The sequence below is a fragment of the Stutzerimonas kirkiae genome, assembly GCF_004327335.1.
GTDB classification, from domain to species: domain Bacteria; phylum Pseudomonadota; class Gammaproteobacteria; order Pseudomonadales; family Pseudomonadaceae; genus Stutzerimonas; species Stutzerimonas kirkiae.
Genome location: NZ_QJUO01000002.1, coordinates 57,084 through 114,754 on the forward strand (window position 1 = coordinate 57,084; position 57,671 = coordinate 114,754).

Below are 57,671 nucleotides of genomic sequence, written 5' to 3' on the forward strand. Positions count from 1 at the left end.
GTATCGTCGCTATGCTCCTCGACCCATCCTACGGGTTCGACGCCTGAAGCCTCGTAGCCCCGGATCGGCATTGGCCCGCGCATTGGCGGTGAAATCGACAAAGCGCGGAAGCGCCACGACCGCCAATATGCCAAGGAGCACGATCACCGTGATCGTTCGACCAGGGTGAAGCGTGTCGCCGGGTCATATTCGAGCCTGCTTGTATTGATATAAGCAAAGTAGGATGGGTCGAGCGTAGCGATACCCATCGTCGTTTGCCGCCAATGATGGGTATCGTCGCTATGCCGCTCAACACATCCTATGCGCTAGAAGTTGTCAGCAGCCATTAGTATTAATCGCATAAGTTGGTGCAGGATAACTAGTAACTCCATCCTCAACTACTGCTGCCGGAACGGTATAGGTAAATGAGCAAGTTGCCGGAGTGGCAGACTTAACCAGTTGTATCGTAAGAGTTGAAGCTTCAACAGCCCCCCCGCCAGTGGTTGAATAATCAGCAACGTCCAACTGAGCAGCAATAATAATCCCGTTCGCATCTGCTGTAGGATAACCGTTCACCATAGTAACCGCGCCACCTTCTAGTTGAACATTGGTTCCTACGGCCGCACTAGACACAAGTTGTTGGGCATGGGCAATTGCGGCAGCAGACTTAACTGCCCCCAACGCGCCATTAAGTGAGGCTATACGGGCATCCCGGCCAAAATCCGCAAACCGCGGCAACGCCACCGCCGCCAGAATCCCCAGAATCACGATCACCATAATCAACTCGATCATGGTAAAGCCGCTTTGTTGTCTTCTCATCGTATAACTCCTTAGCAAGGTTCAGTTGAATGTGACGAATACTTCGCCGGTATTGGCGTTGTACTCGATGGCGTCGTCACCGCCATCGAGGTTGTAGGTGTAGATACAGCGCACGCCGTTGGCGCTGGCGGTAAAGGCCGGGCTGGTACCGGTGATGCTCGGGGCCGAGGCCTGCATCAGGTTGGCCCAGAGGTTGCGGCATTCGTCGGCGCTCATGGCGGCGGTGGCGGCGGGTGTGCCGCTGCGCTCGGTGCCGACCGGCCAACCGTTGGCATTGACGTCGATGCTGCCATTGCCATAGCCGATGACGTTTATCTGGCAGTTGTCGGCGGTGCAGCCGTTGTGGCCGCCGCTGCGATTCAGTTCGTACTGGCCGCGTACCAGCGACACCGCCGAGGTCAGGGCACCACCGACACTGCGCACGGTGGAGCGATGGGCGTCCTTGGCCGAGTCGATGAAGTGCGGCAGGGCAATGGCGGCGAGGATGCCGAGGATGGCGATCACCACCACCAGCTCGATCATGGTGAAGCCGGTTTCCCGACGCGGAACCGCTGTCTGTGTCATTTTTCCACCTATTGCGCCTTGCTACGGTGAGTTTTGCAAAATTCGTGCTCGATTATCTTGCCCTGCATCAACCTCGACCCTGCGCCGCCGCGCCCAGTTCCCACATCGGCAGGAACACGCCCAGGGCCAGTACCAGCACCATGATGCCCATGGCCACGATAAGGATGGGCTCGATGGCATCGGCCAGTTGCTTGAGGTCGTAGTCGACTTCCTGTTCGTAGAAGTCGGCCACCTCGACGAACAGGTCGTCCAGCGCGCCGGTTTCCTCGCCGACCGCCATCATCTGCAGTACCAGCGGGGTGAACAGGCCACTGTTGGAGGCCGAGCGGGTCAGCGACTCGCCGCGCTCGACGCTTTCGCGCATGCCCAGCACGGCTTCGCCGATATGCCGGTTGCCGACGCTGGCGCTGTTGATCGACAGGGTTTGCAGCAGCGGCACGCCGGCACGGTACATCATGGCGAAGGTACGGGTGAAGCGCGCCAGAGCGATCCGCTCGAAGATGCCGCCGACGATGGGCAGGCGCAGTTTCAGGCGGTCCCACTTGAGTGAGCCGGCATCGGTCGCCGTCCACTTGAAGAAGGCATGGATGCCGCCGGCGATGCCCAGTAACAGCAGCCACCACCACTCGCGCATGAAGCTGGAGGTACCGATCAGGATGCGGGTGGGCAATGGCAGTTGCGCATGGAAGGACGCGAAGACCTGGGCGAACGCCGGTATCACCAGGATATTGATGACGCCCAGCGCCACGCCCATGGCCACCAGCACGAAGATCGGGTAGCGGGTGGCCTGCTTGATGCGCTTGCGGGTCTCGCGCTCCAGTTCCAGGTAGGTGGAAAGCTGGCGGAAGGCCTGGTCGAGCTGGCCGGTGTTCTCGCCGACGCTGATCATGCTGACGAACAGGCTGTTGAAGACCTTCGGGTGCTGGTTGAGGGTGACGGCCATGGACTGGCCGCTTTCCAGCCCGCCACGGACCTCCTGCAGCACTTCGCGGAAGTACAGGTTGCGGTTGGATTCGCCGAGGCCGCCGATGGCGCGGATGATCGGCACGCCGGCCTTGGTCAGGCTGTACATCTGCCGGGTGAAGATGATCAGTTCGTCCAGGTCGACCTTTTTCCGCCGCAGGCGCTGTCGCAAGGCGGCCAGGATGTCCTCGCCACCTTCGGCCCTGGCCGCTTCGATGGTCAGGGGCGTGATGCGCCGGGACAGCAGTTCGCTGGCCGCGACATCGGCGTTGGCGGCGTCGAGCGAGCCTTCGATCTTGCTGCCGTGGGCGTCGCGGCCAGTGTAGCGAAAGGCTGGCATCAGGGGTGTGCCTCGCGGTGTCGGGCCTCATACCTGCAGTGCCAGCCTGGCAAGCCATTCGCGGGCAAGGCCACGTCTACGGGCGAAACATGGACCACATATGGCGCCCCGGGAAGCGGTCCTGGCCGCGAAGCTTGCCAGGCACGGACGAATGCGCTCATTGCAGCATGTCCTCGTCGCTCAACGTCGCGCAGACTTTCAATACTTCATCGACACTGGTGATGCCGGCCATGGCGTAGTCCAGGGCGCAGGCGGCCAGCGGGCGATAGTGCGGCTGCTGGCGGGCGGCCTCGGCAAAGCTCTGTGGGTCGCCGCGACGTAGCGAGGCGACCATCGCTTCGTTCATCTCCAGCAGCTCGAAGACCCCGATACGCCCGCTGTAGCCCGAGTTATGGCAATGGTGGCAACCGCTGCCCCGTTTGAAAACGGCGTTCCCCAGCGACCCACCGTTGAGGGCCTCCAGCCATAGCCGCTGCTGCGGCGTCGGCTCATGGTCTTCCATGCAGTTTTCGCAGACACGGCGGATCAGCCGCTGCGCCAGCACGGCGTTCAGGGCGGTGGCGACCAGGAACGGCTCGACGCCCATGTCGATCAGGCGCATGGCCGAGGTCAGGGCGTCATTGGTGTGCAGGGTGGACAGCACCAGGTGGCCGGTCATCGCCGCACGCAGGGCGATCTCGGCGGTTTCCTGGTCGCGGATCTCCCCCACCAGCACCACGTCCGGGTCCTGGCGCAGAGCGGCGCGCAGCACGCGGGCGAAGGTCAGGTCGATCCTGGCGTTGACCTGCACCTGGTTGATGCGCTGCATGCGGTATTCGACCGGGTCCTCGACGGTGATGATCTTCAGTTCCGGGCTGTTCAGTTCGGCCAGCCCGGCATACAACGTGGTGGTCTTGCCCGAACCGGTCGGCCCGGTCACCAGCACCATGCCATGGGGCCGTTGCAGCAGGCGGCGGAAACGCTCGAGAATGCCCGGCGGCATACCGCTGCCTTCCAGGGTGGACATGCTGCCGCTCTGGTCGAGCAGGCGCATCACCACCGACTCGCCGAACTGCACCGGCATGGTCGAGAGACGCACATCGAAGTTATGGTTGCGCACGCGGATATTGAAGCGGCCATCCTGGGGCAGGCGCTTTTCCGAGATATCCAGGCCGGACATGATCTTCAGGCGCATGACCAGCGCCGAGGCGATGCGCTGCTCCTTCATCACCTGCTCGTTGAGCACGCCGTCGATACGCTGGCGGATACGCACTACGCCATCGTCCGGCTCGATATGGATGTCCGAGGCCTTCATCTGCACCGCGTCCTCGAACAGTGTCTGCAACAGCCGCACCACCGGCGCGTCGCTGTTGCTGTCGGAGCCAAGGCGCGAGAGGTCGAACTCGCTCTCCTGCAGCTCGCCCTCCAGTTCGCCGGCCAGCGAGGCGATCTGGCTGGTGCGCCGGTAGACGCGGTCGAGGGTGTCGAGCAGTTCGCTCTCGCGCACCACCGCCGGATAGACGCGCTTGCCCAGCAGCCGCTCCATCTCGTCCTGGGCGAACAGGTCGAGGGGGTCGCTCATGCCCACCAGCAGGCCATCGCCCTGGCGCGACAGGACAATAACGCGGAAACGCCGCGCTACCGCTTCGGGCAGGCTCTGGGTGAGGTCGCTGTCGAACTTGTAGTGCTTGAGCTCCACGAAAGGAATCTGCAACTGCTCGGACAACGTCGACAGAAGCCGCTTTTCGTCGATGAAACCGAGGTCGACGACGGTGCGCCCGAGCTTCGAGCCGGTACGTTTCTGTTCCTGCAGGGCCTGTTGCAACTGGCCATCGTTGATCAGCCCGGCCTGTATCAACAGGTCACCGATCCTGACCTTGCGCTGACGGATGTCCTGCTGGTTCATGGCCTGCCTCCCAGGGCGCCGGCGCGTTCATTGGCGAAACGCCGCGAGTCTTCATCCAACCCCTGGCCCAGCAGGGCCAGGCGGTAATGGCGGCCGGCCTCGGCGGGCCGCTCCAGTTGTTCGAGGGCGATGGCCAGGCCCAGTTGCCAGGTGGCCTGCCCCGGGCGCAGGGCAACCAGCGCCTGGTAGGTCGCGGCGCTGCCCTGCCAGTCCTCGACCTGCTGGTAGAGCGCGGCCAGCAGGGCATGGTAGGACGGCTCGCGAGCGAGTTCGGGCGGGTTCTGTTTCAGGCTGGCCAGGGCGGCGTTGCTGTCTCCGACCAGTAGCTGGCCGCGCGCCAGCGACAGGCGCAACTCGGCATCCTGCGGGTGCTGGTGCAATTGTGCCGGCAACCACTCCAGCAAGCGGGCATGCTCCCCTGCCGCCAGGTAGGCGCGCGCCAGCCAGCGTACGACTTGTACATTGCCCGGCTGCTTTTCGTGCAGCGCCTGCAGAGCGGCGATGGCCCGCCCGTACTCGCCATCGGCCAGCCATTGACGCGCCTGGGACAAGGGCTCTGGAGTATGACTGGTGATACTGACGGAGGTCGGCCCACGCACCGCCGGCGCCAGTTGAACGCTCGGTTGAGCGGCGGCGACAGGCTCGCCGCCGGCCTGGCGCGAGGTTACATCGACCGCCGGCGCCGTGCGTGTCACCCAGTCCGGCCATTGCGCATCGACCAGGGTGGCCGGCTCGGCCTCGGGCAGTTCGATCCCGGCCACTTCGGGCAGGCCTTCCCGTTGCAGCTCCAGCGGTACTTCCAGCCAGAGCTGCCAGCGATCCGCGCTGGCCTCCAGGCGATCATGCAGTTGCAGGCGCTCGCCCAGGCCGGCGAACTGCACCCGCACCTGCCCGCCCTGCTGCTCGACCCGCCAGGCCAGGCTCTGGCCGTCCTTCTCGATACGGCCACTGCGCATCTCGCCACGCAGTTGCACCCCTTCCAGCAGCAGGTCGACCAGCCCCTGCTGGTCGGTACGGCGATAGCTGGGCGAACCATCCAGCAACAGTTGCAGCACGAAGCGCCGGCCATCGTTCTGTGGCAGCACTTCGACCAGGGCCAGCAGCGCCGGCTCACTGGCGACAGCGGGCACTTCGGCCAGTGGCGCTTCGACGTCCGGCACGGCAGGCGCGCCCGACTGGCGCCAGTAGAGCAACGCCAGCAGCAGCGCGACCACCACCAGCAGCGCGCCGACCAACGCGCCGCGCTGCCAGCGCATGCGTCGGGCGAGCCGGCGCTCGTCCACCGCCTGCATGTCCAGCAGTCGCTCGCGTTCGGAGGGCGCCGCGCGGCGCGCCTCGAGATCACGCAACATATCGTTGACCAGGCTCATGGCAACACCTCGCGCACTTGCGACAGCCAGGGCCAGACGGCCAACAGCAGGCAGACGGAAACACCGCCGGCCAGCAGCCACCATGACAGGCGCGAAGATGACCGCCGCGCCCCCTCGGTATCTTCCAGGGCCCGTCGCACATGGCGCGGCGCGACCTGCCGCGCACCTTCCCCATAGGCCGCCATCAGGCACTTGTTGGCGAGGATATTGAGCAGCCGCGGAATACCGCCGCTGCCTCGCACCAGCAGGCGCACCGACGCGCCGCTGAACAGTGGCTCGCCGCGATAGCCCGCCACCGCCAGGCGTTCCTGCAGGTAGCGGCTGGCATCACGCACATCCAGCGGCCGCAGGCGGTAGGAGAAGGTGATGCGCTGGCGCAGTTGGCGGAAATCCTCGCGGGCCAGGGTCGCATCCAGCTCGGGCTGGCCGAACAGCACCACCTGCAACAGCTTGCGCTGTTCGGTCTCCAGGTTGGTCAGCAGGCGCAGGCCCTCCAGCGTCGCGCTCGGCAACGCCTGCGCCTCGTCGATCAGCACCACGGTGCTCTTGCCGGCGGCGGCCAGCTCGATCAGGCGCTGGTGCAGGGCGCTCAACAACCCGTGGTTATCCAGTTCCTCGACATCGGCGATATGCAGTTCATGGGCCAGGGCCTGGCGCAGCCCCATCGGGTTGAGCGCCGGGTTGGGTAGCCAGGCGACCTGGTAGCGCTCGCTATCGAGCTCATTGAGCAGGGCGCGGCACAACAGGGTCTTGCCGGTGCCCACTTCGCCGGTGACCTTGATAAAGCCTTCACCCTCGCCCAGGGCCACGCGCAGCAGGTTGAGGCAGGCCTGGTAGGGCGCGAGTTGCACCAGGAAGTCGGTGTTCGGCGTCAGCGCGAAGGGCTTCTCGCGCAGGCCGAAGAATGCCTCGTACATAGATGACCTATCTCACCTGCCGAAAGGACTCGGCGCTCTTGCGCAACTCGTCCAGCCAGATCTGATCGGTGACCACCTGCGGGCGCATGAGGATGACCAGTTCGGTCTGTTGCAGCTCCCTGCGCCGCTGCTGGAACAGCACACCCAGCAGGGGCAGCCTGGATGCCCAGGGCACATTGGCGTCCTCATTGGTATTGCGGTTCTCCAGCAGGCCGCCGATCACCACCACCTGGCCACTGCGGGCACGCACGATGGAATCGGACTGGCGTGTAGTGGACAGTGCCAGCGGCAGGTTGAAGACGTTGTCCGCGCCGCCGAGCTGGATGCTCTTCTGCTGGTCCTCTACCCGGCTCACGGTGGGACGCACATGCAGCGTGACCTGTTCGTTCTCGTCGATCTGCGGGGTGACATCCAGGGAAATCCCGGAGAAGAACGGCGTCAGGGTGATATCCAGGTCCGGCGCGGTGGTACCGCCGGACAGCGAGGTGGTGGTGGTCGACACATCGGTGACGAAGAATTCGTCGGTGCCGACCTTGATCACCGCCTTCTGGTTGTTCAGCGTGGAAATGCGCGGGCTGGACAGCACCCGCACCTGGCCCTGGGTTTCCAGCAGTTGCAGCACCCCGCTGAAATCGCCGGTGGAAACGCTGGCGCTGAACACGCCGCCGAGCCCCTCCGGGCCGGTCAGGGTATCGCCGCCAATCCCCAGGGAAAAGTCCGCGCCACCGAGCCCCCGCCCGAGTTGCGACCAGTTGATGCCCGACTGGAAACCATCCGACAGGCTCACTTCGAGAATCTTGGTCTCCAGGATCACCTGCCGTTGCAGGTTGCGCTGCGCCTGCTGCAGGAAGTGCTCGACGTTCTGCTGGATCACACTGGGCGCGCGCACCACCAGCAGGCCGGCCTGCGGGTTGACCACCACATTGTTGCCTTCGTCGGCGCCGATCATCATGCCGATGACCTCGCGCAGTTCGCTCCAGAAATCCACCGTGCTGCTGGTCAGCAACTGGCTGGCACTGACCGTGGCGGAACTGGTGCCGGTGGTGGTGCCCGCCGCTCCGGAACTGGTGCTGTCGCTGGTGACCACCTGCCCCGAACTGACGCGCGTATCGGTGCTGCCCTGGCGCTGGACGTTCAGGTAGTTCAGGTCATAGGTCCGGGTGATACGCTCGTTCGGCAGTATCTGGTAGCCATAGCTGGTACGACGGTAGTCGTAGCCATAACTGTCACGCACCGCCGACAGCACCTCGTCGAGGGTGACATTGCGCAGGCTGAAGGTGATCTCGCCACTGACCTGCGGGTGCACCAGCAGATTCTGCCCGGCGCTTTCGGCCAGGCTCAGGAAGAACTCCGGGGCGGGCATGCCATTGACCGCCACATCGAAACGCGGCCCCCTGGCCACGGCGGGCACGCCGATATCCAGTTGCGGTATCAATGCCGCCTGTACCGAAAGCGGCGGCACGACTTTCTGCTGGCTCTGCGCCAGGCTTTCCTCGAACAGACGGTCACTCTGCTCGTACAGGCGCTGGTCCCCGTCCGGGAATGTCTGGCAGGCAGTCAGTAGACCGATCATGCCCAGCAGACCGAAGTGCGGGAAGTATTTCAGCATCATGGCTTTGCTCGACTCGGAGTGATGACCGGTGTGGCCAGGCGCAGCGTTTCACGCTGCCCCTCGCGCTCGATCAGGACGGAGTGTGAATGGATGGCCAGCACGCGGGCATCGCCCAGGCGCTCTCCAACCTTGAGGGGTTGACCATTGATGACGGCGCGCGATACCTGCGGCGAACGCAGGATCGCCTGCAGTTGCAGGCTGGCGGGAGGGGCCTGCGCGCCCTTCGGTGTCAACTCCACGGGCGGTTGGGTCGGGTCGCGCGCCAGCGCGAGCGTGCTCGCCAGTACGGCCAGCAGCAATGGAAAGCGGAACAGCTTCGACAAGTCAGACACCGAGCACCCCCTGGTCACGGCTCAAGGTATGCAGGTCGATGATGATGCGTGCCTTTTCATGGCCCTCCTCGCTCACCCGGTGGTCGAGACTGTCCCAGTGCAGGCGCCAGCCCGATGCCTGTACCGCGCGCAGGTATTCGAGCAGGTCGAAATAACCGCCCTCGAGGGTCAGTTTCAGGCCATGGCGGTAAAGCGCCAAGGGTACCTCCGATGGCGTACTCCCCACTTGCGGCGGCGTATCGCCCGGCAGTTCCAGCGGCGTACTGGAGCTTTCCAGGTTGATCAGCTTGAGCCGCGGCTGATTGCGCAGCAGCTCCTGCAGGACACTCTTCATCTGCGCTGGCGGAATCAGCGAACCGGTTTCCTCATCGATACGCCGCAGGACCTCCTGCCTGACGCCCTCGGCAACCCTCAGGGCATCGCGATAAGGCAGGTTGGGGTCGGCGGCCATCCTGGCTTCCAGGTCGAGCCGGGTCGCCTGCGCTTCCTGCAGCCGCGTCTCGGCGTCCTGACGCTCACGCACGTAGGTCTGCTCGCGTAATGCCAGGGGCTCGGCCAGCAGCAGGTAGTAGAGCATGACCAGCAGCGCCAGGCCGACGGCGTAGCACAACCATTGCTCACGGGGCGCCAGGGCATGCCAGCGCTTCAGCAGGTCATTCATCGCGCCCCTCCCCCGCCTGTCGTGAGGCCAAGCGGAATTCCAGCAGGTCGCGCTGATCGCGCAGAATCTCGAAACGGGCGAACTGGCGCCCCCTGAACACTTCGCTGCGCCCCAGGCTCTCGAGGTACAGCGGGAACAGCTCCTGATTCTGGCTGAGGCCATACAGGGCCAGTTCGCTGCCACCGTCGAGCAGATGGATACGGGTCAGCCACAGGCCACTCGGCGGATGCCGATCGGCCAGCGCCAGGAGGTAGGCGACGAAACCGCCACGGCGCTGCAAGTCCAGGTCACGCAAGTAATCGGCCATACGCTGCAACTGGCGGTTCTCGCTTTCCCGCGCCGTCACCCGGGCCGGCAATGCCGGGTCCAGCACCGGTTCGCGGTAGTTCGCCTTGACCGCGTCGAGCTGCTGCTGGGCTTGCGCGGCCTGTTGCCGGGCCGTTTGCGCGGCTTCTGCGGCCTGATACGAGCGCCACCCCTGCCAGGCGGCATGCAACCCCAGCAGCAGGCTCAGCAGCAGCAGGCCCAGCAGCAGCGATCGCGGCCGTGGGCCGCCTTCGTCGCGCTGTTCATGCTGATAGAGGTTGATGTTCTGCATTCAGTCGATTTCCTGGCGCAAGGCGGCACCCACCGCCCCCATGCAAAACGCCTGCAGTGACTCGTCCAGCTCGGCCTGTGGCTGCCCGGGGAACAGTTCGCGCATATCCAGCCGCTGCAGTTTGACCGCCAGGTCCCGCATCAGTGCTTCACGGGTGCGCTCACCATCCTGCTTCATCGGCAGCAGCAACAGGCGGCTGATATAGCCCTTGCCCAATTGGCTTTCGAAATAGTCCAGGGAGCGCTGGATTTCCAGTGTCATATTGGACAGGTCCTGGTCGGCGCGGGCCAGGCCATTCTCGATATGCCGCGCCATATAGAGGTCGGCGCCATTCTGGATGCAGACCAGCCCTTCGCTGGTGCGCAGGCGCAGTAGCGCCAGGTTGATGCCCTCCGCCCCCACCAGCAGCCCCAGGTTGCGAAAGGCCATCTCGGTAATGTCGATACTCGACAAGCGCAATCCCGCCTGACTCACCAATGCCTCGTATTCGGCAACGCGGGCCTTGCCCAGTACGACGCAGTAAACCATCCGAGTGCGCCCGCGGTAGGCATCCTCGGGCAGGCTGAAGCAGTCGATGACCACCTGTTCGAGGGGCTCGCCGATCATGTCCTTCACTCGCCAGCGCATGGCATCGCGCAGCTCCGCAGGCGGAACGTCGGCCGCCTCCAGCAGGAATATCTGATAAAGCGAAGGGTGCAACAGCAGGTTCACCGGCATGCCCTGCCAGCCGTTATCGCCCACCAGCGCCTTCAATTCTTCGTGCTGCCGGTCACGGGCCGCTTCGCGGTATTCGCAATGCAGCAGGCTGACAGCATCGGGGGTCCTGTGGACATGCGCCACGGCGATACCCTGCAGACTGGTTTCCAAGCCCAGCAGTCCGACGGTTTTTGTCTTCTTCCCCCGGGAAAACAGTCTCACGGCCTCAAATACTCCATTCTCGAAATGTGCCGAATACGGCACCCGGCGACATGATAGTGGGCCACTGCTGGATGACGAAGATGAAAGCAATAAGTATCAATGTGCTATTAGACACTAAAAAACTCGTCAAAACATAAGAATACCGGCATCTCATGATAACCGGTCAAACATAGTCAGATAACAGGCACTGCCCCCGACAAATTGCCGACACCTGTTCCGTCCGCCGCATGCTCACCGAACATGGAGCAAAGCACCAGAGGGCAAAACGTCCCAGCGATGCCCCGGGTCTGCTGACGTTTCGGCGCAAGCCGCGTTGTCGCGACCATGCTAGAACAGTCGCAATTGTTCGAACTCATCCCGCAGGTCGATCAGACGGACCCCCACCCCGATAAGCCTTACCGGACTGCCGCGGCGCGCATAGGCCATCGCCAGCAGATCTCGGTAGTGCTCCAGTTCCAGCCCCACTCCCGCCTGCTCCAGGGTGGTCTGGGTGAAATCATGGAACTTGAGCTTCACGAAGGGCTTTCCCGGCCGGTAACTCTCATCGAGCCGTGCCAGGCGACGCGCCAGCTCCGCCAGCAATTCCGGCAACTGTGCGATACAGGACGGCAGATCCGGCAGGTCCCGATCGAAGGTATTTTCCACGCTCATGGACTGGCGCCGGTGCTCCGCCGTGACCTCTCGCTCGTCGATCCCCCTGGCCAACCCCCACAATCGCTCGCCAAAGGCACCGAACTCACGCACCAGCGCCAACCTGTCCCAGCCACGCAAGTCCTCGCAAGTCGCCACGCCCATCCGCCCGAGGCGCTCCGCCGTGACCTTGCCGACACCATGCAGGCGAGCGACCGGCAGCATTTTCACGAACTCGTCCACCTGCTCCGGGGTTATCACGAACAGGCCATCGGGCTTGCGCCAGTCACTGGCGACCTTGGCCAGGAACTTGTTCGGTGCGACACCCGCCGAAACCGTGATGCGCAGCCGCTGCCAGACGCGCCGCCGGATATCCTCGGCAATGCGCGTGGCGCTGCCGGAGAAATGCGCGGAATGGGTGACATCCAGATAGGCCTCGTCCAGTGAAAGCGGTTCAATCAACTCGGTATAGTCACGAAAGATTCCGTGGATCTCCCGCGAGGCCTCGCGATAGGCCTCGAAACGCGGGCGGATGATCAACAGGTCGGGGCACAGTTTGAGCGCATGCGCCGAGGACATGGCGGAGCGCACGCCATAGGCGCGCGCTTCGTAGTTGCAGGTCGCGATCACCCCACGCCGATCAGCCGCGCCACCCACGGCCAGGGGGCATGTCGCCAGGGAGGGATCGTCGCGCATCTCGATGGCCGCGTAGAAGCAGTCGCAATCCACGTGGACGATTTTTCTCTGATCCATGGCACCATGATACTGGATCGCGGCGGTAGTCCATCGCTCCGCTGACGGGGCGCCTCCACGTCTTCGTCGTGACGTGGCCGCGTAGCGGAGAGGCCCCGTGGGGCGGGGCTCAGTCCCTGGCCTGTGCCGCGGTCAGGTCGATGAGCGTCGCCCAGTTGCTCATCGATATGAAGTGGCAATACACCAGGTGCAACCAGCCACGCTCTCGCCAGTGCAGGAAGGTTTCCTCCGGCAACTGCTGGAAGCGCGCCTCGTCGATGATCTTGAACCCGCCCAGGCTGAGCTTCTCCCCGCTGGCCAGCGATACGTCGGCGCGGTTATCGGTCAGCAGGCCGGCCTGCTGCAGCGCATCCACGAACTGCTCGGTAAACGCATGGTGGCCCTGGTAGTCGCGACAAAAGGCCAGTGCATTCTCCAGCAGCGGCGTCGGCTTGCCGTCCGCGAACAACGGGCGGCCTTCATCGCGGACCACGCCCTCGGCGGCCTCGTCGATGCACAGGGCATATTCCGACTTGTCCGCGTTCTCCATGAAAATGAACGGATAGCGGCGCACATACGCCGGCACATAGCTGGAGCGCCATGCGCCATCTTCCGCGACGAACAGGTTTTCCCCGCCACGCAGGCCGAGCAGGGCCACCGGCTGCGGCTTCGCGCCATCGGCGAAGAGGATGGGATAGTGCTTGCAGGCCTGGGTGAACTCCGCAGCCGCCAGCGGCACCGAGTTGCTGATGCCGGCGAAGCTGTAGTCGACACCTTCGAGCAGGCCCAGCGTGGCGTCCTGTTCGGCGCGCAAAGGGCGTGGCTGCTTGTAGAAAACGGGTTGTGCCTGGGTCATGTCGTTACTCGTCATCTCGTTAATTGGGTCAGTTTCCGTCACGCCGCCCATTACAGGCGGCAAGTGGCACCATCGTCTACACAGCCGATCTCCGGGTAGCCCTCGCTGGACAGCACCTCGGGCGCCCGATACGCCCCCAGCGCTTCCCGGGCCAGCCCTTCCGGTTCGACTTTACGATCGAACAGCGAGCCGGCCCGCGGCGTCGTGGATACCACGCTACCGGGCACGGTCGAAGCCACCACTTGGGGAATATAGTCATCACCGCCCCAAGGCGCTTCATTGATGAAGTAAGGCGCACGCTTGAGCGCCGAATCTATGTTGCGCGCCACCCTGCGGCCAGTCTCGCCACCGATGCTGCCGAACAGCCTGGCCGAGCCTGCGCTTGGCACGGTCAGCCGGGCGACCTGCAGCAGTTCACGATTGCCCGTGTTGCCCCAGGTCGTACCGATGTTCAATGCGCCGGTCCCGGAGGCCAGGGTCAACCAGGTGTCCGGAGCGTACAGGCCCGGCATGACGATATCGCCAGTCGTCGTGAACACGGCCTGCGCCGAGAGGATATCCGCCACGATCGCCAACTCGATACCGCCGTCGAGGATGGTGATGCTCTCCGGCAGGTAGATATGCGCACCGCCAGTCTGGGTGAAGTCGTCCTTGGCCAGGATGGCGCCGTTGAAGGTGATCGCCCCCTCGTCGTCGCTATTGTGCAAGGTCAGCGCACCGTTCTCGGCCGTGACCGGACCTTCGAAGAGGAATCCGTCACCGCTCAAGACGATACCGTCTGCGCCATCGGCCAGCAGCGCGCCGCCAAAGCGGGTCAGGCCACCTGCCGCCGCCTGCTGCACGGTCGATACATGGACATTGCCGGCGAAGTCGATGCTGTCGCCTGCCGAGAGCAGCAGGTCGCCCAGCGGCGAGGTGCCGCCGACGGCGCCCACGACCTCGATACTCGCCCCGGCATTCAGCGCCAGCGAGGAACGATCGGCGCTGTCGATGGACGAGCCGAACAGCAACGAGCCGCCCTCGCTGGTCAGCCCCTGGTCGCCGGAGAGACTCACCGCGCCTTGATACGACTGGTCGCCCGTGGTCACCAGCGAACCGCCGTTGAAGGTGGTATCACCGAGCACCGTCAGGCTGGCCAGCGGCGCGCTATCGCCCTGCTCGCCGCCGATCACCGCGGAGCCCTCGATAAGCAGTGACTGAGCCCCCGCGACCACCCCGCCGACGCCCTGGCTCAGGGTCACGCTACTGGCCTTGAGCACCGTGTCCTGGTCGATCACCAGGGTTTGGCTGTAGTACTGCGCACCGGTGGTGGCAACACCGCCCTTGACATTGCTGCTGCCACTGACGCTCAAGCTCGAGAGCGCGTCATTGGCACCGACCACGCCAAGGCTGGCATCGCCCTCGATGGTCAGCGACTGGCCACCTTCGGTCGTGGCGTCCACACCCGCCAGCAGGATGACCTCGCTGGCCTTGAGTACGGTATCGGTGGACAGGACCAGGTGCTCGCCATAGCGCTGCACCCCCGTGGTGTCGATCGGGCCAGCGGCGATTTCCAGGACGCCTCCTGCATCGGTTTCCAGTGCTGCGGCCTTCAGGCTGGCTCCAAAGTGGCTGGTGCCGGAGCTGTTCACGTTCAGGGCGCCCAGGCGCTCGCTGTCACCGACATTGCCGGAGAAGGTCACATCGCCGGCAGCGCTGTCGATGCGCAGGTCATGGCCGCCATCCAGGGTCGAGTCGAAGCCGACGCTGCCGCCCGTGGTGGTCAGGACGGTATCGCCGGCCAGTGTCACGGCACCCCGATAGGTCTGGTCGCCAGTGGTCGCCAGGGTACCGCCATTGAGCTGCGCACTGCCGCTGACCGTCAGCGAATCCAGCGGCGAGTCCTCGCCAAGCGGGCCGTCCAGCACCAGGTCACCGACGATCGACAGGCCATGCGCACCATCGGCGCCAGCCGCCAGCGTGACCTGGCTGGCGCTGAGCTGCACGTCGCTGCCCAGCGACAGCCGCTCGCCGTAGTACTGGCTGCCCGTGGTATCGATATTGGCCGAAACACTGACGCTGCCCGGATCGTCGGTATATACCGAGGCGGCCCGGACCGTAGCGCCGATATGCGACTCGCCAGCGGTTTCGATACGGATCGCGCCGACCCGTGCCAGGCTGCCGACCTGCCCCAGGAAGCGCACATCGCCGGCATCCTCGCTGACCACCAGCAGGTCGTGGCCGCCATCGACCAGCCCATCGAAGGTCACGCCGCTTTTCCGGCTGGTCAGCGTGCTGTCGCCTTGCAGCGACACGTTGCGATACAACTGCGCACCGATCGTGGTGACGACGCCACCCAGCAGCAGGTTGCCACTGCCGGTGATCGACAGGCTGGCCAGGGCATCGGTGGCCCCCACGTCACCGTTGAAGCTGACGGTACCGTTGCCGTTGGCGATGGTCAGCGCATGGTTGCCGTCCACGGCCTGCAGACTGACATCGCCGCCCGCCGTGCCGATATCCACGTCGCCGAGCAGTTGCGCCGCACCTTGCACGGTCAGGTCGCCGCCCGCGGTCAGGTAGCTGCCGCTCAGTCGGGTGGTGCCGGTGTAGTGCTGCTCGCCTGTGCTGGATGCGCCGACCAGCGTGATGTTTTGCGCCGCGATGGTCAGGCTGGCCAGACCGCTGGCAACCTGCTGCAGAGTGATATCGCCGTTGCCGGCATTCAGTACCACGCTCAGGTCGTTGCCCTGCAGGGCGCCGACGACCGTCAGGTCACCGTCCTCGGCGGTCAGGCGCAGGGTCTTGCCGGTGCCGCTGGTGGCAACGCTGTTGGCAATGAAGCCCTGGTCGTTGCTGAAGTCGATATTACCGGTGCCGCTCACGCTGAGTGCGCTCAGTTCGCCCTGGTTGTCGATCGCCAGGTCGTTGTTCAGGCTGGTCACGCTCAGGCTGCCGGCCTGGCTGTCGAGGGTGGTATCGCCGCCCAGGCTGCCGGTCAGCAGACGCAGGGTGCCGGCACTGGCGAGAAGACGACGCGGCGTCGCGCCATCGCTGAGCACATCGCCCTGGCCTTCCAGGCGCAGGTTGCCGGTGGTCGCCAGCCCGGCCTGCGGCAGGTACAGCGTGGTTCCGGCCAGCAAGGCCAGGTCGCCGCCGGCCGGAGCGAGCAACTGCCGCGCATCCAGGCTGGCGCTGCTGCTCAGGTAGACCTTGCCGGTGGCGGGCACCCGCAGGCTGCCATTGGCGATGCTCAGATCGCCGTTGTTGGCGATCGCCACCTGGCTGCCCTCGCTGCCGGTATCGAGCAGGGACAGCACCGCCACACGGGTACGCAGCGCATCGACGCTGGCGTCATCCAGCACATCGGTGACGCTGCCGATATCGCCATTGGCGCTGATCGACAGACTGTGGGCACGCACGTTGGTCGCATCGGCGGCCAGCCGGCCGACGGCTCCGGCGGACAGCAGAACCACCTGGCCATGCTGGTCGCCGGCACTCAGGCTGCCGAGCAACAGGTCGCCGCTGGCGTTCTGCAGACGGATATCGTTGCCGGCGGCATCGCTGCTGGAAACCACCGAGGCCGCGACGAGCGGTCCGGCCGCGCGGATGTCTATGGCGCCATCCTGGGTGAGGATATCGTTCAGACGCAGGCCAGCCGTGTTGCTGTCGCTCAGGTAGATACCACCCGTCCCGCTCACCTGCGCATCCAGGTAGCCGGTGTGGGTCAGCAGGGCCCGGCTGGCATCGCCGATGCCATGCACCGCGTTCAACGCCACCCGGGAGCCGATGATCAGCGAGGTCTGCCCGTCGTCGGCGCGGAGGGTGTCGCCCGACAGGCTGACGTTGCCGCTGCCCGCATTGATGTTGCCGGCGTAGAGCGCGCCGAGGGCGCTGGCATCGATATCGCCACCGGCGGACAGGATGTTGCCGAGGAACAGGCCGCTGGCCGCCCTGACGACGATATCACCGCCATTCGAGGTCACCACCGCCAGGGTCGAGGCCTCGCTCGGCGACAGGTAGATGTCGCCGCCCGCGCTGCTCACGGTAACGTTCTGGCCGATGGTATTCAGGCCGAGGCTGCTGCTGCCGACGCTATTGGCGCTGGCGATATCGATGGCCTGGCCGCGAATCGCACTGGTGGCGTCCACGGCCAAGATGTTGCTCGCACTCAACGCCACATTGCCGCTGCCGGCGTTCAGTTCATTGGCGTTCAGGATGCCGCTCGAGGACACGCTGATATCGCCGCCATTGCTGATCATGCGGGTCAACAGCAGGCTGCCGCTGGCATCGACGGAAATGTCGCCGCCATTGGTTTGCGCGTCCAGGCCACCGCTCAGGTTGTTGCTGCTCAGGTAGATATCGCCGCTGCTGCCGGTGACCCTGGCCGTCAGCGGATTGCTGCCCGAGGCGATACTGACCGCGGCCCCTCTGGAGCCGATCCCCTCGACCGCCTCCAGGATGATCGCCCCGGCATTGCTGCTGAGGCTGCCGCTGCCGGCCAGGATGCTGCCGGCGGCCTTCAGGCTCAGGGTGCTGTTGGTGCCGTAGGTCAGGCTGCCGAGGGTGATATCGCCAGCATTGCCGGTGACCACGCTCAGGTCGCCGCCGGCGCTCAGGTTGTCCAGCTTCACACTGCCCTGGTTGTACAGGTTGACCAGCCCGGGCGCACTCGCAATGAGGGTGCCGACGGCGGTACGCAAGGCCTGGCTGGAGGTGCCGATGGAGCCGGCGGTGTAGCCGCCGGAATAGTAGCGGCTGGAACGGAGGTTCAGGCTGCCGGCGGTGATCAGGGAAGTGCTGGTGCCGGTGATGCTGCCGTCCTGCTGATAGCCACTGACATTCAGCGTCACCGCGCCGCCTCCGGCATTGAGGGTGCCGATGCTCAGCGCCCGGTTGCCATTGAAGGTGAAGTCCAGGTCCCGACCGCTGTTGGACAGGTTGGTGATCGCCGAATCGGACAGGCTGGCGGTCAGGCCGCTGGCCTGCACGCTGATGACGCCACCAGCGGTATAGCTGCTGGAAGCACGGCTGATGGCCAGGCTGTCCAGGGCCTGGCTGTCGGTGACATAGATATCCTTCGGCGAGGTCAGCACCAGGATCGGCGTGGCCACATTGATACGGGCAGATGAGGTGCCGATGGAATAGGCCGTCGAGCCACTGATGTAGTTGGCCGAGAGGGCGACGCTGCCGCCGCTGACCAGATTGCCGGAGATACCGGTGATATTGCCCAGGCTGGCACTCAGCGACACCCCCGTGGCACCGCCATAGACCGTGCCGACGCTGAGCGCCCGTCCGGCGTTCAGCGTCACGCCACCGGGCGCCCTCACGTCGCTGGCGGTGAGATTGTAGCTTTCGTTCAGGGCGATGCTGCCTGTGGCGCCACGCGCGTTGCTGCGCGCGGTGGCGCTCAGTACGGTGGTACCGGCCCCATAGGCCGTGGTGGTGATGGCGCTGACGTTGCCGATGGAGCCTTCGGCGTCGAGGCTCACCGCCGTGACGTTGCTCAAGTTACCACTGACGATGGAACCACCGCTGTTGGTGACGAAAAGCCTGTTGCCGTTGAGGTTGATCGAGCCCAGGGCGATGTCGCCGACGCTGTTTTCCAGGTAGGTATCGCCGTAGGCCGTGACACCGCCCAGGGCGGCCGGATTGCTCAGGGCCAGGCGTACGCCACCGCCATAGGCGGTGGCCGAGGCGTAGGCGGCGTCGGCGCGCACCGGCTGGCCGGCCGCACCGATCGCCCCTTGTGCGCGCAGGTTCAGGCTGCCCGTGGTAATGCCATTGTTCGCATTGCCGTCACCGACGATATTCGCACCGGCGTTGTTGGTCGTCAGGTTCAGGACGCTGGTCTTGCCCAGGTCGATCTCGCCCAGCACCAGGGAGCGGCCACTGTTATAGGTCAGGCGCAGCCCCTGGTCGTCGCTGATGTTCAGGGTCGTGCCGGTGGTGGCGTCGACGGCGGAATAGGTCAGGCCCGGCGCCGTCAACTGGTAGGTCGATACCCGGTTGGTGGCCTGACGCTGGGTGTTTACCGTCAGTTCGTCGAGGTGTACGTCCGAGGCCAGGTAGTGGTCGCCGGTAACATCCAGGCTCAGGCGCGGCGCGGAGAAGCTCAGGGCGGCACCGCTGGCGCCGATGCTCGCGGCGTTGTAGCTGATGAACGACAGGCTGGCGGCGCTCAGGTGGCTGCTGGCGTCCTTGGCCAGGATATCGCCATTGACGTTGATCAGGATCAGTTGGCCGCCGTTGGCGACACCACTCGGTGAAGTATCGAGGGTGCCGAGCAGCAGGTCGTGCCAATGGCCCTGGCCGGTGAAGTTGATCCCGGTGCTGTCGGTGACGGTATCCAGGTAGGTGTCGCTGCCGTCGTCGCTGGCGACGAAGGTCAGCGTCGCGGTGGACGAACCGAATGCCGCGCCGGAAGTGATCCGGTAGCTGGCGCCCAGGTTGCCGGACTGGCTGTTGGTGAAGCTCAGTGCCGACAGGTCGAGGCTGTTGTCGACGTAGATGTCGGTGCCGGCGCTGACCCGCAGGTCCAGGGCATGGGTAGTGAAGGCGGCCTGGTCGCTGCCGATCGCCGAGGTCGCGCTGAGGCTGACCATGTCGGCATTGAGCTGCGCACCGTTGCTGGTCAGGCTGCCGCTGGCGCTCAGCCAGATATTGCGACCACGCTGGGCGTCGACCCTGGCCACGTCGATGCTGCTATCGGCGCTGAAGCTGAAGTCCAGGCCACTGGCGTCGCTGACCTCGGTCAACACGAAGCGATTGTTGGCGCTGTCGTCGACGATATCGAAGACCAGTTGCGGAGCGCTGAGCCACAGGGTGTTGGTGCGCCCGGCCTGCGCGTGGGTGCTGGTCACGTTGAGGCTGTAGAAATCCGAAACGCCGTCCACATAAATGTCATAGCCGCTGGACAGGGTCAGGTTGCGCACATCCAGTTGCAGGTGCGCGGCGGCGCTGCCGATGCTGCCGTTGCTGGCGTTCAGTTCCAGGCTGGCGGCCTCGATCGCGGCGCCATCGTAGAGGATCGAGGCACTGTTGAGGATACGACCGCTGCCCAGGGTCAGATCGCCCAGGGTCAGGTTGCCGGTGTTGGAGACATGCAGATAACCGCTGACGTTGCCGGACAGCCGTGAGGTGGTCAGCAACAGCGGCGAAGTGTTGGCGTAGATCCCTACCGTACTGGCATTGAGCGTCACTTCGCCCGCAGTGATCCGGGAAGTGCTGCTGTTCTGGCCCAGGATGCTGCCGCCGCTGGTCAGGCTGACACTGCCGCCAGTACCGGTGTTGACGGTGCCCACGCTCAGGGCGTGGCCGGTGTTCACCGTCAGCGCCAGGTTGCTGGCGACGAAATTGCCGAGCAGCAGGCCGTAGACCGAACCGCTGCTGTAACTGATGCTGTTGCTGGTGATATTGCCGGCTGTGATGTTGTAGTTGGCGCTACTGACGCTGTTGTTGATATTGGCCGTCAGCGACAGCGAGTCGAGGTTGCCGGAATTGCCGACGGTGACGTTGCCGGCGGAGTTCAACGCCAGGTTGTTGGTCACGGTATTGGTGGCGATGCTGCCCTGGTAGTTGACGGCGGACAGGCTCACGCTACCCGAGATGATGGTGCCGCCGATGATCCGCGGCAGCATGCCGGTGCTGCTGTTGTAGCTGCCGCCAGCGGTCAGGCTGACCGAGCCATTGCTGCGGCTGCCGGTGTTGACGGTGCCCACGGCGATGTCCCGGTCGCTGTTCAGGCTGAAGTCCAGGCCGGTACGCGAGACGTTGCTCAGGGTCGTGGCGGTGACACTGTCGGAGACATTGAAGGCCAGCCCGGAGGATGTCAGGCCGTACGTATAGACCGGGCTGCCCGAAGCGCTGCTGTTGTGCCGCAGGGTCAGGGCCAGGCGGCCGAGGGCGCCGCTGTTGACGATATTGAAGCTGCTGATGCTGTTTACCGTCAGGTCGCTGGTGTTCACCTTCAGCGCGGCATCGGCAGTACCGATGCGACTGTAGGTGGCATCGACCGAGGTGTTGTTCGCCGTGAGGGACACCGCTGCAGCCGTGATGCCATCGCCATCGCCGAGCTGGCTGATGGCATTGCGGCTACCGCCGCTGCTGCTCAGGCTGACACTGCCACTTGCGGCAATGCTGCCGACGGCGATGTTCTTGCGCCCGCTGAAGCTGAAGTCGAGCAGGCCGCTGCCGGAGATGTCGCCAAGCGTATGGGTGTAGGCGCCATCGTCGCTGATCGCGAAGGTCTGGCCCGCGGCGCCGATGGCGAACTGGTTGGCCGTTGCCCCACTGGCGTTGACGACCAGCGCCAAGCGGCTCAACGCGGTGTCGCTGCCGACGTGGAAATTCCCCGCCGCCTCCAGCGCCAGGTCTGTGGTGCCGGACAGCAATAGAGCGTTGTGCTCGCCACTGGCGCCGATCGAGCCGTTGGCGGCCTTCAAGGCCACGCTCTGCGCCAGGATATGCGCGCCGTTGTCGCCGCCATCGGTGACCAGGCTGCCATAGTTGCTGGTCAGGCTGACCGAGCCGCCCGCGGTGTCGATCCGGCCGATGCGAATACCTACTACACTGGCGGTGAAAGCGAAATTCAATGCCGTGTTGGCGCTGATGTCCTGCAGGTAGTAGGCGCCCGCATTCTCGCCCAGCAGGAAGCGGCCGATATTGCCATCCAGCAGGCTGATACTGGCCGCCGCGCCCTTGCCGGTCAGGCTCAGGTCGCCGAGGCTGCCCTGGTTGTCCAGGTTCATCAGGCCATTGGCACTGGCCGTCAGCTTGCTGGTCTGCAGCCCCAGGGCGGTTCCAGCGTTGCCCAGGGTGCCATTGGCATTCAGGGTGATCGCGGCCCCGCGCAGGCGCGTGGCGCTATCGCCATCGTCGAGCAATTGCCCGCTGCCGGTGAGATACAGGTCGGCGCTACCGCTCGCGGCCGCGATCTCGCCGAGCAGGAAGGTGCTGCTCAGGTTGTTCAGGGCGATGTCGCCGGTTTCGCTACGGGCGCTGACCAGGCCGCTGCTGTTGAGCCTGAGCAGGCTGCCGGCGCTGCCCAGCGCGCCCTTGGCGTCGAGGGTGATACTGGCGCCACGTAGCGCACCGCTGCTGTAGCTCATGGCACCGTTGGTGGCGGTCAGGACGATAGCGCCGCTGGCGTTGATGTCCCTGAGCAGCAGGTCGCCCTGCTCTGCGAGCAGCTTCACGTCGCCGCTGGCATAGGCCTGGAAGCTGGTCTGGTTGATGCTCGAATTGACCGGCATCTCCAGCCTCAGGTTGACATCGCCGCTGCCGGCCAGGGCGTAGATCGACTGGGCCATCAGGGCCAGTGGCGTAGCGCCGCCGATACTGCCGCCATTGGCATAGAAGTACTGGCTGCCGGCCAGCACCCGGGTAGCGGCATCGCCGTCATCGAGAATCGAACCGTTGCTGGTCAGGATCAGCGAACCCGTGCGGGTCAGGTCGATATCACCCAGGTGGAGATCGCGGTCGCCGTTGAAGGTGAAGCTCAGGCTGGTGATGTCGGTCAGCGTATTGAAATGGTAGCCGTCCGCGCCATCGGTGAGGTTCAGCACCAGGGAGGGAGCGGTCAGTCGATAGGTGTACAACGCATCCGCGACGCCGTGCCTGGCACTGATGTTCAGCGAGTACAGGTCGGCGATACCGTTCAGGTACAGGTTGCCGGCCGTGCTCAGGGCCAACGAGGAGGTATTGACGTTGAGCGCATGGCTGGCGTCGCCCAGCGATCCGGCATCCGCGCGGAGGGTGACGCTGCTGCCGGTCACGCGGGTCTGCGCGTCGCCGTCGTCGAGGATATCGCCCGCGCTGGCCCGCAGCGTCACGTTCGACGAGGTGCCGGCGCGCACCTGGCCGAGCACCAGGGTCTGGTCGCCAGTGAAGCTGAAGGTACCCAGCAGGGCGCTGTCCAGGTTGCTCAGCAGGTAGCGACTGCCATCGTCACTGATGGCAAAGTCCTGATAGGGCGAGTCGATCTCGATGACGTTGGCCTGCCCCGGGCTGGCATGGCTGTTGGCGATGACCAGGCTGGAGAGGTTGGCCTGGTTGTCGATGTAGATATCGCCGCCGCTGCTCAGGTTCAGCGACTGGGCCGTGGTCGACAGGCGCGCCGCGGCGGTCCCCAGGTGGCGCGAGGCGTCGAGGGCGATGTTGCCCGTGGCGGTGACGATGTTGCTGTCGGCAGCGCCATCGGTGAAGATCGAGCCGTCCTGGGCGATCAGGCTGACACCGCTACGGGCGCTGACGTCGCTCAGGGTGGTATCGCCGCTGGCATTGACCAGGTACACACTGCCATTGGCCGACAGCAGCCGCTCCACCGCCACGTCGCCACTCTGGTTGACATAGACGCTGCCGTAGCCCTGCACATCGATCAGGCCGGCGCCGGTGTTGATATTGATGTTGTTGCTGGAACCACTGTCCAGGGTCACGCGGCGACCGACGATACGGGTGCCGCTGCTGGAGTTGACCGCACCGCTGCCCAGCAGGCGCAACAGCACATCGGCGACGCTACCGGCATTGATATCGCCGAGGATCAGGTTGCCGCTGGCCACTTCCAGGCTGATGCCGTTGGCGGCCGTGCTGGTAGCGGAGAGCAGCCGGGCGTTGGTGCTACCCGCGGTCTTCAGGTCGATGGCGCCGTTGCCGGACGTCACATCCAGGTACGAGCTGGAACCGCTCAGGCTGGCGTAGACACCTCCCACGCCGGCATTGGCAGTGAATGTCGTGGCATTGGCGAGCAGCCGGTTGACGACGCTGCCAATGGCCCCGGCGGCGTTCAGGTTCAGGCTGCCGGCATCCAGCAGCACGCCGCTGTCGGTGATGATGTCTCCACTGCTCGCGGTCAGCGCGACCACACGGTTGCTGGCGCTCAGGCTCTTCAGGGCCAAGGTGCCGCTGCTGCTGACGGCCACGTTGCCGTTGGCGCGTGCGCTCAGCGCCAGGGCACCGCTGTTGTTCAGGTACAGGCCGCCCCCCAGGGCGGACGCCTGGATGGCGGCGCTCTCGGTCTGCAGCGGCGAATCGCTGGCGCCGATGGCAGCGGTGGCGGAAAGGTCGAGCGCGGCGGCGCGCAGCAGGTTGCCGTCGCCGGCCAGCAGGCTGCCATTGCTCGAGATGAGCGTCAGTTCGCCACTACCGACATCCAGGTGCCCCAGCAGCAGGCTGCGGTCGCCGCTGAAGCTGAAGTCCAGGCCATCCTGAACGACGCGCTGCAGGCCATAGGCATCGCCATCGGTCAGTGCGAAATCGAGGCCATCGGAACTCAACGCATAGGTATTGCTGGCATTGGGCAGGATGTGCCGGCTGCTGATCGACAGGCTGTCCAGCACCCCGCTGTTGGCCACATTCAGATGGCCGCCGCTGTGCAGGACCAGCGCCGCGGTAGCGGTGCGCAGGACGTTTTCGGCATTGCCCAAGTTGCCGCCGGCGGCCAGCAGCGATACCTTGCCGCCAGTGAGCACGGCAGCATCCGACAGGCTGGAGATGGACGCGGCGATGGACTGTACGCTGATCGCGCCAGTGCCGGCATCCAGCGCATTGCCGAGGCCGATGCCGCTGTTGGAAGTCAGCGTGATGTCCCCGCCGTTGCTGGTCAGCTTGCCGATATTGCTCAGTGTGCTGGCGGTGCCGAGGGCTTCCAGGGTGATAGCACCGCCCTGGGTGCGGATCTCGGTGGCGCTGTCGGCGAAGACGATACCGTCGCTTTGCAGGGAGCGCAGGGTGAAACTGTTGCCGAGGCCGGTCTGCAGGTCGATCAACTGGTTCGCCATCTGCTCGATGGTGATCAGCCCGTCGGCCTCCAGGGTGATGCTGGCGTTGGCCGCCTGGCTTTCCAGCCAGCCGCGGCTGACCAGGTTGCCGCTGTTCACCGCGCTGTCGGAATCGGTGATGTTCAGGGTCGCCGGGTCGATCAGCAGTTCGCCATCCTTGCCTTGGGCGGCGGACAGGTCGACGTCCCCACTCAGCACCACGACCTCGCGGCTGGACACCTCGACGAAACCACCATTGCCGCCGGCGGCACCGCCCTTGGCGGAAATATCGCCCTCGAAACGCGTATCACGCTTGGACAGCAGGGTCACCTGGCCACCGTCGCCCTTGGCGCTGGCATCGGCCTTGAGCGTCGCGCCCTTCTCCAGGGTCACGCTGCCCTCGGCCCAGGCAGCGCCTTCACTGCCATCGCTGCCCAGGGCGATGCGCCCGCCGCCGGCCTGGCCGGACGTGTCGATCGTCGCACCGCTGGCGACCGTCACATCATGGCCGGTCACCGCCACGCTGCCACCGCTTTCGCCCGCCGACGCCCCGACCGCGCTGACATCGCCCGCGATACGCACCGCACCGTCACCGCCGGAAAGCACGATCCGGCCATTCTGCGAGCCGACACTGTTGGCGGCGATCACACCGTTGGTGTTGATGACGTTGTTGACCACATCCTGGACGGCGCGGGCCGACAGCTCGATCGAACCACCGTCGGCGGAGATCTGTCCGGAGTTGATCACCAGCGCCTCGCCATCGGCGCCCTGCGGCACCTGGGTGACGACCGAACTGGCATCGAAACTGAGCAGGCCATCGCCCTGGAAGTCCAGGGTGAAGGTCTGTGCCCCACCCAGGGCGACCTTGCCGAGCCTGGCCCGGATCACCCCCGAGTTTTCCACGCCCGGCGCCACCAGGGCGGCCAGGCCGGCATCGCGGATGCTGATGTCGCCCTGGTTGACGACACGCGCATCCTGGTTGGCAGAGGCCTGGCTGAAACGGTAGTCGCCCGCCATGAAATCGACATCGTTGATATCGGCCGTGGTGGCCACCAGGCCACCGACATCGACCCGCGAGCCGGCGCCGAAAACCACCCCGTTGGGGTTGACCAGCATCACCGTGCCGTTGGCATTGAGGCTACCGAAGATCGCCGACGGATCGTTGCCGGTCACGCGGTTGAGGGTGACGCTCTTGGCGCCGGGCTGCTGGAAGTTGACCGTCTCGCCCGCGCCGATGCTGAAGCTCTGCCAGTTGATGATGGCCTTGTTCGAGGACTGGACGATGTTCAGCGTATCCGGCGTGGCCTGCACGATGCTGGCCTGGCCGGCGACGACATGGCCACCGGCCGGGTTCGCCCAGGCCTGGCCGGAAATCAGCGAACCGAGCACGGTGGCGCCAAGCAGGTTCAGCAGTGGATGCCGGCGGGTTGCCAGCACGTGCCGGGTGGCCCGGGCCAGAGGCGTCTGGTGGAAAGTCGGGACGGCAGCCTGGGACACTACCGGACGAGCGGAACGACGGAAGGAATGTCTGCTCATGATATCTCGCTCGCAATCAGTAATGGGCGATCAGGCTGAAGAAGGCGCGCGGTTCACGATCGCCTTCGGCCTGTACGTCACGGTTGAGGGGAGAAGTGATTTCAGCCGTGGCGTACAGATTCGCCAACAGGTTCACGCGCAGGCCGAGGCCGGTCGAGAAAAGGTTCTGATGCCCTTCGAAACGCGCCTCGGACTTGGACCAGACCTGGCCCGCATCATAGAAAGCGTAGTACTGGATACCATGTGGCAGGAACGGCACGCCGAAATGGTTGTAGCGCAACTCGATGAACGCCGCCCAGCCACTGTCGCCGGCCACTTCGCCATCGTCATAGGCCCGCCCGAAGCTGTAGCCGCCGAGCGCGATCTCCTCGCTGGCCAGCAGCGGGCGATTGCTGAGTTGCCCGGTCATGCTGCCGAACAGACTGAAATTGCCCGGCAACTGCTGGATACGGGTCAGGTCCAGGGTGAGCTTGGTGAAATCGCTGCGGCCATTGAAGCGCGAGGCATACGGGGAGCCCTCGTCGGTGGCGTTCATCAGGTCCAGCCCCTGGTGCAGCGTGGCACGCAGCGCAGAGATACCATCCCAGCCATCCGCCCGGTCATAGCTCACACCGCCACGCAGGATACGCAGGCGATCGCGGTTGAACGCATCGTCGGCAATATCGGTATAGACATTGCGATATTCGAACTCGCCGAACAGCCTCAGGTTCTCGCGGCGCGAACGTATCAACGGATAGCTCAGCGTGGCGACCTCGGAGATCACCTGGCTCTCGACATCCAGCTCATCCAGTTCCAGGCCGGGCTTGGAGTTGGCGAAGGAGCTGGCAAAAGACCCGCTCAGGCCATTGCTGCCGAGCTGAGCCTCATACACGCCGCCCACCGACCACGAGCGCTCCAGGGGGATCGAAGTGCGCGCGTTCAGGGTCAGGCGATCGGCGCGGCTGCCGAAGGCGTTCAGGCTGGCGCTGGCGGAAAGGCCGGCATCGCCCAGATAGCGGGAATTGCGGTTATCCAGCGCCACCCTGGAGTCCACCGCCTTGCGCTCGATGCTGACCACCAGCAGCGAACCACCCAGTTCGCTCTGCGATGGCTCCAGGCTACCGCGCACGTCCAGCCCCGCCAGATCATTGGCCAGCAGCAGGCGACGCTCGATCGCGGCGACACTGATCGGCCGCAGCTCGCGCAATGGCTCGATCAGGCGAAGAACGGCAGCCTTCGCCGGGCCGATATCGTCAGGCAGAACGACTTCGGAAACGAACCCCTCGATGACCTGGATGCGGAAACGGCCACCGTCGATCTCCTGCGCCGGCACCAGCACACGAGTCGTGACGTACCCGGCATTGCGGTATTTCACTTCCAGCTCGTTGGCGATGGCGAACAGGTCCCGCACACTCACCTGTTGCCCGATCCTGTCGAGATAGAGCGGCTCGAGCTCGGCCTTGGAAAAGACAGTCACCCCTTCGATCAGCAATTCCTCGAGCCGGAAGGTGAAGTTTTCCGCTCCGGCCGGAGCCTGCACGGCGGGAGCCTGGGGCACCAGGATCGGTGCTCCCGGCGCAATGAGTTCCGGCATCACCGGCACGGGAGCCCGCCGGCCAGGCTCGGCGGCCGATGGAAGCTGGGCCATGGCCGGGAAAGTGGCGGATAAACCTGCCAGCAACATTGCCGGGGGAAGAGCACGCAGGGAACGGTACAGACTCATTGCATCTACTCGACTGGAGGAGCGGAAAATGGTTGCCAACCGCAAACCATGCGGCCGTCGATATGGATCAAGCTCCAGACCACAATGACTGCCGCAGCGGACGTCGGCTTGCGCAGGGAGACAGCCCCGGGCACAGAGCCATGGCGTTGAGCCACTAGCCTACCCTACTTGATTCCCGCGAACCTGAGCGAATCTGAGCAAATCCGCGGCCAGGAAACAAGCAGAACCCAGCTAACCAGGCAAATGCGCATGATCCGTTCACTCCGGCAAGACTAAAGTCCAATAAGTGCCAATCGGCCGCACCCGGCCAAGAACAAAATCGAAAATTTCATCATTGAATTGTAAATTTCACTTTCAACCAATGAAACAAAAAGCCTAAGATTCGCCAACACCGCCCCAGAGCCACCCGCGCCGTATGTCCATCCAACACCTGCTCCGCTCCGATCTGCGCCGACTGATACTCCTGCTGACCATCATCAGTTCACTGGCGACCCTGGCCAACGCCATTTACGCGAGCTACCGCGTACAACGGCAACTGCTGATCGACAACACACTCGAAGCCAACCATGCCTATGCGGCCAAACTGGCCAACAGCACCGAAGATTTTCTCAAGGCCACCCTGCAGACCCTGGACTACAGCACCAGAATCCTCAGACACAACATGAATGACACGGAGCAACTGCTGGAACAGGCCATGCGTCTGCGCCTGCAGTTCAACAGCTTCAACTCGGTCGCCATCACCGACGCCGAGGGCTGGGTGCTGGCCACTTCGCCGGAGGCGCTGGCAATAAAAGGGCGCCGCCTGACGACCGCCGGCCCGGCCCAGGCGTTGCTGGAAAAACGTCCCCTGATCAGCGACCCCTATGTCGCCATCACCGGACGCCTGGTGGTCTTCATCTCGACGCCGATCTTCGACACCTCGGGCGAATACCTGGGCCTGGTCGGCGGTACGCTATACCTCAACGAAGGCAACATCCTGCACAACCTGCTCGGCAGCCATTACCACCGCGACGGTTCCTACCTGTACGCCGTCGACCGCAACCGTACCCTGCTCTATCACCCGAACCCCGACCGGATCGGCAAACGGGTCGGCCCGAACCAGGCCATAAGCGACGTGATCGCCGGCAAGGATGGCGCCTCGATCATCAGAAACAGTGAAGGAACGGAAATGCTCACGGGCTACACACCGATAGCGCTTTCCGGCTGGGGCATCGTTGCACAGCGCCCCATACAGGCCACCCTGGCCCCACTGCACGACCTGATGCTCCAGGTGCTGAAGAACTCCGCCCCCCTGGCCATACTGACACTGCTGCTGGCCGGCATCCTCGCCCGCAAGATATCCAAACCCCTCTGGCAACTGGCAAAGCACGCCGAGACGATGGACCACCCGCACAGTTCCGACTCCATCCAGCGTATCCGCTCCTGGTACTTCGAAGCCGCCGAACTGAAAAAGGCCATGCTGATCGGCATAAGCCTGCTCCAGCAGAAGATCGGCAAGCTCAACCTGGATATCCAGACCGACCCACTCACCGGACTGCAGAACAGGCGTGGCCTGGAAAGCGCACTGGAGAGCTGGGAAAGCTCACACCAGCCTTTCGCCGCCATCGCCCTGGACATCGATCACTTCAAGCAGGTCAACGACAACCACGGGCACGACATCGGCGACAGTGTCATCACCCATGTGGCCGGGCTGATGCGCGCCTGCTCGCGCAGTGCCGATATCCTCTGCCGCAGCGGCGGCGAAGAGTTTCTCATGCTGCTGCCTGACGCCACCCCGGAGGTTGCCCTGATGGTCGCCGAACGGCTGCGCGAGCGGGTCGAATCATTCCTCATCCCCCAGGTCGGGAAAATCACCATCTCGGCTGGCATCGCATTCTGGCCCAATGGCGATGCCAGCCCCAGGCGCACCCTGAAAGTCGCCGATGAAGCGCTCTACCTGGCCAAACAGAGCGGGCGCAACCAAGTGGTCGTCACCACCGACACGAACCCGAACGATCACTGAGAAGCCGCTCATCACCTGCGACCTTGCAGAACCGATGCACAGCAGGTCGTGGCCGGGCTCCCCGCGCCATGCCTTTCAGCTCAGGACAAGGCCCGGCCATAACCCTCGATGAACTCCAGCGGCATGCGCTTCGGCTTGCCGCTGGACAGCTCGATACAGACGAACGTGGTCTCGGCGCGCAACAACGTCGTGCCATCCATCGGCCTGAGCAACTGGAAACGGCGCTTCATCTTCAGACGCCGATCCGAATCGACGATCCAGGTCGCCAGTTGCAGGCGCTCCCCCAAATAGGCCGCAGCCAGGTAGTCGATCTCGTGCCGCAGGACCGCCATCGCACGGTCCAGCCGTCGGTAGTCGCCCAGGTCAAGCCCCAGGCTGCGGGAATGCTCCCAGGCAGAGCGCTCCAGCCAACTGACATAGACAGCATTATTGGCATGCCCGAGCTCATCGATATGCATCGCCTCCACAGTGAGATCGATGACGAATGCTCCAGGCCGATCCCAAGACATGGCAACCTCCCAAACACTTGCACGCCACACCAGCCGACGAGGCCGGCGGCACGAAAACGATCATACCGATGAAAACAAAAAGGGCCATCCCATACGAGATGACCCTCTGCTGCCCAAAACGGGCAATAAAAATGGCGTCCCCTAGGGGACTCGAACCCCTGTTACCGCCGTGAAAGGGCGGTGTCCTAGGCCACTAGACGAAGGGGACGAAACCTTCGATGAATGAACCGGTAACGACCGGCCCATCGTGGGATTGGTGGAGCTAGACGGGATCGAACCGTCGACCTCTTGCATGCCATGCAAGCGCTCTCCCAGCTGAGCTATAGCCCCGGATTAACGTCTCGCGACGTACAGAGCGTATCGAACACTCCGCAAACATGGCGTCCCCTAGGGGACTCGAACCCCTGTTACCGCCGTGAAAGGGCGGTGTCCTAGGCCACTAGACGAAGGGGACGCTAACCCTTCTGCGACCCGCCCGCTGGATTTGGCGAATCGCTAAAACTCGTTGAGAGTTGGTGGAGCTAGACGGGATCGAACCGTCGACCTCTTGCATGCCATGCAAGCGCTCTCCCAGCTGAGCTATAGCCCCTCTCAAGGACGGGGCGCATGTTAGGGGCAGGCCATTTGGCTGTCAACATTATTTTTCGCTCGCAGCCAAGATTTCTGAAATTAGAACAACCACTTAGAACCTGTTCACGATCTCGCGAGCTAGAGCCATGCAAGGCAAAAACAGGCGAAAAAGCGCAGTTTACGAGTGGTAAATGAGCATTTTGAGCCTGTTTTTAACGCAGCAGGGCCGACGCGCAGCAGATCGTGAACAGGTTCTTAGGCCCAGGCCTTGCAATGTCTCCATCCCGAAGCGTTCTCGTAGCCTGGGTTGAGCACAGCGATACCCAGGGCATTCACTGATGGGTATCGCCGCGTTCGCCCCCTCCAGCGCTTCTCTCGGCGTCATAACCTCTTCATACCGACAGGTCGATCTGCCGGATCAGGCCCGCCTGCCCGCTCTCGGTCAGGTAGAGCCCCGTCTCCCGCAACTGGGCCAGGGTGTTATTGCCCGCGTCGGTGAAGCGAAAATCCATCGACTGGGAAGTCAGGTAGATAGCACCCACGCCAAAATCGGCCAGGGCGAACAATTGCCCCTCGCCTTGCGCATCCGGTACCCATACACGCAAGTGCTGGTAGGCCGAGTCGGCTTCGTCCAGCCAGCCGTTGCCATCCTCGTCGAGCTGCGCCAGTTCCCCGAAACCCTGCCCCGTCGAAGGCCCGAACAATTCCGAACCATCGTTGATCAGGCCATCGGCATTGCGATCGAGGGCCAGGAACCCCCGTCCTTCCCCCAGGGTCGGCAACCAGTCGCTCCTGCCGCTGCTGGTTAGGTCGAAAGCGAAGCGTGTCGACCCCAGTGTCGAGGAACTCCCGCCAAACTCGATCACCAACGGGTCGTACAGGTTGCCCTGACTGAAACTCAGGCGTTCATTGCTGGAGAATTCCCGCGCCAGCCCAACCTCGACGGAAAACTGCAGTCGCTTGCCATCGGCCGTCAGAACCTCTCCAGTGGCCGTGAAGACACTACGCTCGGCCTCGTAATAACTCTGCTCGAGCTGGTAATCCGTGCGCACCCCCGTACTGATGTCGAGGCCAGCCCCTGACGGCAGGGCCTGCCCCTCCAGCGCATTGATCGACTGCCACAGCTCACGCGACAACGGCCGCTCCTGCATACCGATACCATACATGCGCTGGAGCAACTGCCTGATCATCTGCGCCTGCAACTCGTCCCGCGTAGTCGGTAAATCGCTGTGCACCGTAGAAGTCGTCAGCGAGGCGCTGCTGATGACGCCACTCGTCGTACCCTGCAGCCGATCCGCTATCGCCACGCCCCTAGAAGCGCCAGCCATGGCCTGCATTTCCGCCATGGCATTGCTGGGCGAGGCGGTCGACCGATAGGTATCGACCGCCTCCTGGGTGAATTCGCGCTCCCGCTGGAGCGACACCTGCCGGGTGCCCTGGGTCGTCTGCTCGATATGGGTAAGACTTTCCTTCAGCGAAAGCTGTTTCTGCAGTTGATGGCTGGCGCCCATCGAAATCTGCGCGGAAGCGATCAGCATGCGAAAGTCCTCATAGATGAATGCCTTCCCAACAGATCGGCCCCAAATACGGAAACTTGACCCCATGAAACACAAAAACCCGGTCTCCAACGGAGCCGGGTTTTCATCACGGGAAAGGACTATCAGCGTGCCGCCGCCCCCTCTTGTCGAGCAATGACATCCTGTCGCTCGCGCCCTCTCGACACCCGCACAGGCCAGTCGCCTGCGCGCGGTCAATCGTCGGAGTTGTTCAACGCATTCAGGGTCGCCAGGATGCTCTCGCTGGTCGCCGACAACTGAGCGATCAGGGTATCCATATTGTTGTACTTGGTATATAGCATCGTGGTCAGTGATTCGATACGCCGGTCCAGAGCCTCCTGCTGCTCCGTCAATTGCGCCTTGGTGGTCTGCAGAGCCTCGGTACGCGTTGCCAGCAGGCCGCCGGTCGCCGTATAGGGCTCGGTCACCGACTTCAAGCGCCCGAGCAGGCCATTGTCGCCACTGAAGAACGACTTCACATCCGCGGCATGGGTTTCCAGCGCACTCGACAGCTTGTCATCGTCGATCGACAGCGTACCGTCGGTCTTGTTGGTGGTAACTCCCAGTTGCGCGAGGACACTGAGCCCACCGCTGCTGGTGGAAGGCTCGACCAGCGCATTGCGTACCGAGTTCAGCAGCGAACGCACCGAAGCATCGCCTACCAGCGCACCAGCTTCGGTCGAGGAGCCGTCACTGGTGGCAGTGACCTTGGTCAGCGCATTGGTGACGGTCAACAGTGTGTTGTAGGCCGTCACGAAGGTATTGATGGACTCTTTCAGGCCATCGGTGTTGGTCGCCACCGTCAGGGTACTGGAACCCTCGCTGGCCAACTTGATCGACAGGCCGCTCAGGGCCGTCACAGTATTGCTGGAGCTGCTCAACTCCAACCCGTCGAGTTTGTAGGATGCATTGCCGGCAGCGGTGATATAACCGGCGGCGGAGCCGGACTGCTGGGTCAGGCTGTGGTTGCCCTCATCGTCGACATTGATGTTCAGCGCCGCCAGATCGCCGGTGCCGCTGACATAGAGGTCAGTGCCTTCCCCGGTGGTTTCCGAGGATAGCACCAGGCGTGCGCCACTGGAGTCAGTGACGATATTCGCACTGATGCCAGCAGTCGAGGACAACTGGTCGTTGATTGCGTCACGGATCTGCGTCAGCGAGGCACCCGCGCTGACCTCGACATCATAGGAAGCATTGTCGCCGACATCGACGGTCAGGGTACCGCCGGAGGCGAAGGTAGTGGACGAACCACCCTCCTGGCTGGCGCTGGCCACCTTGGATGCCGTGGCGAGCTGGGTCACTTCCAGGCTGTAGGAGCCAGCGACCGCCCCCGAACCGGCTGTCACGCTGGCGACGCTGGAACTGGAAGAGCTTGCGCTCAGGCCATCGAAACTGCTGGAGACGGTCTGCAGGCTGGTCAGCGAAGCCTCGAAGGCCTCGATCGCACTCTTCAAGGTGCCGACCGCCGATATGCTGGTATCGGTCTTGGTCGTCAGGCGATCAATCTGCGCCTGCTTGGCCGCCTTCTCCGCCTCGACCGTCACTTCCACCAGGGCATCGATATCCAGACCGGAACCCAGACCGGTAATGGACACCTTGCTGGAACTCGTGGATGTCGAAGTACTGGAAGTGTTGGCCGCCGTCGTGTCCGAAATGGTCGTCGCCATCGTTGCAATCCTCTATGCCATTTTCCTGACGAATATGCTCGCCAAGCAAAAATCAGGCCTGCTCTCTGAACAGCAGGCTCCGCGCATCGTCCAAACGAGCGGCCAACTCCAGAGCCTCTTCAGATGGAATCTGGCGGATAACATCGCCCGAATCGCTGGCAATCACCTGAACGACCACTCGACCACTCGAGTCATCCACATGAAAGTCCAGATCGCGGCGGACGGATTGTACGAAGCTCTGCATGCTGGCAACCGCTTCATCGAGCTCGTCGCGGCTGATGGCGCTGTCCGTTGCGGACTCGGCCTTCCTGGCCGACTGCAGGGTTGGTGTGCCTGGTGTGCCGGGACTCGCACCCTCTGGCAAACCACCAGTGGTGGAGTTTGATCCCAGATAGGCTGTTTTTTGCGCTACACCTATGTCCATGATGTTTCACCTCCCGAATGGGAAAAGGGGAAAGTGCCTTCAGGCACCCTCCCCTTGTGCATCACCAGCCTCGTATTACTGTAGCAGGCTCAGTACCGAGGAGGGCAACTGGTTGGCCTGCGCCAGGATCGCGGTGGAAGCCTGTTGCAGAGTCTGCTGCTTGGTCAGCTCGGCGGTTTCCGCGGCGAAGTCGGTATCCTGGATTCGGCTGCGAGCCGCGGTGCTGTTCTCAGCGATGCTGGCCAGGTTGGCCACGGTGCTGTCGAAGCGGTTCTGCACCGCACCGAGGTCGGCACGCTGGGTGTCGATGTTGGAGATCGCCTTGTCGATCACCGCGATGGCACTCTGCGAGCCTTCGGCCGTGGTGATGCTGGTGTCGGCGATGCTGGTCAGGTTCGACGTGGCAGTGGTGGTGCCGGTTGCCGCGAACAGGCCATCGACGCCAGCACCTGCCAGGGAGTAGGACTTGGCCGAGTTCAGTTCCACGGAACCCGTTGCGATCAGCCCATCCGCGACAGCGATCGCAGCACCAGCCACACCGGCGGCATCCTGCACACTCACCTCGACGCCGCCGTAGTTGGCATCGACGCCTGCCGTACTGACAGCACCGAAGGTGATGTTCTCGCCAGTCTCGGAGGTGATACTCAGCTCATCGCTGGACTCGTTGTAGCTGACGCTGATCCCCAGAGCCGAGGCGTTCGAGCTGAGCTGCTCGGCCAGGCTGGCGTTGCTGGTCACACCGATCAGGTCGATGGCGTCCGAGCTGCCGACCTGGATGCTGAAGTTCGCACCGCCGGAAGTGATGGTGGAGCTGTCCACGCTCAACTCGGCGACAGTACGCGCGGTGGCGCTCAGGCCGGTCACGGAACCATCCAGCGCCTTGGCGATATCCTTGGCGGAAGCGCCGGCCTCGATGGTCTTAGTCACGGTCTCGCCGCTACCGGTGACGGTGATCGGGCCGCCGGTCACGCCGGAGGTGCTGGGCGCGATGGTTTCCGACTTGACCTGCTGGGAGCCGACGTTGGTGGCCGAGATATTGCCCAGGGTCACGTTGATGGTTTCGTTGGCGTTGGAACCGACCTGGAAGCTGGTGGTACCGAAGGAGCCGTCCAGCAGGTTGCGGCCACCGAAGGTGGTGGTTTCGGCGATACGGGTCAGCTCGGAGGTCAACGCGGCATATTCGGACTGCAGGGAAGCGCGGTCTTCGGCACTGTTGGAACCGTTGGCCGATTGCAGGGCCAGCTCACGCATACGCTGCAGGATGTTGGTGGATTCCTGCATGGCGCCTTCAGCGGTCTGGGCGATGGAGATACCGTCGTTGGCGTTCTTGGTCGCCACGGTCAGGCCATTGATCTGGCTGGTCAGACGGTTGGAGATCTGCAGGCCGGCGGCATCGTCCTTGGCACTGTTGATCTTCAGGCCGCTGGACAGGCGCTGCATGGTGGTGGACAGAGAGTCGGAAGCCTTGTTCAGGTTCTTCTGAGTATTCAGTGCCGCGATGTTGGTGTTGACGGTCAAGGCCATGATGTGGTCCTCCAAGGACTAAGTGTCTGCCTGAGCTTGCGAGCTTGGGTGGGCATCGCCCAGGCACCCGTAAAGTTCGCATTCATGATTGGTATCGGCGGTAGCACTGGAAGCTTTAGGGGAAAAGACGAGTTTTTTCTTCCCCGCCCTTGACAGCTCCGCGCCGACTATTCGTTATCGCCCGATGAAGACAGAACTGTAGAAGGCGCAGGGCGGATGATGCTTTTTCATCCGTCTGACAAAGGTTGTCCGGCCTACCTGGCGCCAACCGCAGACGATCGCGCCATGCAGTCATTCCCCGGCAAGGGGCTTCGATAAAAGCGCCGGAGGCTGGAAAGCTGGACGGGAAACACCGTTGCCAAGCTCTTTCGTCCAGCCTTGCGCTGTTTTCGGCTGTTTTCCGTGCATAGGCGATCAACCTCGGCGCATCCCGTACGTCGTTCCAGACACGCCCCCTTCTATGCCATGATCGCCCGAGCCATTGGAACGAGGCATGACATGACAATCGAAGCGGTAGAGACCACCCTGGCACGACACCCGGATATCCGCCTGGCCTATGTCTTCGGCTCGGTCGCCACTGGGCATGCCAGGCGCGACAGCGACGTGGACGTGGCGATCCTGCGGGACACGCCGCTGGATGCGCCACAGAAAGCCGAACTGATCGGCGACATCGCCATGAGCACCGGGCGCCCGGTCGACCTGATCGACCTTGCCACCGTTGGCGAACCCCTGCTGGGCCAGATTCTGCGTTACGGCACACGTATCATCGGCGACAGCAGCCTGCATGCCCGGATGCTCTCGCGCCACATCCTCGACAACGAAGACTTCATGCCCTACGTCAAGCGTATGCTCAAGGAGAGGAGGCAGGCGTGGATAGGCTGATCATCGAACGCAAGCTGGACTCGCTGCAGCGTTGCCTGACAAGGGTCCGGGAGAAAACGCCAGCCGACCTCGCCACACTGGAGAACGACCTGGACCTGCAGGATGTGCTGGTGTTGAACCTGAGCAGGGCCGTGCAGATCTGCGTCGACATTGCCGCGCATATCCTCAGCGAACGCAGGCAACCGCCCCCTGACAGCATGGGGCAGGCGTTCGACCTCCTCGCCCGGGAGCGGTTGCTGGATACCCGGTTGAGCGAACGTCTGAAACGCTCCGTCGGCTTTCGCAATCTCGCCGTGCACAACTACGAAACGATCAACTGGGCGATCGTGCACAGCATCGCGACCCGCCACCTCGCCGATTTCGAAGACTTCGCCAGGCAGGTGCTCCCGCTTATCCTCGAACCCTAAACGAGAAGCGCCGGGGCCGATGCCCCGGCAGGCTATCAATCCGGTAGCCAGACCCGGCGCCAGTGCCGCAGGTTGTCCCCCTCGAGCATCCAGTCGCGGCGCACCGCGGCACGCAGTTCGTCGCCTTGCCTGGCCGAGGCATCCAGGTCGGACAGGTGCATGCGAATGGCATCGAGCCAGTCCTTGAAGCGGTTCCTGACCCGCGTCACCGGCAAGCCATCGCCCTGGTAACAGCGCACGTCGCTGCAGATCACTGGAATGCCACAGGCGCCATACTCCAGCAGGCGCAGGTTGCTCTTGCATTCGTTGAACAGGTTCTGCTCGACCGGCGCCAGCGCCAGGTCCAGGTTCAGCGCCGCCAGGGCCGCCGGATACAGCGCGATATCGACACCGGGGTGGTACTCGCTGACGTACGGCCTGATGGCGTCCGGGCACATGCCGAAGAAGACCCACTCGACCTCCTCCGCCAGGGCCTTGACCACATCGGCGATCAGCGCCAGGTCGCCCGCATGGCCGAGCCCGCCGGCCCAGCCGAGCCGAGGCCTGGACGATACCCGGCGGCGGCTTTGCAGGGCGCCCCACAACTGCGGGTCGAGGCGGTTCGGCGCCACCCGGATATCGGCATGGAAACCGTCGAACGCCTCGGCCAGCGCCTCGGTGGAAACGACGAAGCGGTCCACATGGGACAGCACACGCCGCAACGAGCGCACGATGTCCCTGGGCATCTGCGCGCGGTGCACGCTTTTCAGCGGCAGGTTGGGCATGTAGTCGTCCAGTTCGAACACCTTGAAGGCGCCGGAGAATGCCTGCATGCGGCGGACCGCCTCGATCTGCGCATCGGTGACCTGGCGCTGCAGCACGATGCTGTCCGGGGCCAGGCGCTCCAGTTCGGTCGGCGACAGCAGGCTGCCGGCCAGTACGCCCTCTACCAGCCCGGCCCGGCTCAGCGCCTCGAGCGGCTGGATGATCCGGTAGTGGCCGCAGCCATGCTTGTCGGCTATGTGCGCGAGGACCGTCGGTACCGGCTTCCAGCCCTGCAGGGGCCGCCAGGACAACGCGCTGTCGGCCAGCTCGAAGCCGCCCGGCTCGCTCAGGGACAGGTTGGCGTTGTACGCCGGGTCGCGGGCCAGCAGCGGCAACCAGCGTGCGTACAGGGCGTCCACCTGGTCCCCGGACGGTTGCGCTTCCGGCGTTTCGCTTATCAGCAACTGCGCGCGGGGCGTCCAGACATTCAGGAACCCGGCCTGTTGCAGACGAATGCACAAATCGGCGTCCAGCCAAGGTGCCAGCAAGGGGTTTTCATCGAACCCACCGACCTCGAGGAAAAGGTCGCGGCGCAGCAGCAGGCACTGGATTGAGAGGGCCGAATAGTTCTGGTCAACCTGCAAGCGTTGCAGATAGCCCGGCGAATCCATCGGCAGGCCCTGGAAAGGGCGTCCAACCTGGCCACCCAGGCCAAGCAGCAAACCGGCGTGGCTGATCCTCCGGTCGCCATCCAGCAGCTTGGCCCCGACCGCGCCGACCTCCTGTCGCGAGCCGTGATTGAGCAATTGCCGTAGCCAGTCGCCGTCGAACACGGCAACGCCGGCATCCAGCCATAGCAGGAAATCCCCCTGGGCGAGTTCGGCCGCCTGGTTACGGGCCTGCACCGGCGAAATGTCCGCGGTGAATCGCGCCACCCGGATACGCGCGTTGCCCAGCGCCTCGATACCTGCCAGCCATTCGAGCAGGGCCGGGTCGTCATTCCCCAGGTCAAGCAACCATATTTCGTAATGCGGGTAGGCGGTCTTCTCCAGCATGCTGTCCAGGCAGCGCTGGGCCTTGCCCAGGCAATCCTTGAGCAGGATGACGATACTGACGGCAGGCGCTCCGCTCAGCCCATAGTCGAGGTCGTAGCAGCCCGGCAGCCGCGAGCCGATCGCGGCCCCCTGGAACCCTCGCTCGGCGAGATGGCGCAGGATCGCCGCGCGCTCGTCGGCGGAATCCTTCAGTTGCAGAGAATTGCACGTCAGCAGCGGCTCGCTGATGTGCCCCAGCCCCTGGAAGCCCTGGGCCTCTATCAGGCGCAGGATGTAATCCAGCTCGAACGCGGCCCCCGCCGATGCCTGGAAGCCCCCCATCTGCAACCAGGTCTGGCGATTGAACAGCCAGTGCCGCGACATCCCCGCCGGCAGGCTCAGCAGCAGATCCAGGTTCAAGTCCGGACGGAAGGCCACGCCAAGCGCCCCGTCCCCCTGCCGTATCACTTCATCGCCATAGACCGCCCGGCAGTCCGGAGCACCGATCAAATCCAGCGTCGCGACCATCAAACCGCTCATGGTCAACTCATCGCCGGCGTCAACCAGCATGAACCAGTCAAAATCACCTGCCCCGATCAGAGGGTTCAACTGCACAGTGATGTCTGCACCGCTCCGTGGCAGCGAATGTACCCCGGCCTCCACAGGGGCGACGGACACCGACGGATTGGCGGTCAGCACCAGGATATTCAGGCTGGCGTACAGGCAGTGCCCGGTATCGAGGCTCGCCAGCGTGGCCTTCAACTTCTGCGCCTGCCCCTCGGGATCGAGCACGACCACCCCGATCCGCGGCCCCCCCGCGTGCGCCTGCAGATACTCGCCGATCATGCGGTGCTGTACGGGCGTCGGCACGCGCTCTGCAAGCCATGTGCCCAGCCGGGACGCTTCGCGGCGGCGCGGTCTCGAGGCCGCCGCTTGCTGGGTGACCTCGATGAAGTGGTCGAGCTCGTGCCAGAACGCCTTGCGCTGGCCCTCCAGCAGCTCCCTCACGCCCGGCAGGAAACGCCGGGCACGGGCGATTTCCTCGGGCGCCAGGCCGAATGCCAGGAACGAGGTCGGGTTGGGCCCGATGGGGCTCCACTGGGCGCTGACCAGCACCGGCGCGCAACCGCACAGCGCCGCCTCGTAGCCGAGCCCGGAAGCCTCGCCCATGTAAAGGTATTCGCACTGCTGGAAGATATCGGCCAGCCCCTGCCATGAGTCCGGGTAGTCCGGGGTGATCTCGATCGCATCGGCCGGCAGCAACTGCGGGTCGATCCGGGCCTTGCGCCCGAGGTAGTAGCAGATACGCCCCGGCACACGGCGCGCCGGGTCGGCTGGCGGGCAGAAGATGTTCGGATCGATCGGCGGCAGGAACAGGCGGTTCTCGACCGGCATATCGGCAAGCCTGAAATCACCCTTGTAAGCGAAAAACAGGTCGTCCTCGCCGTACTCCCCCTTGCCTTCGATGAAGCCGGGCTTGTTCAGCAGGTAACGCACCACTACATCGCATTGCAGCGGATTGCCATCGACCACTTCCGGGTAGACGGCAATGGGCGTGAGACCCGCGGCACGGTGCTGGGCGACTACCTCCTCGGTGAGCTTGGGCGTCATCAGCCCCGGCCCGAAGACATCAGCCACCACATAGGCTTCATGGCCCGAGCGGATCAGCGCATCGCAAAGCATGTGCATGACGCGAATCCCAGCCGAACTACGCCGGTAATTGAGAGCGTATACGTAATAAGGCATCGGGCGAGGGGCAAACAGTGAACGCATGAAAACCTCGGTAGCGAAATGGAACCCAGAGCGAGGCTGCCGCGCCCGACGGCCTCGCGTTCAGTTGTGAATCAGGCGCAGTGCCGGCACCAGAGTGCAGTGCGCCGCAAGGCCTGGTCCAGCGGCGTCCACACATCCAGGCCCAGCGCGCGTGCACGCTGGATATCCGGGACATAGGCCGAGCGTAGACCACTGCCGGTAGCGGACGGGATCTCGACCGGCTTGCCCGGCGCCAGCTCGGCACCGACCCGCCGCGCCAGCTCGGCAATCGTCAGGGCCTGATCGGAACCGACGTTATAGACCCCACCGGCCTCGCCCCGGGCCAGCAGGGTCATCAGCCATCCAGCAAGATCCGCACCATACAGGTAGCTCCGTAGCGCTTCGCCGCTGGAGTTGAGCACGATGCGTTCGCGGTGGAGTGCGTCATATATGAAGTTGCCTATGGCGAAGTGGCCATTCAGCGGCAGCCCCGGACCGACGAAGGCGAACCCTCGGGTGTAGACAACGTCAAAAGCATGGCGCTCGGCATACAGCGCACCGAGCATTTCCTGTACACGCTTGCCCTCTCCATACGCTTGCAGCGCATCGTGGCTGGCACAGGCGCGGGTGTCGGTTTCACTCCAGCCGCCCTCTTCCAGCGCATTGCCATACTGCGCGCCGGAGCCGGTGAGCAGTACACGTCGCACACCGCTGCGCGCGGCCAGTTCGAGTAGCTGCCGGGTGCCCTGGTAGAGGGTATCGAACAGTGCCAGGCGATCGGCCTGGCCAGCGGCCGAACTGTCAGTGGCGGCATGCAGCAGGAAATCCGCCTGCATGTCCAGCGCGGGTAATGCACGCACGTCCGCCTTTAACCAGGCCAGCCAGGTACTGCTGCGATAATGCGGCTGCAACGCCAGGAACCTCTCGGGATCACGGGAAATCACCGTGACCCGCAGCATCCAGCCCTGTTCATTGAGCCAGTCACAGAGGGCCAGCAGCCATTTGCCGAAGAACCCGCTGCCGCCACTGAGCAGCAGGTGACGGCCACGCAGCACCTCAAGACCGCGAAGATGCTCCGCGACGCGCCGGATATCTTCGCGGATCGGTTCACAGGCCAGGTTCAGCCCCATGCACAACCTCCAGTAAAACCGAAAGACCGCGCCAGCAACGCTGCCGCATTATCCGGGCAGCGCGCCGGCACGCCCATTACAGGGATGCAGCGCAAGGCCGCAACGACCAGCCCGAACATCGGCGGCAGTAGCCAGAGACCATCAGCCGGCCGCTCAATGGAAATACAGTGTGATGTCTTCAAGAATGTCGGCATACAGGCGGATGCCGACCCGGTAGTCAGGACGGATGGACAGCACTTCGTCGATCAGCTTCCAGTAGTCGTCGGCCCGGTGATAGGCGCAGACGGCAATGACAGGTTTGTCCCGCGCGATGATCGCCCGCGCACCCCGCAAAGCACGTGCCTCCATACCCTCGATATCCAGCTTGAACAAGCCGACCCTGCCGGATACGACGGCATCCAGCGGCACCCCCTGGATGTAGGAAGTGATGTCCGCTGGAATGGCGCTCTGCATTTCGTTGGCGATGTCGTAGCTCAGGCCGGGCCGGTAGGTCGCACGGCTGGACACCTCATCCAGGCCCATGTTGAACAGCCACACTTGCGCACGAGGGGCAAAGTGCTTGAGCGCTTCGTAGTAGGCGGGCAATTCGGGCTCGAACAACCAGGCCTGCTCGACCGGGCCGAACCGGGTTTCCAGCCGGCACAAGGTGTCGCCCGCCGCGGCGCCCGCATCGACGAAACGAGCGGCGTGCGCCGGGCCCACGAATTGCGCATCGAAATACTCTTCGTCGCAGGGCGACTTGACTGAGTCGGCCAGGGCGATGGACAGGCGCGTGCGCATGCCGATCAGCGTGTCGAACACCTGGCGCGAGCGTTCGTCATCCAGCCGCAGGAACGCGGAGATGAAGCGGAACGGCTCGCTGGCCGGGGCTTCGACGAAGTCGGGGAAGTCCCCCGCTGCGTGCGGCGCATCCAGCGCGTAGAGAAATTCGCTCATGTTGACCAGGCGGATACCCGGTATTCGGTTCAGTTGCGCATGGATGGCATTGCCATGGCGGCCACTCGCGATCAGTACCACAGCGTTTTCCAGCGCCAGCTCGGAAGGATGGCGGACAAGAACCCCTTCGAGGGTACTGCCCTGCCGGGTGCGATCATTGTCCAGGAAGCCCTTGATCGCCACGCCCGACGCATGCGCCAGCCGTACCAGCTTCAGGCCAACCTTGTAGGCGCCGAACACATGGAGGCCTTCGCTCAACCACTGGCGCACCTGGGATTTGCGCTGCCTGGCAGCGTCCAGGCAATCCGCGTCGAGCAGCCTGCGCACATGCGGATAGTCATCGAGGCGGCGCAACACGTCCAGCCTTTCAGGGCCATCTATCAGTACAGCGTCCAGTGCCTCTCCCAGGGCGGCTCGCGACCAGCGAACCGGCAGCGAGCGGCCTGAAGAGAGTTGAAGGGAGAAGGTCCTGCCTTGCTCGATGTGGGTAACGCCGTTCTTTGCGATGGTATTCATCGGATTACCGCTCTTTTCTATTCGGCTGATTCGCCGTGCAATGGAATGGCAGAAGGCTTCGCTGCTTCGACGAGCCCCTTCCAGGACGCGATGGGTGTCGTTGCATCGTGGCGGCGGATGAGCTCTTCCAGCTCCTGCTCGTGGTCGCGCTCCGAACTCAGCACGATCAGGTCGACCGGCTCGTCGCACGAAGCGAGCCAGGAAGGCGCGACGATCGGTACGCCGAGCCACGTGCGGCCTTGACGGGTGACATTGGAATCCAGGCAGCACACGACGGTTGCCCCGGCCGCGCGCGCCTCGTTCACCAGCAGCGCGGACACCAGCACGCTGCCGAGGATGACGACCCGGGCCTGCGGCGCAAGCCCGGCGAAGAGGTTGCCGCCGTCGCGCCGGAGCCCGGCCCAGCGATAAAGCGAACGGATCGAGCGAGGGGCTTGCGCGTTGGGTGCCTCGATCCCGTCCAGCACCTTGCAGGCCTCTTCGGCGCCTCTCGCCCCACCCTGTATCAGCAGAACGATAAGAGGCAGCAGCGGCTGCCCCGCGCGTGGATTGGCTGCGATGCCGGCGGCGCCTTTGCCAAGCAGGCCTGCCAGGCGTTTCAGCATGGGCCGGTCGAACGCCGGCTGGTCGATGTCGATGACCAGATCCTGTGCCTCGAAGCGGGCGATCTGTGCAGCGAACACCGGTTCGTACTCTTCCCGGAAGGAGGTCTTGCGCACCAGTCGCTGGAGGGCCTGGAAACTGTACAGGGCAGCGCGCGCGACATGGACATGATGCGTTTCCTGGGTGGCGTGCTGCCGGTAGCGCAAAAGCGGCGCGTTGAGAAACGCCACGGGGCCCTTGAGGTTCATCAACGCCGGCGGGATCAGATCGCTACTGCCTTTGGTGGTTTTGCGCTGCCGCAGCGCCGGCGTGCCGAGCAGGTAGCTCTGGCGAAGAGAGGCCGTCGATGCCAGCAGGCGTGGTACGAAGATCAGGCTGCTCGGCGGATACCACAGGCTCTCTTCTGCCGCCCTGGCGATGAACTCGCCGCGCTCGAAGATGCGATCCGCGCCTGGCGGGGTGAACCAGGGCTGCACCTGGGTACCGTTCTCGTCGATGATGCTCTTGTTGGTCCAGACGGCCGTGAGCTCGGGGCGGGCCGCGATCAGCGCCATTTGCCGCTCGAGCATGTCGGGTTCCATGATGTCATCGTCATGGGTGATGAGCAGCCGCTCGCCACGGGCGATCCATTGCGCCGATATGGCATTGAAGCCAGGAGAGCCCCCGGGGGCGTTTCTGATGTAGCGAATGCGCTCATCCTGGAAGCCCAGCACGACATGCGGCGTATCGTCGCTGCTGCCGTTGTCCAGCACCAGCAGTTCGAAGTCGCGATAGGTCTGCTCGAGAATCGCGGACAATGATTCCCTCAGGTAATGGGAGCGGTTATAGGTCAGCAGAGCGACCGTGAGGGGAAATGTCATTGGTATTCGCTTCTCTCATAGCGGGCCGCGAGCAGGCAGCCATGTTGCCGGGCACTTGCTTCTCAGAAGATGCCGCGGAGCTGGAGCCTGTAGCCTTCTCTCGCGACGAAACGGCAACAGCCGCTAGATATCCGCATACTTGATTTCCTCGACCTGGTCGACGCACACCTCGCGAATGCCCTGGTATTCACTGAGCGGCATGTTTTCCCGCGGTTCGCGCCAATTGCCATAGATGAACTCCAGGTAGCCGGGAGCATCGACAGGGGTCTTGAAGACGTTACCGAAGAGTTCGACCGTTTCGTATCCATCGAAGAAATGCGCCGGGCAGAAGAACTCCAGCATCTTTCCCGACATGATCGACTGGCCGTCGCGCTGGGTCCGGTTGGTGATCGCCAACTCGAGAGGCAGCACGCGCTGTTGCCCCGGTGCATTGTCAAAAGACACCAGCACCGCCAGGGTGTGCTCGGCCGCCGTGACGATCTGCACCGACCAGGCCACGCCGGCATGCTGGGGAAGCCAGTCCTTGTCGCGCTGGACCAGTTCGACCAGGGCGCCCAGATGATCCTCCTTGACGGACATGTCGATATCATCGTCCCAGGCAATGAAGTCTTTTTCCCGGAAGGCCCCCAGCAAGGTCCCATAGTCCAGATAGACATCGACCCCGTTAGTGCCGGTCAACTCATTTATGGCGACGACAAGCTCGCGTGCGATTCGCTTGGTCAAGGGATGGCTGAACGGATGGTCCTGCGCGCCCTTGAGTTCAGCTTTCCTCGGGACGACGAGCGGGATATCGGCCAGGCCCAGAGCAGCCAGTTGATCCAGTATCTCGGCCGGGGGATAGACAGTGGTGATGACGATGCTGTCACAGCCAGTGCTGGCGATGTCCGCCGGAGCGATGACCGGGATACCCCGCAGCGCCTGACCTTGCTTCTTCGGATCATTGTCGGCAAAAGCCAGTACCTGCAGCTCCCTGTGGCTTTCAAGGAATATCTCGCCGCTTCTGCCCGCGCCGAAGAGGACTATTTTCTTACCTTGTAGATCCTGCACCGTAATTCCCCTTGTCGCGCCAACGCGCATTCAACCCTTGATCGCGACGCAGCGCCCGACCCTGGCATCCTCATCTTTGTACTTGGCCAAACCCCGCCCCTCCACCTCGTAGGCGATGGAAAATCCCGCGGCCTCGATGGTGGCGAGGGTTTCCCGGTGCTCGAGGTAACGCCGGTAATGGTCGTTGCCGAACTCCTTCTCCTGGCGGGCGTCATCGATGGTTCGATACTCCAGGAACAGTTGGCTGCCTGATGGCAACAGGCTGCTCAGCACCTCCAGGAACCCGCATTGCTCGCCCTCATTGATGGCGTGCAGGAAGAAACGCGCATACACCGCCACCTTGCGCTTGCCCTGCAGGAAGCCTTCGATTTCGCGGCCGGCGGAGGATGCCTTGCATGGTCTGTAGCGGGCATGCTCATAGCGGTTGCGTGAATGGCACAACGCGATGGCTTGTTCCGACGCATCCAGCGCCAATAGCTCGAAACCATTGGTGGCGAAGAAATGACTGTCGCGGCCATTGCCGCAGCCAAATTCGATCACCCCGTCGACACCGGCGAATTCGTTGATGGCGAAGGCTGCGAATTGCGATGGGTAGACCGGCGCACCGCTCTTGCTGCGCGTATAGAAGTCCGCCCAGTAATCGTCGCTGATCGTGCAAGTCATTTCTCTATGCATGGGGCACTCTCATCGCGTAAAGCACGGTCTCGAAACTGCTGTAGGCATGGCAGCGCAAATGGAAGTCGTAGCCCAGCCCATAGCCGTGCAGTTGCTCGAATATCTCCCACAAATGCTCGGCGCGGTGGTAGACGCTGATGGCGAGATTGGGGCGATGGGTACGCAACATGTCTTGCGCGCCACGGAGCGCGGCAGGCTCTTCGCCCTCGATGTCCATCTTGATGAGGTTGGGCGCGAAGCCGGGTATGGCATCGTCCAGGCGCACACAGAACACCGGCTCCCCCCCTTCCTCCACCAGGTGCCCGCCCTGGCCGGTGCCGGAGTCGAAGCCGCTCAGACGATTGCTATCGGATACCCCGCACGGGAAATGCGTGGCGGGTTCGTTCCGCAGGTTTTCGACCAGCAACCGGTAGTTGTCCAGGTTCGGCTCGAACGTGGCGATCGCTTCGAACGCCATCCCCCCTTCCCGCATGGCCTGCACCGTGTCGCCGGTATAGGCCCCGCAGTCGATGAAGCGCAACGGTTGCGGCCAGGCGGGCAGATCGTCGGGAAAATACTGCCTGGCATCCGGTGGCGGCAAACAGCGATAGTCCCCGGTGGTTCTGAACCGCACGATCCGATCGAGCAGTTGCCGGCTGGTTTCGTCCGCCAGTCGGGCCCGGAAACGGGCGATACGTGGCGCGTGTTGCAGGTAGTAATCCGGCTGTACCAGCCAATAGCGGAAGGGCTGCCCTTGCGGGTAGCGGCGCACGAACTCCACCAGGCTGACGATATCCCCATAGCCCAGCCGCTCCAGGCGATCGACGATATCGCCTACGTCCACGTGGCTGTTGAACAGGCCTATCACCACGCGCGCACGCGCGCTGTCATGCTCTTGCGCCCATGCCTCGGCGCAGACCACCGGCAGGCCATCGACTTCCCGCAACGCCGGGTCGCGGTCGAGAAAGCCGTGAACGGTCTGGCCACGCTCGAGCAGATAATCGCGTACCTGGCGCCCGGCGATGCGGGCGCCGTAGATCAACAGATAGTCGCCTGGCGCGGTCATGCGCCCGATACCTTCATCTGCTCGGCGAGTTCTTCACGCGGCAGGAAGGGATAGAGATCCTCCAGAGCGCCGCTTTCCGGCTTGCCCTGCTCGTTGATGCGGGTCATCACGCGCGGCACACGCGGCTCCTCGGGATGCACCAGCACTTCGCAGATCACCGGCCCTTGGCTGTCCAGCACGTCCCGCAGGCGTTCATCCAACTGATGGTGCGACTCGAGGCGCGCATAACCCACGCCATAGGCACTGGCCAGTCGTTGCAGGTCGGGCAGTTGCAGGCCGCTGCTGGCGTCGGCGCCGACCAGCAGCTTGAAGTGCGTGTTCTGCGAGGCGCGGATCGAGGCATACCCCTGGTTGTTGATGACGAAGCACTTGACCGGCAGTTTCTGCGCCGCCAGGGTGGCGAATTCCTGGATATTCAGTTGCAGGCCGCCGTCGCCTTCGACGCAGATGGTTTGCCGGCGCCCCGACGCCAGGCAGGCACCGATGGCCGAGGGGATGCCGAAACCCATGGATCCCGTGCCGCGGTTATGGAAGCAGCGCTGGCCTTTCTTCAGCCGCAGGTTCAGCAGGAACAGTTCGGCGGCGAAACCGGAACTACCGGGAGCGATCACGTCGCCCTCCTGGAGCAGGGCCGAAAGCCGATCGGTGAAGTGGTACATGCTCACGCCCTGGCTATCGTCGCCGTGCTCGGGCTGGAGCAGCGGGTAGCGTTGGCGCCAGGCGGCGATTTGCGCGCGCCAGGCGGCATAGTCGGGCAAGGTATCGGCGCCGATGGCGGCACCCAGCGCCTCGATGAAGGGCTTCGCATCGCCGACCACGGAAACCTCGATGGGCATTCGCAGCTTGGCGATTTCCGCCGGGTCGATATCGACCACCACCTTCTTCGCGTGCGGCGCGAAGTGCGCATGGTCATAGGCGGTCAGCGCCATGTCCAGGCGCGAGCCGAGCACGATCAGCAGGTCGCAGTTCTGCAAGGCGAAGTTGGCCCAGCGCGGCGCGATGGAACCAGGGCGACCGGCATACAGCGGGTGCTCGTCCTCGATCACATCCATCGCCAGCCAGGTAGGCATGACCGGCACCCCCGCCCGCTCGGCCAGCGCACGGAACGCATCGACCGCGCCGGCCATGCGAATTCCGCTGCCCGCGATGATGCCCGGGCGCCTGGCCGAGCGAAGCAATTCCAGGGTCTGCGCCACTGGCCCGGCCAGGTCTGGCGCGCCGGCCTCGACGGGCGGCCGCGCACGGCGCAGCGCCTCGGGTTGCACCTGCGCGGCCTGCACATCCAGCGGCACGTCCAGCCAGACCGGACCACGGCGGCCACTCAGGGCGGCCTGCTCCAGCTCATCGAACACTTCGGCAACCGCCTGCGGATCGACCAGGGTCACGGCACGCTTGGTGATCGGCGCGACGATGGAGACGATGTCCGCTTCCTGCACGCCAAGCATGCGCAGGCCGGTGCCGCTCTTGAGATCGGCGCTCTTCACCTGCCCGGAGATGAAAAACACAGGTGTGGAATCGAGCCAGGCGCCCAACACGGCCGTCACCGCGTTGGTGGCTCCCGGACCGCAGGTGGTCATGCAGGCGCTCGGGCCGCCGGAGAGTTTGCCCGCCGCCTCGGCCGCGATTCCGGCCGCCTGCTCGTGCAGGCATAGGATGGGTTCCAGGCCGGGGTGCCGGCCCAGTGCATCGTTCAGATGCATGGCTCCGCCGCCAGGCAGAAAATAGACCTGACCCACGCCCAGGCGGGCCAGGCGCTCCATGATGTAGTCAGCGACGCGCATCCACTTCCCTTTCATTCTTTGTCAATGATTCGACTGCCCCGCTATGGGGCAGGCCTTGTGCAAACCTGCGGCCAGCGGGCCAGTGGCTACACCCGCCCGTAATGATCCTCGAAACGCAGAATATCGTCCTCTCCCAGGTAACTTCCGGACTGCACCTCGATCAGCTCCAGGGGCACCTTGCCGGGGTTGGAGAGAGAATGCCTGACCCCGAGAGGAATGTAGGTCGACTGGTTTTCCGACAGCACCAGTTCCTGGTCGCCACAAACCACCCTGGCCGTACCCGAAACCACGATCCAGTGCTCGGCGCGATGGTAATGCAACTGCAAGGACAGGCTCTCGCCAGGCATCACGCGAATGCGCTTGACCTGATAACGATCGCCCTTGTCCACCGTGTCATAGTGCCCCCAGGGGCGGTTTACCAGGGGCGATTCGGCATACTCGCTACGCTGCGCGGCCTGCAAACGCTCCACGATCTCCTTCACCTGCTGGGTTCGCTCCCGGTGCGCCACCAGCACGGCATCCTTGGTTTCGATCACCACCAGGTCTTCGACGCCCAGTGTCGCCACCAGCCGATGACGGGCCTGCACCAGGGAGTTGCAGGTAGCGATGCTGAGCACATCGCCCTCCAGGCGGTTACCCTCGGCATCGCGCGGGCCGGCATCCCAGATCGCGGCCCAACTGCCCAGGTCGCTCCAGCCGGCATCCAGCGGTACCACCAGGCCAAGCGCCGTGTGCTCCATCACGGCATAGTCCACCGACTCGCTAGCGCACAGGGCGAACTGCTCGGCGGGAATATGCAGAAAGTCTCGATCCGCCTCGGCATGCTCCAATGCCGCTCGGCAACTTGCCAGGATATCCGGGCGCAGACATTCCAGCTCGGCCAGCAGGAGCGATGCACGGAACATGAATATGCCACTGTTCCACAGGTAATTGCCCGCCTGCAGGTACTGCTCGGCCAGGTCGGCGGCGGGCTTCTCCTTGAACGCGGCAATATCGAAGCCACCGGCCGCGGCCTCGTCTCCACACTGGATATAGCCAAAGCCCGTTTCCGCATGAGTCGGGGTGATGCCGAAGGTCACCAGGCGGCCCGCGTGCGCTTGCCTGCCGGCGACAAGCAGCGCCTCGCGGAAGGCTGCATCGTCAGCGATATGGTGATCGGCCGGCAGCACCAGCAGGATGGGATCGTCACCATCACGACCCGCCTCCAGTGCCGCCAGGGCAATGGCGGGCGCGGTATTGCGCACCACCGGCTCCAGGATGATGCGCCGGCAGTTGCGCCCGGCCTCGCGCAACTGCTCCGCCACCACGAAACGATGCTGCTCGTTACCGACCACCAGCGGGTCGGCATGCTCCAGGCCATCCAGCCGCGCCAGCGTGCGCTGCAACATGCTGCCCATGCCCTGGCCGTCCAGCGCCAGGAACTGTTTGGGAAAGCCCTGCCGCGACAAGGGCCACAAGCGGGAGCCGCTACCACCGGCAAGGATTACAGGCGTGAACATAAGAGCTCCATTGCTGGCCGCGAAAACATGCCCGTCACTTCTCGAGCCGCATCAGGAACTCCAGCGCCGACCAGAAGCCCGCGCCATGATCCTTGTGCCCCTGCCAGACTTCGGGAATGAAGCTGACCGCGGGGTGCCGCCTTATCTGGGCCCAGGTGGCCGGCCAGTCGATATCGCCCGTGCCGATCAGCACGCCCTCGCCGTTGGTGCCCTTGGCATCGGCAACATGCAAGTGGGCCGAATATGGCAGCAGCGACGCCAGCGCGGCCTGGAAATCGAGGCCGAAGTGGAAACAGGTCATTTGCAGGTGGGACAGGTCCAGGCACAGGCGCAGGCGATGTTCGCGGGACTGCGCGACCAGCTCCTCGGGCATCATGAAAATGTTCTGGTGACGCTGCCCACCGAAATGCCACGGGAAAGGCGGCATGTTCTGCGGGATCAGTTCGGTAGAGCCAAAATCGATACGCGCGCAGGAAGCATGGAAGCGCTCGTACAGCCCGGCCCGGGTTTCCGCCGGGCGCGGATGGTCGGCGGAAAAACCGCCGACATTGGCGATGATCAGCAAATCCTTTGCCCGAGGGAAGAAGGTCGCGATTTGCTGGGTAGCATCGACCACCCGCTGCAGATTGTCGATGGAGCGCTGCAGGTAGGCGCCATCATCCGCGACCAGGTCGAGCAGCTCGCTGTTCTCGAACAGCTCCGGCGCATGCACGACCAGGCGCGAACATTCGACCTCGGCCAGGAAAGCTTGCGGCTTCAAGCCCAGGTCACGGTAGGAAAGATGGAACTCGAACAGGTCTGGAGCGATACGGCAGCGGTAGTCGAGAAAATCGTGATAACGCACCGGGACGCCCCAACGGATCGGTAGTTCGAACGTCAGCTTGTCTTCGCGGCGTGACTCGACCAGATCGCTGTCGAACAGGAAACCGCCCTGGGCGATGTCGCGCCCCGCGGGCTTGCCCAGCAGCTCCGGCAACCGATAGGGCGGCAGCCCCTGGCCGGGGCTGGCCACACGCAGCATGTCCGCCTCGAGCACAGTGCCCAGTGGAATGTCGCGCGCGGCGATGACACTCTTGCCCAGGTTCTCGCGGTTGAGCAACTCACCCTGGCTGACACGCCGCCCCGACTTCTGCCAGGGCAAGGCCTGTTCCAGTTGCCGAATGCCCTCGACCAGTTGCCGGAACTCGGCAGGCTCCAGGCTGGCGAGATGGTCCGGGCCTTCCATGCCCCGGTCGAGGGTGATGTGCCGCTCTACCAGCTTGGCCCCCAGCGCCACCGCACCGAGGGTGATGGCGATCCCACGCTCGTGTCCGGAATAACCGACCAGCGGATGCAACTGCCTCAGGCGGGCGAGATAGCCCAATTGGATGTCACTTTCCGGCGCGGGGTAGGCACTGTTGCAATGGAGCAATGCGAAGGGCACGCCAAGACCATGCAACTGGTTGATCGTCCGCACGATTTCGTGCTCATGGGACATACCGGTGGACAGGATCATCGGCTTGCCCAGGCCGGCGGCCTTGGCGATCAGATAGGGATTGCACAAGTCGGCCGAGGCGATTTTCACCGCCGCGACATCGAACCCCGCCAGCACCTCGACGCTGGGCTCGTCCCAGGGCGTGCAGATGTAGGTAACGTTTTTGTGCTTGCAGTAGGCACGCAGTTGCCGGTGCTCGTCGACGCTGAGTTCCACCTTGTCCAACAGATCCTGCAGGTACTCCACCCCCAGGTCCTCGGCGCGCGAACCATCGGCCTTGCGCCGGTACAAGGCCTCGCGATTGCGCAACTGGAACTTGACCGCATCCACACCGGCCGCGATAGAGGCATCGACCAGGCGCTTGGCCAGCTCCAGCGAGCCGTTGTGGTTGTTGCCGATCTCGGCGATCACGAATACGCGCTCGGCGCCCAGGGCGAAGCCGTCCAACTGGATGGTCGCGCCATGCCGGGTATGGATGTCCACCAGCCTGCCCTGCTCGTCCAGGGCGGGGACGACGCCGTAGCCAAGCGCGAATACCTTGCGCAACTCCTCGCGGGACGCGCCAATGCGCACCGAATGGAAATGCCGGTTCATGCAGGTGCCGACCGATTGCCCGGTCGGGCCGCCATCGAGCAGATAGCGGCGCACGTCGCCATCGGTCACGATGCCGACCAGGCATTTGCTGCCATCGAGCACGAAGGCGATTTTGAGCGGGTCGGCTTCCAGGCACTTGAGCGCGTCAAGGACGCTCTGGCTTTCGTCGATACTGAGCTTATCGACCAGCGGATTCATTGGCATGCTCCCTCCGGGCATCCGGCAAGCGTGGCGCCACGCGAAGACCGCAGGAAAGCCTCGATGCTGCGTGCGGCGTGCTCCAGGTGATCCTCGCCGAGGCCCGGCCAGAGGCCGATCCAGAAGGTATCCCGCATCACCTTGTCGGTGACTTTCAGCTCGCCGGATACCCGGTATTCCAGGCCCTGCATATAGGGCTGGCGGGTCAGGTTGCCGGCGAACAGCAGGCGCGTGCCGACTCGCTGCTCGTCCAGGTAGCGCAGCAGATCGACACGCTCGACAGCGCAGCCGTCGCGCAGGGTCAGCGGAAAACCGAACCAGGAGGGGTCGCTGCCCGGCGTGGCCTGCGGCAGGATCAGTTGCTCGCTGCAACCGGCCAGGCGCTCGCTGAGCCAGGCGAAGTTGCGCTTGCGCGCGGCGATGAAGTCATCGAGGCGATCCATCTGCGCCAGCGCGCAGGCCGCCTGCATATCGGTGATCTTCAGGTTGTAGCCCAGGTGCGAGTAGGTGTACTTGTGGTCGTAGCCTTGCGGCAGTTCCCCCAGTTGCCAGCAGAAGCGCTTGCCGCAGGTGCCATCCTCGCCCGGCGCGCAATAGCAGTCGCGGCCCCAGTCGCGAAAGGATTCGACGATACGCTTGAGCAGCGGCGAATCGGTGAAGACCGCGCCCCCCTCGCCCATGGTGATGTGGTGCGCAGGGTAGAAGCTCAGGGTACCGAGATCGCCGAAGCTGCCGACCTGCCGCCCTTGGTAGGTCGAGCCGAGGGCATCGCAGCAATCCTCGATCAGCCACAGCCCGTAGCGGTCGCACAGCTCGCGGATGACCCCGAGGTTGAACGGGTTGCCCAGGGTATGGGCCAGCATGATGGCTTTGGTGCGCGGGCCGATGGCCGCCTCCACCAGGGCCGGGTCGATGTTGTAGGTGCCCAGTTCGATATCGACGAACACCGGCACCGCACCGAACTGCAGGATCGGGTTGACCGTGGTCGGGAAACCGGCCGCCACCCCGATCACCTCGTCGCCCTTGCCGATCGCGCGCTCGCCCAGGCGCGCCGAGGTCAGCGCGGAAAAGGCCAGCAGATTGGCCGACGAGCCGGAGTTGGCGGTCAGCACGCCGCGGCGCCCCAGGTAGCGAGCCAGGCGCTTCTCGAACGACTGGTTGAAGCGCCCGGTGGTCAGCCAGCCGTCCAGCACGGCCTCGGTCATGGCCTGCAACTCGGCGGCGCCGATCACCTTGCCGGAAGGCGGCACCGCATCGCGCCCGGCCACGAAGGCCTGGGGCGACAGTTGCAGGGCGGCATAGCTGCCCACCAGTTCGGCTATCTGCTGGCGCAACTGCAGCGCCGTCTGCTCACTCATCTGTTTCGCCTTGATATGCCGCGATCTGCGCGCGGCTGAATGCCTGCATGTCGTTTCCGTCGATCCATGCCCGGTGCCAGTCGAGAGTCCGCTCCAGGGCCTGCCCCAGCGCCCAGCGCGGGCGCCAGCCGAGTCGCCGGCGCGCCAGAGAGGAATCCAGCGACAGCAGGCCGGCTTCGTGTGGTTGCTCTGTGTTATCGGCCAGCCAGCGCGATTCTCCAGGCCAGAGGCGGGCCATTTGCGCAACCAGCTCGGCCACGGTGACGACGCCCTCGGCATCGGGGCCGAAGTTCCAGGCCGCCGCCATCGCGTCCCCCTGCTCCAGCAGCGCCCGGGCCAGGCACAGATAACCGTGCAATGGCTCGAGCACATGCTGCCAAGGCCTCACCGCGTGCGGGTAGCGTAGCGTCAGGGTTTCGCCCCTTTGCCAGGCCCGCAGGACATCCGGCACCAGGCGGTCGGCGGACCAGTCGCCGCCCCCAAGGACATTGCCTGCGCGGGCAGTGGCCAGGGCAACGCCGGCTTCGCGCAGGAAAGACTCGCGCCACGAGGCGCAAAGCAGCTCGGTACAGGCCTTGCTGCTACTGTAGGGGTCGTGCCCGCCAAGGGCGTCCTGCTCGCGATAGGGCCACTGCCACTCGCGGTTGTCGTAGCACTTGTCGCTGGTCACGACCACCACGGCCCGTACCGACTCGCAGCGGCGCACCGCCTCGAGCAGGTTGAGCGTGCCCATGACATTGGTGGCATAGGTGTCCGCCGGTGTACGGTAGGACTCGCGGACCAGCGGCTGGGCAGCCAGGTGCAATACCAGTTCCGGACGAAAGGCCGCCAGGGTTGCGGCCAATGCGTGGGCATCGCGTATATCGCCCAGGGTGCTCGATAACCGCCCCTGCAAATGCGCCACCTGCCATAGCGCGGGGGAAGTATTGGCCGGCAGGGCATAACCATGCACCTCGGCCCCCAGCTCGCGCAGCCACAGCGCCAGCCAGCCGCCCTTGAAACCGGTATGCCCGGTCAGGAATACCCGGCGACCATCCCAGAACCCGGGGCTTACGACCATAGCCGCCACTCGGCCTGGCCGCTCTTCCAGCGCTCCTCGAGCAGGACACGGTCGCGCAGGGTATCCATCGGCTGCCAGAAACCGCGGTGCAAATGGCTCATCAACTGGCCGTCCCCGGCCAGGTGGCGCATCGGCTCGTACTCCCAGGTGGTGGCGTCGCCCTCGATGTAGTCGAACACACCCGGCTCCAGCACGAAGAAACCGCCGTTGATCCAGCCGCCGTCGCCCTGGGGTTTTTCCTGGAAGCCCCGGACCCGTTCGCCCTGCACATCCAGCGCGCCGTAGCGACCGGGCGGTTGCACCGCGGTCACCGTGGCGAGCTTGCCGTGGTGGCGATGGAAGTCGATCAGTCGTGGAATGTCGACGTTGGCAACACCGTCGCCATAGGTCAGGCAGAAGGTTTCGTCGCCGATATAGTCGCGCACACGCTTGAGCCGCCCGCCGGTCGCGGTAATCTCGCCGGTGTCGACCAGCGTCACGCGCCACGGCTCGGCGTGGCGGTTATGGATGTGCATACGGTTTTCCGCCATGTCGAAGGTCACGTCGGACATATGCAGGAAGTAGTTGGCGAAATACTCCTTGATCACGTAGCCCTTGTAGCCCAGGCAGATCACGAAATCGTTGATGCCGAAGTGGGAGTAGATCTTCATGATGTGCCAGATGATCGGCTTGCCACCTATCTCGATCATCGGCTTGGGCCGCAGATGGGACTCTTCGCTGATTCGAGTACCCAATCCGCCCGCCAGGATAACCACTTTCATCGCTGTCTCGCCCTGTCATATCCGCACGACGTCAACAGCCTGACGCCTATCCGCCCCATTCAGCAAGAATCCTGCCATGCCAATAGCCGCCGCGGCCTCGCCGCAGCAGAGCGCCAGCGAGAATAAACGCCGCCAAGTGGAAAAGTCACGGGAGGGAACCTTGGGGGAAAGCTGGAAATGGCCCTTGCATGGGTAGCGGCACGGGCCAGCGGCCCCTGTACCCTGCCAGGGCAACGGCCAGCATCACATCTTGTTGAACAGGCTCAACTGCGAAATCTTCACGAAGGAGGCCTGGGCGGCCTCCAGCTTGGTCTGCTGCAACACCAGGCGCGAAATCGCCTCGGCCATGTCGGTGTCGCGGATCGAAGACTGGTTGCTGGCATTGCTGATCTGCAGGCTTTCGTTCTCGGTGGTGAGGGTGTCGATGACGTTCAGCCGGGCGCCGATGGAGGCCTGGGTCGAAAGCACCTGGTTCATGCCATTGTCGAGATTGCTGAGCGCAGATGCCACGGCGTCACGTAGTGCCAGTTGCGCCCCGGTATCCCCGGCGACCGGGGTCTTCAACGTGGAGCTGAGGTTGCTGATGGTCTCGAACACGCTCTGGGTTTCGGCCGACTGGCCCTTCACGACGAAATAGTCGCCCGCCGCCGCATCGGCACTGACTTGCAGCTCCATACCAGCGAAGCTGATGGTTTCCGGGTAGGTGCCGGACAGGGCGCCGCTGGCGATGGGCGTGCTGCTGGTGCCGACGGGCTGTGCATACACTTCGTAGTCGGTGGCGCTGGTAAAGCGGACCTGTACGCCCGCGCTGGGGAATTGCGTCGTGTAGGCGGTCTGGTCGACCACGGTGCCCGCGGTCAGTTGCGCGGTCGAGGTATTGGTGCCGCTGCGCGTCACCGCGACTTCGGTCGCGGCCA

Annotated in this window: 37 protein-coding genes and 4 tRNA genes (1 of these 41 only partly in view); 3 read left to right on the top strand and 38 right to left on the bottom strand. The window is 64.1% G+C overall.

What is annotated here, in order from left to right; genetic code table 11:
• Window positions 1-315: 315 nt before the first annotated feature.
• From DNJ95_RS19630 to DNJ95_RS01980, 15 genes are all read right to left on the bottom strand, one after another.
• Complete coding sequence (locus DNJ95_RS19630; RefSeq protein ID WP_131183036.1) at window positions 316-798, bottom strand: pilin; 483 nt, start codon at window positions 796-798, stop codon at window positions 316-318.
• A 21-nt stretch (window positions 799-819) separates the two neighbouring features.
• Window positions 820-1,362, bottom strand: coding sequence for a type II secretion system protein (locus tag DNJ95_RS01915; protein ID WP_131183037.1), 543 nt, complete (start codon window positions 1,360-1,362; stop codon window positions 820-822).
• Window positions 1,363-1,429: 67 nt separating this feature from the next.
• A complete protein-coding gene (locus DNJ95_RS01920) occupies window positions 1,430-2,665 on the bottom strand; it encodes a type II secretion system F family protein (RefSeq protein WP_131183038.1) in 1,236 nt (411 codons plus the stop codon).
• A gap of 157 nt (window positions 2,666-2,822) precedes the next feature.
• Entirely contained in the window at window positions 2,823-4,550 is a 1,728-nt protein-coding gene (locus tag DNJ95_RS01925; RefSeq protein WP_131183039.1) for a GspE/PulE family protein, read from the bottom strand.
• On the bottom strand, window positions 4,547-5,920 hold the full coding sequence (locus DNJ95_RS01930; protein ID WP_131183040.1) for a tetratricopeptide repeat protein: 1,374 nt from the start codon (window positions 5,918-5,920) through the stop codon (window positions 4,547-4,549). The genes DNJ95_RS01925 and DNJ95_RS01930 overlap by 4 nt, the downstream gene beginning before the upstream one ends.
• On the bottom strand, window positions 5,917-6,837 hold the full coding sequence (locus DNJ95_RS01935) for an ExeA family protein (RefSeq protein WP_131183041.1): 921 nt from the start codon (window positions 6,835-6,837) through the stop codon (window positions 5,917-5,919). The genes DNJ95_RS01930 and DNJ95_RS01935 overlap by 4 nt, the downstream gene beginning before the upstream one ends.
• A 7-nt stretch (window positions 6,838-6,844) precedes the next feature.
• Window positions 6,845-8,449 (bottom strand): pilus (MSHA type) biogenesis protein MshL, encoded by a 1,605-nt coding sequence (gene mshL, locus DNJ95_RS01940; RefSeq protein WP_131183042.1) that lies wholly within the window; start codon window positions 8,447-8,449, stop codon window positions 6,845-6,847.
• Complete coding sequence (locus tag DNJ95_RS01945; protein WP_242671850.1) at window positions 8,446-8,781, bottom strand: Type II secretory pathway component; 336 nt, start codon at window positions 8,779-8,781, stop codon at window positions 8,446-8,448. Before DNJ95_RS01945 ends, mshL begins: the two co-directional genes overlap by 4 nt.
• The gene (gene gspM, locus DNJ95_RS01950) at window positions 8,774-9,442 is read right to left on the bottom strand and encodes a type II secretion system protein GspM (RefSeq protein ID WP_131183043.1); all 669 of its coding nucleotides are present in this window, start codon (window positions 9,440-9,442) and stop codon (window positions 8,774-8,776) included. The genes DNJ95_RS01945 and gspM overlap by 8 nt, the downstream gene beginning before the upstream one ends.
• Entirely contained in the window at window positions 9,435-10,040 is a 606-nt protein-coding gene (locus tag DNJ95_RS01955) for an MSHA biogenesis protein MshI (RefSeq protein ID WP_131183044.1), read from the bottom strand. Before DNJ95_RS01955 ends, gspM begins: the two co-directional genes overlap by 8 nt.
• The gene (locus DNJ95_RS01960; protein ID WP_242671851.1) at window positions 10,041-10,907 is read right to left on the bottom strand and encodes a type IV pilus biogenesis protein PilM; all 867 of its coding nucleotides are present in this window, start codon (window positions 10,905-10,907) and stop codon (window positions 10,041-10,043) included.
• 378 nt (window positions 10,908-11,285) lie between these two features.
• Window positions 11,286-12,341, bottom strand: a complete 1,056-nt coding sequence (gene dinB, locus DNJ95_RS01965; protein ID WP_131183046.1) for a DNA polymerase IV — start codon at window positions 12,339-12,341, stop codon at window positions 11,286-11,288.
• Between the two features lie 109 nt (window positions 12,342-12,450).
• The gene (locus tag DNJ95_RS01970) at window positions 12,451-13,176 is read right to left on the bottom strand and encodes a SapC family protein (protein WP_131183047.1); all 726 of its coding nucleotides are present in this window, start codon (window positions 13,174-13,176) and stop codon (window positions 12,451-12,453) included.
• A 50-nt stretch (window positions 13,177-13,226) separates the two neighbouring features.
• Window positions 13,227-26,444: a two-partner secretion domain-containing protein gene (locus tag DNJ95_RS01975; RefSeq protein WP_131183048.1), complete on the bottom strand. Its 13,218-nt coding sequence runs from the start codon at window positions 26,442-26,444 to the stop codon at window positions 13,227-13,229.
• 16 nt (window positions 26,445-26,460) lie between these two features.
• Window positions 26,461-28,017, bottom strand: a complete 1,557-nt coding sequence (locus tag DNJ95_RS01980) for a ShlB/FhaC/HecB family hemolysin secretion/activation protein (RefSeq protein WP_207388724.1) — start codon at window positions 28,015-28,017, stop codon at window positions 26,461-26,463.
• Between the two features lie 544 nt (window positions 28,018-28,561).
• On the opposite strand from DNJ95_RS01980, the gene DNJ95_RS01985 reads away from it, so the two are divergent.
• Window positions 28,562-30,148 (top strand): sensor domain-containing diguanylate cyclase, encoded by a 1,587-nt coding sequence (locus tag DNJ95_RS01985; protein WP_131183049.1) that lies wholly within the window; start codon window positions 28,562-28,564, stop codon window positions 30,146-30,148.
• Between the two features lie 80 nt (window positions 30,149-30,228).
• Here the strand turns inward: DNJ95_RS01985 and DNJ95_RS01990 are convergent, their stop codons facing one another.
• The 9 genes from DNJ95_RS01990 to DNJ95_RS02030 all read right to left on the bottom strand — a co-directional run bounded on the left by DNJ95_RS01990 (window position 30,229) and on the right by DNJ95_RS02030 (window position 36,398).
• The gene (locus DNJ95_RS01990; RefSeq protein ID WP_131183050.1) at window positions 30,229-30,657 is read right to left on the bottom strand and encodes an acyl-CoA thioesterase; all 429 of its coding nucleotides are present in this window, start codon (window positions 30,655-30,657) and stop codon (window positions 30,229-30,231) included.
• Between the two features lie 132 nt (window positions 30,658-30,789).
• Window positions 30,790-30,865, bottom strand: a tRNA-Glu gene (locus DNJ95_RS01995).
• A 46-nt stretch (window positions 30,866-30,911) separates the two neighbouring features.
• A tRNA-Ala gene (locus DNJ95_RS02000) sits at window positions 30,912-30,987 on the bottom strand.
• Between the two features lie 48 nt (window positions 30,988-31,035).
• Window positions 31,036-31,111, bottom strand: a tRNA-Glu gene (locus DNJ95_RS02005).
• A gap of 59 nt (window positions 31,112-31,170) precedes the next feature.
• A tRNA-Ala gene (locus DNJ95_RS02010) sits at window positions 31,171-31,246 on the bottom strand.
• A 373-nt stretch (window positions 31,247-31,619) separates the two neighbouring features.
• Window positions 31,620-32,765 carry a hypothetical protein gene (locus DNJ95_RS02015; protein WP_131183051.1) on the bottom strand — a complete coding sequence of 382 codons (1,146 nt, stop codon included), beginning with the start codon at window positions 32,763-32,765 and terminating at the stop codon, window positions 31,620-31,622.
• Between the two features lie 212 nt (window positions 32,766-32,977).
• The gene (fliD, locus tag DNJ95_RS02020; protein ID WP_242671859.1) at window positions 32,978-34,378 is read right to left on the bottom strand and encodes a flagellar filament capping protein FliD; all 1,401 of its coding nucleotides are present in this window, start codon (window positions 34,376-34,378) and stop codon (window positions 32,978-32,980) included.
• Window positions 34,379-34,502: 124 nt separating this feature from the next.
• Window positions 34,503-34,874 (bottom strand): flagellar protein FlaG, encoded by a 372-nt coding sequence (locus DNJ95_RS19775; protein WP_131183053.1) that lies wholly within the window; start codon window positions 34,872-34,874, stop codon window positions 34,503-34,505.
• Window positions 34,875-34,949: 75 nt separating this feature from the next.
• Window positions 34,950-36,398, bottom strand: a complete 1,449-nt coding sequence (locus tag DNJ95_RS02030; RefSeq protein ID WP_131183054.1) for a flagellin N-terminal helical domain-containing protein — start codon at window positions 36,396-36,398, stop codon at window positions 34,950-34,952.
• A 498-nt stretch (window positions 36,399-36,896) separates the two neighbouring features.
• Here DNJ95_RS02030 and mntA point away from each other — a divergent pair, with 498 nt between their 5' ends.
• Together mntA and hepT are read left to right on the top strand one after the other, a co-directional pair.
• On the top strand, window positions 36,897-37,280 hold the full coding sequence (gene mntA, locus DNJ95_RS02035) for a type VII toxin-antitoxin system MntA family adenylyltransferase antitoxin (RefSeq protein ID WP_131183055.1): 384 nt from the start codon (window positions 36,897-36,899) through the stop codon (window positions 37,278-37,280).
• Window positions 37,268-37,687: a type VII toxin-antitoxin system HepT family RNase toxin gene (gene hepT / locus DNJ95_RS02040; protein ID WP_131183056.1), complete on the top strand. Its 420-nt coding sequence runs from the start codon at window positions 37,268-37,270 to the stop codon at window positions 37,685-37,687. The genes mntA and hepT overlap by 13 nt, the downstream gene beginning before the upstream one ends.
• A 35-nt stretch (window positions 37,688-37,722) precedes the next feature.
• Here hepT and DNJ95_RS02045 read toward each other — a convergent pair whose 3' ends face one another.
• The 14 genes from DNJ95_RS02045 to DNJ95_RS02110 form a co-directional block, all read right to left on the bottom strand.
• The gene (locus DNJ95_RS02045) at window positions 37,723-41,154 is read right to left on the bottom strand and encodes a glycosyltransferase (RefSeq protein ID WP_242671852.1); all 3,432 of its coding nucleotides are present in this window, start codon (window positions 41,152-41,154) and stop codon (window positions 37,723-37,725) included.
• Window positions 41,155-41,309: 155 nt separating this feature from the next.
• Window positions 41,310-42,347 carry an NAD-dependent epimerase/dehydratase family protein gene (locus DNJ95_RS02050; RefSeq protein ID WP_131183058.1) on the bottom strand — a complete coding sequence of 346 codons (1,038 nt, stop codon included), beginning with the start codon at window positions 42,345-42,347 and terminating at the stop codon, window positions 41,310-41,312.
• 153 nt (window positions 42,348-42,500) lie between these two features.
• On the bottom strand, window positions 42,501-43,799 hold the full coding sequence (locus DNJ95_RS02055; protein WP_131183059.1) for an FkbM family methyltransferase: 1,299 nt from the start codon (window positions 43,797-43,799) through the stop codon (window positions 42,501-42,503).
• 17 nt (window positions 43,800-43,816) lie between these two features.
• Window positions 43,817-45,262 (bottom strand): glycosyltransferase family A protein, encoded by a 1,446-nt coding sequence (locus tag DNJ95_RS02060; RefSeq protein WP_131183060.1) that lies wholly within the window; start codon window positions 45,260-45,262, stop codon window positions 43,817-43,819.
• A gap of 123 nt (window positions 45,263-45,385) precedes the next feature.
• A complete protein-coding gene (locus DNJ95_RS02065; protein ID WP_131183061.1) occupies window positions 45,386-46,339 on the bottom strand; it encodes a nucleoside-diphosphate sugar epimerase/dehydratase in 954 nt (317 codons plus the stop codon).
• Window positions 46,340-46,984 carry a class I SAM-dependent methyltransferase gene (locus DNJ95_RS02070; RefSeq protein ID WP_131183062.1) on the bottom strand — a complete coding sequence of 215 codons (645 nt, stop codon included), beginning with the start codon at window positions 46,982-46,984 and terminating at the stop codon, window positions 46,340-46,342.
• Window positions 46,977-48,029: an FkbM family methyltransferase gene (locus tag DNJ95_RS02075; RefSeq protein WP_131183063.1), complete on the bottom strand. Its 1,053-nt coding sequence runs from the start codon at window positions 48,027-48,029 to the stop codon at window positions 46,977-46,979. The genes DNJ95_RS02070 and DNJ95_RS02075 overlap by 8 nt, the downstream gene beginning before the upstream one ends.
• Entirely contained in the window at window positions 48,026-49,810 is a 1,785-nt protein-coding gene (locus DNJ95_RS02080) for a thiamine pyrophosphate-binding protein (protein WP_131183064.1), read from the bottom strand. Before DNJ95_RS02080 ends, DNJ95_RS02075 begins: the two co-directional genes overlap by 4 nt.
• 86 nt (window positions 49,811-49,896) lie before the next feature.
• On the bottom strand, window positions 49,897-51,309 hold the full coding sequence (locus tag DNJ95_RS02085) for a mannose-1-phosphate guanylyltransferase/mannose-6-phosphate isomerase (RefSeq protein WP_131183065.1): 1,413 nt from the start codon (window positions 51,307-51,309) through the stop codon (window positions 49,897-49,899).
• A 34-nt stretch (window positions 51,310-51,343) separates the two neighbouring features.
• Entirely contained in the window at window positions 51,344-53,581 is a 2,238-nt protein-coding gene (locus DNJ95_RS02090; protein WP_165491543.1) for an N-acetylneuraminate synthase family protein, read from the bottom strand.
• A complete protein-coding gene (rfbH, locus tag DNJ95_RS02095) occupies window positions 53,572-54,933 on the bottom strand; it encodes a lipopolysaccharide biosynthesis protein RfbH (protein WP_131183067.1) in 1,362 nt (453 codons plus the stop codon). Before rfbH ends, DNJ95_RS02090 begins: the two co-directional genes overlap by 10 nt.
• Window positions 54,926-55,993, bottom strand: a complete 1,068-nt coding sequence (gene rfbG, locus DNJ95_RS02100) for a CDP-glucose 4,6-dehydratase (protein WP_131183068.1) — start codon at window positions 55,991-55,993, stop codon at window positions 54,926-54,928. Before rfbG ends, rfbH begins: the two co-directional genes overlap by 8 nt.
• Window positions 55,984-56,754, bottom strand: a complete 771-nt coding sequence (rfbF, locus tag DNJ95_RS02105; protein ID WP_131183069.1) for a glucose-1-phosphate cytidylyltransferase — start codon at window positions 56,752-56,754, stop codon at window positions 55,984-55,986. Before rfbF ends, rfbG begins: the two co-directional genes overlap by 10 nt.
• Window positions 56,755-56,997: 243 nt before the next feature.
• A protein-coding gene (locus DNJ95_RS02110) for a flagellar hook-associated protein 3 (protein ID WP_131183070.1) crosses the window boundary here: on the bottom strand, window positions 56,998-57,671 show its final stretch. Its footprint extends 922 nt past the window's final position; only the last 674 of its 1,596 coding nucleotides appear in the window; its start codon lies off the right edge, out of view; it ends in the stop codon at window positions 56,998-57,000.

Excerpts from the sequence above, each read along its gene's own strand:
- gspM (WP_131183043.1), bottom strand. The coding sequence starts at position 9,442 with ATGAATGACCTGCTGAAGCGCTGGCATGCCCTGGCGCCCCGTGAGCAA.
- DNJ95_RS02045 (WP_242671852.1), bottom strand. The coding sequence starts at position 41,154 with ATGCACATGCTTTGCGATGCGCTGATCCGCTCGGGCCATGAAGCCTAT.
- DNJ95_RS19775 (WP_131183053.1), bottom strand. The coding sequence starts at position 34,874 with ATGGACATAGGTGTAGCGCAAAAAACAGCCTATCTGGGATCAAACTCC.
- DNJ95_RS02055 (WP_131183059.1), bottom strand. The coding sequence starts at position 43,799 with ATGAATACCATCGCAAAGAACGGCGTTACCCACATCGAGCAAGGCAGG.
- DNJ95_RS01980 (WP_207388724.1), bottom strand. The coding sequence starts at position 28,017 with ATGCCGGAACTCATTGCGCCGGGAGCACCGATCCTGGTGCCCCAGGCT.
- DNJ95_RS02015 (WP_131183051.1), bottom strand. The coding sequence starts at position 32,765 with ATGCTGATCGCTTCCGCGCAGATTTCGATGGGCGCCAGCCATCAACTG.
- DNJ95_RS02080 (WP_131183064.1), bottom strand. The coding sequence starts at position 49,810 with ATGCGCGTCGCTGACTACATCATGGAGCGCCTGGCCCGCCTGGGCGTG.
- DNJ95_RS19630 (WP_131183036.1), bottom strand. The coding sequence starts at position 798 with ATGAGAAGACAACAAAGCGGCTTTACCATGATCGAGTTGATTATGGTG.
- DNJ95_RS01915 (WP_131183037.1), bottom strand. The coding sequence starts at position 1,362 with ATGACACAGACAGCGGTTCCGCGTCGGGAAACCGGCTTCACCATGATC.
- rfbH (WP_131183067.1), bottom strand. The coding sequence starts at position 54,933 with ATGAGTGAGCAGACGGCGCTGCAGTTGCGCCAGCAGATAGCCGAACTG.
- DNJ95_RS01955 (WP_131183044.1), bottom strand. The coding sequence starts at position 10,040 with ATGCAGAACATCAACCTCTATCAGCATGAACAGCGCGACGAAGGCGGC.
- DNJ95_RS02085 (WP_131183065.1), bottom strand. The coding sequence starts at position 51,309 with ATGTTCACGCCTGTAATCCTTGCCGGTGGTAGCGGCTCCCGCTTGTGG.
- dinB (WP_131183046.1), bottom strand. The coding sequence starts at position 12,341 with ATGGATCAGAGAAAAATCGTCCACGTGGATTGCGACTGCTTCTACGCG.
- DNJ95_RS02070 (WP_131183062.1), bottom strand. The coding sequence starts at position 46,984 with ATGCATAGAGAAATGACTTGCACGATCAGCGACGATTACTGGGCGGAC.
- DNJ95_RS01930 (WP_131183040.1), bottom strand. The coding sequence starts at position 5,920 with ATGAGCCTGGTCAACGATATGTTGCGTGATCTCGAGGCGCGCCGCGCG.
- DNJ95_RS01990 (WP_131183050.1), bottom strand. The coding sequence starts at position 30,657 with ATGTCTTGGGATCGGCCTGGAGCATTCGTCATCGATCTCACTGTGGAG.
- mntA (WP_131183055.1), top strand. The coding sequence starts at position 36,897 with ATGACAATCGAAGCGGTAGAGACCACCCTGGCACGACACCCGGATATC.
- DNJ95_RS01935 (WP_131183041.1), bottom strand. The coding sequence starts at position 6,837 with ATGTACGAGGCATTCTTCGGCCTGCGCGAGAAGCCCTTCGCGCTGACG.
- DNJ95_RS01925 (WP_131183039.1), bottom strand. The coding sequence starts at position 4,550 with ATGAACCAGCAGGACATCCGTCAGCGCAAGGTCAGGATCGGTGACCTG.
- DNJ95_RS02075 (WP_131183063.1), bottom strand. The coding sequence starts at position 48,029 with ATGACCGCGCCAGGCGACTATCTGTTGATCTACGGCGCCCGCATCGCC.
- DNJ95_RS02090 (WP_165491543.1), bottom strand. The coding sequence starts at position 53,581 with ATGCCAATGAATCCGCTGGTCGATAAGCTCAGTATCGACGAAAGCCAG.
- DNJ95_RS01985 (WP_131183049.1), top strand. The coding sequence starts at position 28,562 with ATGTCCATCCAACACCTGCTCCGCTCCGATCTGCGCCGACTGATACTC.
- DNJ95_RS01970 (WP_131183047.1), bottom strand. The coding sequence starts at position 13,176 with ATGACCCAGGCACAACCCGTTTTCTACAAGCAGCCACGCCCTTTGCGC.
- rfbG (WP_131183068.1), bottom strand. The coding sequence starts at position 55,993 with ATGGTCGTAAGCCCCGGGTTCTGGGATGGTCGCCGGGTATTCCTGACC.
- DNJ95_RS02060 (WP_131183060.1), bottom strand. The coding sequence starts at position 45,262 with ATGACATTTCCCCTCACGGTCGCTCTGCTGACCTATAACCGCTCCCAT.
- DNJ95_RS02050 (WP_131183058.1), bottom strand. The coding sequence starts at position 42,347 with ATGGGGCTGAACCTGGCCTGTGAACCGATCCGCGAAGATATCCGGCGC.
- DNJ95_RS01975 (WP_131183048.1), bottom strand. The coding sequence starts at position 26,444 with ATGAGCAGACATTCCTTCCGTCGTTCCGCTCGTCCGGTAGTGTCCCAG.
- DNJ95_RS02030 (WP_131183054.1), bottom strand. The coding sequence starts at position 36,398 with ATGGCCTTGACCGTCAACACCAACATCGCGGCACTGAATACTCAGAAG.
- mshL (WP_131183042.1), bottom strand. The coding sequence starts at position 8,449 with ATGATGCTGAAATACTTCCCGCACTTCGGTCTGCTGGGCATGATCGGT.
- DNJ95_RS02065 (WP_131183061.1), bottom strand. The coding sequence starts at position 46,339 with ATGCGCGTTGGCGCGACAAGGGGAATTACGGTGCAGGATCTACAAGGT.
- rfbF (WP_131183069.1), bottom strand. The coding sequence starts at position 56,754 with ATGAAAGTGGTTATCCTGGCGGGCGGATTGGGTACTCGAATCAGCGAA.
- DNJ95_RS01920 (WP_131183038.1), bottom strand. The coding sequence starts at position 2,665 with ATGCCAGCCTTTCGCTACACTGGCCGCGACGCCCACGGCAGCAAGATC.